General features: G+C 42.0%; 60 protein-coding genes and 1 pseudogene. 48 read left to right on the top strand and 13 right to left on the bottom strand.

The window, feature by feature from the left end; all coding sequences use genetic code 11:
• Positions 1–78 precede the first annotated feature (78 nt).
• The 4 genes from ANME2D_RS10100 to ANME2D_RS10085 form a co-directional block, all read right to left on the bottom strand.
• On the bottom strand, positions 79–288 hold the full coding sequence (locus ANME2D_RS10100) for a hypothetical protein (protein WP_048091299.1): 210 nt from the start codon (positions 286–288) through the stop codon (positions 79–81).
• A gap of 121 nt (positions 289–409) precedes the next feature.
• Entirely contained in the window at positions 410–886 is a 477-nt protein-coding gene (locus tag ANME2D_RS10095; RefSeq protein ID WP_048091297.1) for a DUF1579 family protein, read from the bottom strand.
• A gap of 47 nt (positions 887–933) precedes the next feature.
• On the bottom strand, positions 934–1419 hold the full coding sequence (locus tag ANME2D_RS10090; protein WP_048091295.1) for an SRPBCC family protein: 486 nt from the start codon (positions 1417–1419) through the stop codon (positions 934–936).
• 18 nt (positions 1420–1437) lie between these two features.
• Positions 1438–2190: an alpha/beta fold hydrolase gene (locus ANME2D_RS10085; protein ID WP_198527405.1), complete on the bottom strand. Its 753-nt coding sequence runs from the start codon at positions 2188–2190 to the stop codon at positions 1438–1440.
• 330 nt (positions 2191–2520) lie between these two features.
• Here ANME2D_RS10085 and ANME2D_RS10080 point away from each other — a divergent pair, with 330 nt between their 5' ends.
• The 4 genes and pseudogenes from ANME2D_RS10080 (at position 2521) to ANME2D_RS10070 (ending at position 4800) form a co-directional block, all read left to right on the top strand.
• On the top strand, positions 2521–3075 hold the full coding sequence (locus ANME2D_RS10080) for an SgcJ/EcaC family oxidoreductase (protein ID WP_198527404.1): 555 nt from the start codon (positions 2521–2523) through the stop codon (positions 3073–3075).
• Between the two features lie 27 nt (positions 3076–3102).
• On the top strand, positions 3103–3561 hold the full coding sequence (locus ANME2D_RS10075) for an anthrone oxygenase family protein (RefSeq protein ID WP_048091289.1): 459 nt from the start codon (positions 3103–3105) through the stop codon (positions 3559–3561).
• A 10-nt stretch (positions 3562–3571) separates the two neighbouring features.
• Positions 3572–3724, top strand: a pseudogene (locus tag ANME2D_RS19040) (putative glycolipid-binding domain-containing protein); the annotation flags it as partial.
• Positions 3725–4194: 470 nt separating this feature from the next.
• Positions 4195–4800 carry a class I SAM-dependent methyltransferase gene (locus tag ANME2D_RS10070; protein ID WP_048091833.1) on the top strand — a complete coding sequence of 202 codons (606 nt, stop codon included), beginning with the start codon at positions 4195–4197 and terminating at the stop codon, positions 4798–4800.
• Between the two features lie 109 nt (positions 4801–4909).
• Here the strand turns inward: ANME2D_RS10070 and ANME2D_RS18030 are convergent, their stop codons facing one another.
• Both ANME2D_RS18030 and ANME2D_RS10065 read right to left on the bottom strand, forming a co-directional pair.
• Entirely contained in the window at positions 4910–5077 is a 168-nt protein-coding gene (locus ANME2D_RS18030) for a hypothetical protein (RefSeq protein WP_157834061.1), read from the bottom strand.
• Positions 5074–5253, bottom strand: coding sequence for a hypothetical protein (locus tag ANME2D_RS10065; RefSeq protein ID WP_048091287.1), 180 nt, complete (start codon positions 5251–5253; stop codon positions 5074–5076). Before ANME2D_RS10065 ends, ANME2D_RS18030 begins: the two co-directional genes overlap by 4 nt.
• A gap of 305 nt (positions 5254–5558) precedes the next feature.
• Here ANME2D_RS10065 and ANME2D_RS10060 point away from each other — a divergent pair, with 305 nt between their 5' ends.
• The 20 genes from ANME2D_RS10060 to ANME2D_RS09970 all read left to right on the top strand — a co-directional run bounded on the left by ANME2D_RS10060 (position 5559) and on the right by ANME2D_RS09970 (position 21300).
• Complete coding sequence (locus ANME2D_RS10060; RefSeq protein ID WP_048091285.1) at positions 5559–6455, top strand: PHP domain-containing protein; 897 nt, start codon at positions 5559–5561, stop codon at positions 6453–6455.
• Positions 6456–6465: 10 nt separating this feature from the next.
• Positions 6466–7302, top strand: coding sequence for a hypothetical protein (locus ANME2D_RS10055; protein WP_052368794.1), 837 nt, complete (start codon positions 6466–6468; stop codon positions 7300–7302).
• Between the two features lie 66 nt (positions 7303–7368).
• Positions 7369–7527, top strand: coding sequence for a hypothetical protein (locus ANME2D_RS18025; RefSeq protein WP_157834060.1), 159 nt, complete (start codon positions 7369–7371; stop codon positions 7525–7527).
• A 96-nt stretch (positions 7528–7623) separates the two neighbouring features.
• Positions 7624–8031 (top strand): phosphate-starvation-inducible PsiE family protein, encoded by a 408-nt coding sequence (locus ANME2D_RS10050; protein ID WP_048091283.1) that lies wholly within the window; start codon positions 7624–7626, stop codon positions 8029–8031.
• A 174-nt stretch (positions 8032–8205) separates the two neighbouring features.
• Positions 8206–9096, top strand: a complete 891-nt coding sequence (locus ANME2D_RS10045) for a sugar phosphate isomerase/epimerase family protein (protein ID WP_048091281.1) — start codon at positions 8206–8208, stop codon at positions 9094–9096.
• Between the two features lie 26 nt (positions 9097–9122).
• The gene (locus ANME2D_RS10040) at positions 9123–9401 is read left to right on the top strand and encodes a hypothetical protein (protein WP_048091279.1); all 279 of its coding nucleotides are present in this window, start codon (positions 9123–9125) and stop codon (positions 9399–9401) included.
• Positions 9402–9618: 217 nt separating this feature from the next.
• Positions 9619–10542: a PstS family phosphate ABC transporter substrate-binding protein gene (locus ANME2D_RS10035; protein ID WP_048091277.1), complete on the top strand. Its 924-nt coding sequence runs from the start codon at positions 9619–9621 to the stop codon at positions 10540–10542.
• 52 nt (positions 10543–10594) lie between these two features.
• On the top strand, positions 10595–11554 hold the full coding sequence (gene pstC, locus ANME2D_RS10030; protein ID WP_241763354.1) for a phosphate ABC transporter permease subunit PstC: 960 nt from the start codon (positions 10595–10597) through the stop codon (positions 11552–11554).
• Positions 11551–12393, top strand: coding sequence for a phosphate ABC transporter permease PstA (gene pstA, locus ANME2D_RS10025; RefSeq protein ID WP_048091275.1), 843 nt, complete (start codon positions 11551–11553; stop codon positions 12391–12393). The genes pstC and pstA overlap by 4 nt, the downstream gene beginning before the upstream one ends.
• A 4-nt stretch (positions 12394–12397) precedes the next feature.
• Positions 12398–13144 (top strand): phosphate ABC transporter ATP-binding protein PstB, encoded by a 747-nt coding sequence (gene pstB / locus ANME2D_RS10020; RefSeq protein ID WP_048091272.1) that lies wholly within the window; start codon positions 12398–12400, stop codon positions 13142–13144.
• Positions 13144–13797, top strand: coding sequence for a phosphate signaling complex protein PhoU (gene phoU / locus ANME2D_RS10015; protein ID WP_048091270.1), 654 nt, complete (start codon positions 13144–13146; stop codon positions 13795–13797). Before pstB ends, phoU begins: the two co-directional genes overlap by 1 nt.
• 95 nt (positions 13798–13892) lie before the next feature.
• Complete coding sequence (locus tag ANME2D_RS10010; protein WP_048091268.1) at positions 13893–14522, top strand: DUF47 domain-containing protein; 630 nt, start codon at positions 13893–13895, stop codon at positions 14520–14522.
• Between the two features lie 35 nt (positions 14523–14557).
• Positions 14558–15568 carry an inorganic phosphate transporter gene (locus ANME2D_RS10005; RefSeq protein WP_048091266.1) on the top strand — a complete coding sequence of 337 codons (1011 nt, stop codon included), beginning with the start codon at positions 14558–14560 and terminating at the stop codon, positions 15566–15568.
• Between the two features lie 43 nt (positions 15569–15611).
• Positions 15612–15905, top strand: coding sequence for a signal recognition particle protein Srp19 (locus ANME2D_RS10000; RefSeq protein WP_048091824.1), 294 nt, complete (start codon positions 15612–15614; stop codon positions 15903–15905).
• Positions 15902–16546 (top strand): histidinol phosphate phosphatase domain-containing protein, encoded by a 645-nt coding sequence (locus tag ANME2D_RS09995; protein WP_048091264.1) that lies wholly within the window; start codon positions 15902–15904, stop codon positions 16544–16546. Before ANME2D_RS10000 ends, ANME2D_RS09995 begins: the two co-directional genes overlap by 4 nt.
• A gap of 70 nt (positions 16547–16616) precedes the next feature.
• Positions 16617–16862 carry a Gar1/Naf1 family protein gene (locus ANME2D_RS09990; protein WP_048091262.1) on the top strand — a complete coding sequence of 82 codons (246 nt, stop codon included), beginning with the start codon at positions 16617–16619 and terminating at the stop codon, positions 16860–16862.
• A 20-nt stretch (positions 16863–16882) separates the two neighbouring features.
• Positions 16883–17896, top strand: a complete 1014-nt coding sequence (locus tag ANME2D_RS09985; RefSeq protein ID WP_048091260.1) for a transcription initiation factor IIB — start codon at positions 16883–16885, stop codon at positions 17894–17896.
• Positions 17897–18173: 277 nt separating this feature from the next.
• Complete coding sequence (locus ANME2D_RS09980) at positions 18174–19391, top strand: COG1361 S-layer family protein (protein WP_048091258.1); 1218 nt, start codon at positions 18174–18176, stop codon at positions 19389–19391.
• Between the two features lie 15 nt (positions 19392–19406).
• Positions 19407–20615 (top strand): ABC transporter permease, encoded by a 1209-nt coding sequence (locus ANME2D_RS09975; protein WP_048091256.1) that lies wholly within the window; start codon positions 19407–19409, stop codon positions 20613–20615.
• Between the two features lies 1 nt (position 20616).
• Complete coding sequence (locus ANME2D_RS09970; protein ID WP_048091254.1) at positions 20617–21300, top strand: ABC transporter ATP-binding protein; 684 nt, start codon at positions 20617–20619, stop codon at positions 21298–21300.
• 14 nt (positions 21301–21314) lie between these two features.
• Here the strand turns inward: ANME2D_RS09970 and trmY are convergent, their stop codons facing one another.
• Complete coding sequence (trmY, locus tag ANME2D_RS09965; RefSeq protein WP_048091253.1) at positions 21315–21866, bottom strand: tRNA (pseudouridine(54)-N(1))-methyltransferase TrmY; 552 nt, start codon at positions 21864–21866, stop codon at positions 21315–21317.
• A gap of 106 nt (positions 21867–21972) precedes the next feature.
• On the opposite strand from trmY, the gene ANME2D_RS09960 reads away from it, so the two are divergent.
• From ANME2D_RS09960 to ANME2D_RS18840, 18 genes are all read left to right on the top strand, one after another.
• Entirely contained in the window at positions 21973–22599 is a 627-nt protein-coding gene (locus ANME2D_RS09960) for an orotate phosphoribosyltransferase-like protein (protein ID WP_048091251.1), read from the top strand.
• Positions 22600–22657: 58 nt separating this feature from the next.
• Positions 22658–23116, top strand: coding sequence for a hypothetical protein (locus ANME2D_RS09955; RefSeq protein WP_157834059.1), 459 nt, complete (start codon positions 22658–22660; stop codon positions 23114–23116).
• On the top strand, positions 23116–24564 hold the full coding sequence (locus ANME2D_RS09950) for a cobyric acid synthase (protein ID WP_048091818.1): 1449 nt from the start codon (positions 23116–23118) through the stop codon (positions 24562–24564). Before ANME2D_RS09955 ends, ANME2D_RS09950 begins: the two co-directional genes overlap by 1 nt.
• Before the next feature lie 3 nt (positions 24565–24567).
• Entirely contained in the window at positions 24568–25509 is a 942-nt protein-coding gene (locus ANME2D_RS09945) for a ribose 1,5-bisphosphate isomerase (protein ID WP_048091247.1), read from the top strand.
• 128 nt (positions 25510–25637) lie between these two features.
• Complete coding sequence (gene ahaH / locus ANME2D_RS09940) at positions 25638–25964, top strand: ATP synthase archaeal subunit H (protein ID WP_048091245.1); 327 nt, start codon at positions 25638–25640, stop codon at positions 25962–25964.
• Positions 25957–27927, top strand: a complete 1971-nt coding sequence (locus ANME2D_RS09935; protein ID WP_048091243.1) for a V-type ATP synthase subunit I — start codon at positions 25957–25959, stop codon at positions 27925–27927. The genes ahaH and ANME2D_RS09935 overlap by 8 nt, the downstream gene beginning before the upstream one ends.
• A gap of 3 nt (positions 27928–27930) precedes the next feature.
• Positions 27931–28158, top strand: coding sequence for an ATPase (locus ANME2D_RS17660; RefSeq protein ID WP_048091241.1), 228 nt, complete (start codon positions 27931–27933; stop codon positions 28156–28158).
• 10 nt (positions 28159–28168) lie between these two features.
• Positions 28169–28720 carry a V-type ATP synthase subunit E gene (locus tag ANME2D_RS09925; protein ID WP_048091239.1) on the top strand — a complete coding sequence of 184 codons (552 nt, stop codon included), beginning with the start codon at positions 28169–28171 and terminating at the stop codon, positions 28718–28720.
• A 9-nt stretch (positions 28721–28729) separates the two neighbouring features.
• Entirely contained in the window at positions 28730–29749 is a 1020-nt protein-coding gene (locus ANME2D_RS09920; RefSeq protein WP_048091237.1) for a V-type ATP synthase subunit C, read from the top strand.
• The gene (locus tag ANME2D_RS09915; RefSeq protein WP_048091235.1) at positions 29750–30049 is read left to right on the top strand and encodes a V-type ATP synthase subunit F; all 300 of its coding nucleotides are present in this window, start codon (positions 29750–29752) and stop codon (positions 30047–30049) included.
• A 36-nt stretch (positions 30050–30085) separates the two neighbouring features.
• On the top strand, positions 30086–31822 hold the full coding sequence (locus ANME2D_RS09910; protein ID WP_048091233.1) for an ATP synthase subunit A: 1737 nt from the start codon (positions 30086–30088) through the stop codon (positions 31820–31822).
• A 1-nt stretch (position 31823) separates the two neighbouring features.
• Complete coding sequence (locus tag ANME2D_RS09905) at positions 31824–33209, top strand: ATP synthase subunit B (protein ID WP_048091232.1); 1386 nt, start codon at positions 31824–31826, stop codon at positions 33207–33209.
• A gap of 1 nt (position 33210) precedes the next feature.
• The gene (locus ANME2D_RS09900; protein WP_048091230.1) at positions 33211–33831 is read left to right on the top strand and encodes a V-type ATP synthase subunit D; all 621 of its coding nucleotides are present in this window, start codon (positions 33211–33213) and stop codon (positions 33829–33831) included.
• Positions 33832–34241: 410 nt separating this feature from the next.
• A complete protein-coding gene (locus ANME2D_RS09890; protein WP_048091225.1) occupies positions 34242–35564 on the top strand; it encodes an AAA family ATPase in 1323 nt (440 codons plus the stop codon).
• Between the two features lie 19 nt (positions 35565–35583).
• Positions 35584–36039: a hypothetical protein gene (locus ANME2D_RS09885; RefSeq protein WP_048091223.1), complete on the top strand. Its 456-nt coding sequence runs from the start codon at positions 35584–35586 to the stop codon at positions 36037–36039.
• A 53-nt stretch (positions 36040–36092) separates the two neighbouring features.
• A complete protein-coding gene (locus ANME2D_RS18020; RefSeq protein ID WP_157834058.1) occupies positions 36093–36263 on the top strand; it encodes a hypothetical protein in 171 nt (56 codons plus the stop codon).
• Between the two features lie 475 nt (positions 36264–36738).
• On the top strand, positions 36739–37029 hold the full coding sequence (locus ANME2D_RS09880) for an AbrB/MazE/SpoVT family DNA-binding domain-containing protein (protein WP_048091221.1): 291 nt from the start codon (positions 36739–36741) through the stop codon (positions 37027–37029).
• A gap of 524 nt (positions 37030–37553) precedes the next feature.
• A complete protein-coding gene (locus tag ANME2D_RS18840) occupies positions 37554–37688 on the top strand; it encodes a hypothetical protein (protein ID WP_277812934.1) in 135 nt (44 codons plus the stop codon).
• Between the two features lie 38 nt (positions 37689–37726).
• Here ANME2D_RS18840 and ANME2D_RS09875 read toward each other — a convergent pair whose 3' ends face one another.
• Positions 37727–38305: a hypothetical protein gene (locus tag ANME2D_RS09875; protein ID WP_048091219.1), complete on the bottom strand. Its 579-nt coding sequence runs from the start codon at positions 38303–38305 to the stop codon at positions 37727–37729.
• A gap of 108 nt (positions 38306–38413) precedes the next feature.
• Here ANME2D_RS09875 and ANME2D_RS09870 point away from each other — a divergent pair, with 108 nt between their 5' ends.
• The 5 genes from ANME2D_RS09870 to ANME2D_RS09850 all read left to right on the top strand — a co-directional run bounded on the left by ANME2D_RS09870 (position 38414) and on the right by ANME2D_RS09850 (position 43165).
• Positions 38414–38848 carry an ArsR/SmtB family transcription factor gene (locus tag ANME2D_RS09870; RefSeq protein ID WP_048091217.1) on the top strand — a complete coding sequence of 145 codons (435 nt, stop codon included), beginning with the start codon at positions 38414–38416 and terminating at the stop codon, positions 38846–38848.
• Positions 38845–39057, top strand: a complete 213-nt coding sequence (locus ANME2D_RS09865; protein WP_048091215.1) for a hypothetical protein — start codon at positions 38845–38847, stop codon at positions 39055–39057. Before ANME2D_RS09870 ends, ANME2D_RS09865 begins: the two co-directional genes overlap by 4 nt.
• A gap of 372 nt (positions 39058–39429) precedes the next feature.
• Complete coding sequence (locus tag ANME2D_RS09860; RefSeq protein WP_048091212.1) at positions 39430–40569, top strand: HEAT repeat domain-containing protein; 1140 nt, start codon at positions 39430–39432, stop codon at positions 40567–40569.
• Positions 40566–41951, top strand: a complete 1386-nt coding sequence (locus ANME2D_RS09855; RefSeq protein WP_048091210.1) for a hypothetical protein — start codon at positions 40566–40568, stop codon at positions 41949–41951. The genes ANME2D_RS09860 and ANME2D_RS09855 overlap by 4 nt, the downstream gene beginning before the upstream one ends.
• Positions 41952–42082: 131 nt before the next feature.
• The gene (locus tag ANME2D_RS09850; protein ID WP_157834057.1) at positions 42083–43165 is read left to right on the top strand and encodes a hypothetical protein; all 1083 of its coding nucleotides are present in this window, start codon (positions 42083–42085) and stop codon (positions 43163–43165) included.
• A gap of 597 nt (positions 43166–43762) precedes the next feature.
• Here the strand turns inward: ANME2D_RS09850 and ANME2D_RS09845 are convergent.
• From ANME2D_RS09845 to ANME2D_RS09835, 3 genes are read right to left on the bottom strand one after another with little or no spacing between them, the layout of a single operon-like run.
• Positions 43763–43993 (bottom strand): type II toxin-antitoxin system HicA family toxin, encoded by a 231-nt coding sequence (locus ANME2D_RS09845; protein ID WP_048091206.1) that lies wholly within the window; start codon positions 43991–43993, stop codon positions 43763–43765.
• Positions 43980–44201 carry a type II toxin-antitoxin system HicB family antitoxin gene (locus tag ANME2D_RS09840; protein WP_048091204.1) on the bottom strand — a complete coding sequence of 74 codons (222 nt, stop codon included), beginning with the start codon at positions 44199–44201 and terminating at the stop codon, positions 43980–43982. The genes ANME2D_RS09845 and ANME2D_RS09840 overlap by 14 nt, the downstream gene beginning before the upstream one ends.
• 6 nt (positions 44202–44207) lie before the next feature.
• Positions 44208–45239: a restriction endonuclease gene (locus tag ANME2D_RS09835; RefSeq protein WP_081810230.1), complete on the bottom strand. Its 1032-nt coding sequence runs from the start codon at positions 45237–45239 to the stop codon at positions 44208–44210.
• Between ANME2D_RS09835 and ANME2D_RS19035 the strand changes: the two genes are divergently transcribed.
• A complete protein-coding gene (locus tag ANME2D_RS19035) occupies positions 45214–45552 on the top strand; it encodes a transposase (protein WP_081810229.1) in 339 nt (112 codons plus the stop codon). The two genes, ANME2D_RS09835 and ANME2D_RS19035, sit on opposite strands and share 26 nt — an antisense overlap.
• Before the next feature lie 95 nt (positions 45553–45647).
• On the opposite strand, the gene ANME2D_RS09830 is transcribed toward ANME2D_RS19035, so the two are convergent.
• Both ANME2D_RS09830 and ANME2D_RS09825 read right to left on the bottom strand, forming a co-directional pair.
• Complete coding sequence (locus ANME2D_RS09830; protein ID WP_048091200.1) at positions 45648–46088, bottom strand: type II toxin-antitoxin system VapC family toxin; 441 nt, start codon at positions 46086–46088, stop codon at positions 45648–45650.
• A 1-nt stretch (position 46089) separates the two neighbouring features.
• Positions 46090–46293, bottom strand: a complete 204-nt coding sequence (locus tag ANME2D_RS09825) for a hypothetical protein (protein WP_048091198.1) — start codon at positions 46291–46293, stop codon at positions 46090–46092.
• Between the last annotated feature and the right edge of the window lie 375 nt (positions 46294–46668).

Genomic DNA, 46668 nt, shown 5'->3' with positions numbered 1-46668 from the left:
TTATCGGGATTGATGTACTGAACATGTCCATGAGTTGAAGTTGTCATGATTCGAATTCTCCTGTTATGTATATTTTCCTCATTCAAGCTCTTCCAGGGTTTTTGAAATAGCGAACTTGGGGATATTGTTCATTCTGTCAGCAAAAGCATTTCTTTCTGGCATGGCCCCAGCCTCGTCTTCCCAATGTTGGCGATAGCACATCGTGCCGTCCACCAGGATGACCGCCAGTCCCTTGTCAGTTTTATCATATGCAATTGAGGTGCCGTCTTTTGATATTACTTGTGACATATCCTTCTCCCTTCAAGAGCTGACTTTGGACAACAATATCAGAACTTGACTGCGCATTAACAGTCACACCAGCAACGATCTCGAATCGGTTCCTAAAAGAGGAAAAGACTGGAGAGAACATCTACCTCACCCGAGTCCCGACAAAGTCGTACGCTACGTTTCCGGGGCCCTCCTTGCCCGGGTTCGGCCTCCAACCGCCCGAGAAGGTATTGTCGTCCTCGCTGATTTTACCCGTCATCCTGGCCCCTCCACCGAAATCCGTCGTGATCGTTACGTCTTTGCCCCGAACATCATATCGGTATGGAATCGGGACCCCCGCCAGATTGGAATAGACAAGTGAAGGGAAGGTATCGCTCGACGGGTCATAGCCGATGAGTTCCAGGCTCTGGATTTTCATGCCCATAAAGTCAGCCTCGAAGCTCTGTTTTAGAAAGAATCCGCCCGGTAGCCACTCAAAAGTAGTCCGTGCAGATACGTTGTCGACTTTAGAGTCAAGCGTACGACCTTTTATATTCCAAGTGCCAACAAATTTTTCCAGGCGCTTGAGCGCGGGATCAGGTTTAGGTGGCTGCTGTGCGTTCGAGTTGTTGCCTGACAAAATGATTCCCCCTTAAAACTGATTACTATATTTTTATTAACTATTCACTACTTTAAGCTTTCTGCCATCTTATCGAGGCATTGCTCCAAGCCGGCTTCGGATAAGTCGAATATTTGATCCGATGTATAGTCATATTCCGTGACAGTCATCTCCGTCTTTCCGCCTTTGGCTTTCAAGGTTACAACAGAACGCACATCCTGAGGGAAATCCGGAGGCATGCTCGCCTTGACAGGGTCGATCCTCTTGCCGTCTTTGTCGGCCAAGTTTTGGATGAATTCTGTCTGCTGCATCGGCACGATTTTCCGGTATTCCCAGGTGTTGTAGATGTCTTTGCCCTCTGGTGAACGCATGCAGATAAGAGATGCTCCACCCTCACGAAAATCAATCTTGGCAAGCGGTGAAGTAAAGCCTTTCGGTCCCCACCAGCGCATCATGCGCTCCGACTCCGTCCATGCCTTCCAAACCCGCTTGACTGATGCGTCAAAGACGCGGGTAATAATGAGGTTCTTTTTCTGAATGCTTTTTATGTTCATGTTCCTCACCTCTATAGATTAATCAAGAAACTCTGTAATCATCGGCACTAACCAATCAGTACGTTCTATCACGCCAACGTGTGTGGTGCCGGGAAGCACCGCAAGTCGAGACTGTGGAAGACCATCAACATCTCCGAATACCCCACCACCGAGCAATTTAAACATCTCAACCGCACTTTCGGGAGGAACACCATCGGAATCTCCAATAACAATCAGGGTAGGCGCCTTGATTGACCGAAACTCCTCAGGTGTTCTGCCGATATATTCCAAGTCAAGCTTCTTCACTTTTTCAACTAATGTCGCCCAGCCGTCCGGATTTGGCGCAACTTCGGCATACGCTTCCGGCAATCCTGAACCGGTGAACACTTCGGGTGTGATATGCTCAATTGTCGCATACACTTCAGGATACCAACCATCTCTCTTATATGGTGACGAAATAACCACCAGCTTACGTACGAGATCTGAATGGCGGATGCCGAGCTCCACGGCAACGGTGCCACCCATGCTATATCCCAAAATATCAGCCTTCTCGATCCCCAGTTGTCGAAGGAGTTCCGCCGTATCATCAGCCATCTGCTCAAAGCTCAGCGGGCGATCAATGTCTTCCGTGTGTCCATGTCCCTGCAGCTCAACAGCGATAACTTGCCGGTTCTTGGCAAGAGTCGGCAGCATCTTTCCGAAATTGAGATTGATCGTCATATACGCTCCATGAAGCAAAACCAGCGGCTCACCTTCACCGTGAACTTCGTAATACATATTGAGGCCGTTCACGTCGGCATAACCGCTCTTCACCGGTGTATTGCGTAGTCCGAAAACCGCAAAGAGAGATAAGCAATATTACGCCCAACGAAATGATGATTAATTTTTTCATTTTTTGGTAGCCTACAAAGATACTGGTTAACCCGATTTTCATTTATTTCCCCATACTAGAAGTGTTATTAGTAAGTTAATAAATGTATCCCAGGTTTAAATGATGCTAACTTTACAGCTCAGATTTAAGTAATTTTAAATACCATCGCACCCTACTTCCTATTACGAGGAGTTAGTAATAGTTGATCCATTGGGAAGAGTTTAGAAGATTTAAAAACATATGAACAGAATGTGAGAAAACTTTTGGGGAAACCGAGGCAGTTCAGGAACAAGCCTTTAGATAACTCGCTTAAGGAGGAATGCATTATGAGTTTACAAACATCTCGACCACAAACATCGAATCCCGCTGATGAGGCTGCCATCCGAGCCCTTTATCAGCAACAGCTGGACGGATGGAACAGGGGCGATGGCGATGCCTTTGCTGCTCCGTACACCGAGGATGCCGATTTTATCGGGTTCGATGGCACTCATCTCAAGGGGCGCCGGGAAATCGCTTCGTTCCATCAGATGCTCTTTGACAAGTATCTCAGAGGCAGCCGTCTTGTGGGGAAGGTCAGAAGCGTGCGTTTCCTGACACCCGACGTTGCTATCATGCATGCAGTTGGCGGGACAGTTATGCCCGGGCGGTCAGACCTTGAGCCAGACCGAAACTCAATCCATACTATTGTTGCCATAAAACGCAATGCTGAATGGCGCTTCACTGCTTTTCAAAATAGCAGGGCTCAGTTTGTGGGAAGACCGGAGTTAGCCCAGCAGCTGACTGAAGAGCTTCGGCAGTTACTGTAAGAACCAAAGAATAAGGGGGACAGACAAATGACGCAATACATCACAGAGATCTTGTTGTGGCTGTTTGTCATCAACCTCGGCATTGCGTTCGGCGCCGGGCTTTATGAAGCCAGAATTATTGTCCCCCAGTGGGTCAGCTCTCCGTCCACATATCGCTGGCCTGATACAGGGCCGAAATTCTGGGCTTTCGTAACAACGGTACCACTTACTCTGCTCACAATAGCTAATCTGGTAGCTGTCTGGCAGGCCCAGGGTGCAATGCGTGCATGGTGGCTGGGTGCGGTCGCGGCTGTTGTCGTGGAGAGGATCATGACTTTCATGTACTTCATTCCCACAGGTCTCAAACTGCAGCGCCGCGATGAGACCATTTCCGAATCGAAACTCAAGGCCATGACGTCGCAGTGGGCGCATCTGAACTACGTGCGCCTAGCCATCGATCTGGCAGCATGGGTGGCAGCGCTGAAGGCGTTCTCGATGCAGAGTTAGTCTTGATCTTAACTTTAGCCCGTCCACAAACCTGCTTCCGATTCGCCGCCTAGGTCTGGCCATTGGCCAGGAGGCAAAGGTACAGGCGGCCTGGCTTCGCTTCCCAAGTTTCACCCTCGAGCATGGACCTGCTGTCGGACACTACCTGATACGCCTGGTATGAAAAAGTTCAACTCGCTCGATCAGCTCTACCGCCGCACTGATGTAGCGACCTATCGGTACGAGAGTGCGGGCGGAAGGTTCGTCGCCGAACTCCAAGTTAGCCCAGCGGGTTTCATCACAGATTATCAGAAATATCGTATCTTAGATTCCGATGTGGTTCAGCTAATATAAAACAACGAACTGGTACGAACTCGATACGAACTCGGGCTGATGAGTTCGTTTAAGTTCGTTTTGAGTTCGTTGTTAATCGTCTTTTTCATGTTCATTTATGAACAGCGTTCATAGCAGACTCCGCGAAGACCGAGCGCTGCATAGCCTACTGTAATGCCTGATTTCAACTGTTCAATAGCTTTTGACATTTATCCTCCCTGGAAACTAACCATCACCGTCATACTCTTTGAGCCTTCATTATTTATACGTTCCGCTTCATATGTTCATTATGATATCCGCAATATTTTGGAGTTTTTATCCATGGTATTGATAGAACATTTGGAAAGTCATGATTTTTTCGATTCCGCATACGAGGGTATTCCACCGTGGGACATCGGGCGTCCCCAGAAAGAATTCATCCGGCTTGTGGAGGAAGGGGAAATAAGAGGAAGAGTGCTTGATGTGGGTTGTGGAACAGGAGAGAACGCATTGTATCTTGCCAGTCTGGGTTTTGAAGTATGGGGCATAGATGCTGCACCATCTGCCATCAAGAAAGCAAAAGAGAAAGCCAAAAAACGTGGAATAACTGTAAACTTTCTCGTTTCCGATGCTCTTAAACTTCAATTACTTCAGAATAAGTTCGATACTGTGATCGACTGCGGCCTGTTCCATGTATTCCCGGATGAGGAACGCCCAATTTTCGCTGCAAGTCTATCTTCTGTACTTTATCCTGGCGGTAAGTATTTCATGCTCTGTTTCAGTGAGCATGAGCCGGGATCTTATGGGCCAAGGAGAGTAACTCAGGCTGAGATACGGGCAACATTCAGCAAAGGTTGGAAGATTGATTATATCAGGGAAGCGGAGCTTGAAACAACGTTTGGTGCAGAGGGCGTGAAGGCATGGCTGTCCTCCATCGCTCGTCTGTAGATGCCGCTTGATGACATACATATATGAATCCCAAACCATCACATGGATAAGAAAGCAATAAACTTTTGTGACTATTACAATGCAAGGTTTCAGTTATTGACGTATATGACTAAGAGCCTGTCTTCAGCGCCATCTGAAGTATTTCAAGCGGATCGGAAATACCCAGATAATGAACCATTACGGGTATAGCCACAAAAGTCCCGACTATACTGCCGAGACTGGCAAGACCCGCTACAAGTATTATGCGAAAAAGGTTATTCTGCATTAATTCTTTCATTGTTTCAGTTTCTCAAAAAAGGACATTTTATTCCAGAAGCGCTCGAGCGTGACCTGGAAATCCCTGTCGATAAGCGCAACATGCGCCCCGGTTTTCTCGGCTTTTTCAATGGCAGACAGCATTTCGGTACCAGGCTTGGTACCCTGATCTGCGCCGATTTTTTTCTGTAACTTCATTGACCTCGGCTACGCTCCTGTCAGAAACGTGAGCGGTTCCGACCAGGATAATTCTACCACTGCCAGAGGAGGCAGGATTCCTGTAACTTATTGCAGAAGCTATATTATTCATGTCATTTCAATACTTCTTTTATTTCATGGCTTTTAATTCTACTTTTAACTATATACTCTAAATAATATTTATAGAATTAGACTATAGAATATATAGACTTTTTATTTTATCTTGATACAATAACTCAAAACTCTATATAGATTATATATTTTATCAAGTTATCTTTATTTTCTCAATGCAATAATTGTACTGCATGGAAGCAATAAACCAGGAAAACCAGCAGGGTATAGCAGACATACATACTCATACCAGGTGTTCGGGCTTCGGGAGATATTCGTTTCTCCATTTCCCTGAATCCGTTACTGAGCCCGCCAAAGCAGTCGAGGCTGCCCGAAGAAAAAAACTTGATGTCCTGTGCATAACAGACCATAATACAATCCGGGGCGCCATCATCGCTAAAAAATGCGCAGCGGGCATCGACGTTGTAATTGGCGAAGAAATATCAAGCGCAGATGGTGAAATCCTAGCATTGTTTATCCAGGAAGAAATCAAACCCATGCTTGGCGCGCCTGAGACTATAGACCTTATACACGACCAGGGAGGTGTTGCCGTAGCAGCTCATCCTTTCAGCCCGCATTGTCCATCTCTCGGAAAGAAGATATGCTATTTAAAACTGGATGGCGTGGAAGTATTTAATGCATACCATCGTGATGCCTACTCTAATTTAATGGCACAGACCTTCTCTCCCGGAAAACTGGCAAGGCTGGGGAGCAGCGACGCCCATTCAATAGCTATGATAGGTAACGGGTACACGATTTTTGAGGGGAGAACTTCCGAGGAACTTCGCAGATCCATCCTTAAAAGAAAAACCTCCTTCGGCGGAAGCAGAACTCCCCTGTCAGAATGCATGTCATGGAGCAGGGAAGTAGCAGTGGAAAGCATCAAGATGATATATAATTCCCTGAAGGGCGAGAAAAGCCAGGACATATTGTACTCGGCAATAGATAAAACCACAAAAAAGACAAAAGCCCTTGGGTTGATAGGTGCCGGACTGTATATCGGGTTACAGCTGTCGTATTTTTTCGGAGTATCGGGAGATATCATCCTGAACGTCAAAGGTAAAAGAAAATGGATTGAGAACACGGATTGAGTGCTGAAATATGGCGCATGTGTTTATAAGTCCGCTTAGCTGGGGATTGGGTCATGCCGCCCGGGTTACCCCGATAATCAGAGAACTGCTAGGTCACGGTCATGAGGTAACCATTGCAACTAGCGGCGGTGCACTTGAAATGTTGAAAAAAGAGTTCCCCGGTTGTCACTTTATCTTCTTCCAGGACTATCCAGCTCCATATAGTTCAACGAGATTTTTTTTGCCAAAATTTACTCTGAGCATTCCGAATTTAACAAAGGCACTCTCCGATGAAAAGAAAATTACTAATCGCCTGCTATCAAACAATAAGTACGACATGGTGATAAGTGATAGCCGCCTCGGTGTGTATTCAGATAAAATTCCTTCTTTTTTTATATCGCACCAGCTACGCTTCAGCCTTCCTTATTACATTAAACCTGTTGAAACGTTTTCCTTGTATATTAATGAATATTTCCATAAAAAATTCGAGCGTGTAATCATTTCAGATAATAACCCTAATACTGTTTGTCTTAGTGGGAAGTTATGTCACTCAACGCGGAGAACGACGAACATGAAGGCATACTATACGGGGATTCTATGTCCTTCTCACAAAATGAATGTACCCGAAGACCTTGATTTCCTGATCAGTATTTCAGGTCCTGAACCTCAGCGAAGCAAGCTTGAGGAAATACTGCTGTGTCAGGTGCAGAAGCTCCCTGGTGAAAAGATGGTGCTTCTCGGACGTCCTCACGACAATTTTGAAAAAAAGCTTGACAGAAATGAAAGAGACGGAGGAAATTTTAGAAAAAATGTTACCCTGTGGGGCAAAACGTCACTCACCCAAAGAGGAATTTCAGGAAATGGGTAAAGAGGATAAGGAGCTGTATATATTCATGCGCGGCGGGTTTACTGCCAAGTAAAGTGGGCTGAGATCATGAATGCACTTGATATCCTCGTATATATTTGTGAAAAAAGAGAGGAGTTTATAGCAAAGGGATTTAATGCGCAGGATGCCTTAACAAAAGCAAAGCATGCGATAGCTGAGGAATACCATATATGCTCTGCATCAATAACCAAACTGATTACCTCGTGATAAAGCAGAGTAAAGAATGAGAATGCAAAGCCTTAACAAAATCGAAATTCTTCTGATAGTTCTTCTGATCTTACTTGCTCTTATGATGGTATTTAAATGATAGACCATGCAAAATTTTTCAAAAAGATCACTGATTCCATTGTTACCGTTATCCTGTATGTACTGCTACTTGCGCTCATAGCAGGTATGCTGCGGATTTTACTGGACATGCGCTTTGTTGCGGTTGACTCAATTGAAGGAGGCTTTCACAAAATAGTTACAAATGTTCTCACGCTTTTTATTGTAATCGAGTTTTTCAAGACCTTTGCTGACTATTCCAGACACGAGAGAATCAAGCTCACCCTGATAACCGATGCCACGATTTTAATTGTCATGCGCGAGATTACGGTCGGGCTTTACTCAAGGTCATTTGGATATGAGACGGTATTCTCACTTTCGGCGCTGCTGCTGGTGCTTGGAGTGATAAGGGTTCTGGCTGTCAGGTACTCGCCAGAGAAGGTTTGAGTTCAGAAATCAATTTCTTTATTCAATAATATCCCTGGTTTCTCTAAATTTTTCAATTGATCTTTCATCACTGGAATGCCCCATTAAATAAATCGCATAGATTTTACTGATTTTCTATAGTATATAGAAATTATTTGGAAAAAGTATATAGAATATATACTCCAATTTAAATCTATGGAAAAATGTCCAAAAATAGGCATCAACTCCCTAAAAATAAGAGAATTTGGAGGAATAATCGACGCCAGTGAAGTTGAGATTATTGAACTGGGTCTGGATGAGAATTTTTTAGAAGAGGAAAAAGAGAAAGAACTATTATCAAAAGCTACAGAGCTTATTTCTGCTTTTGGTGTTGGATTTACGATCCATGCTCCACACAGCGACTCTGAAATCGAGAGAATAAGAGTAGATTTCTCAACGAATGACAGGAAAAATTTTGCTGTTATGGAAAAGGTCCTCAAGATCGCAGCAAAAATAGAAGTGAGATACATAGTTATACATCCGGGCAATCTGACAGACTCAAGAAAATGCCGGAATCTGAGCATTATTAATTTAATTCGCCTATCTGCTCTTGCGGAGGAATATGGCGCCACTCTTCTCTTAGAGAACCTGTTTGACAGGGCTGGAAGAAATAAAATTGGCGTGCTTCCGGGGGAAATTTTGTATATAATCGAGGCGGTAGGTTCAGAGCATTTGAAGATAAATCTGGACATCGGCCATGCATTTATTACTTCCAATGCCTATGGGGTATCTCTGGATGATTATTTTGAACTGGGTGAATACATAAACCAGTTCCATCTGCACGATAACTTCGGTATTATGAAACCAGAAGAATCAATGTTTTGGGACCGCCACCTTCCTCTAGGACTTGGAAAGATAAATTTCAGGGAAGTATTTAAAAATATCCGAAAGACCGATGCAAGAAATTTGATCCTTGAACTTAAAAATTCAGGTAAAGAGGATACCCTGAAAAGCCTTGCACAGATCAGAGAATTTACTAAGGGATTACAGTGGTTAACGCCTGTAATAGCATATTATCCAGAACAGACTGTTGAATCTGCTCGTTAGAATTTCAGCCTAAAAGAGGAAGTACTATGAGTCTTACGTACGGGAAACTCATGTTTAACCAAGAAACTGAAAGGATTCTAATCTATTTAAATAATAGACTCAGTAATGTCACGCTGCAGGAAATCAGGCTAAAGCCTCTGAACAACGGCATAGTTCATGTTACGGGAGATATATCAGATTTCAAAATAGGAGACCGAATAAATATAGCTTCAGAAAAGCTCATAGTTAGCGGTAGAATAATCGGCAGAGACGAACAGAATAATATCCTGTTCACCTCTATAGAGATTGCATTTATAAGAGGATGAAACTCATGACAGAACTTTCGTATGTTTTAAATTGCTTCACAGCCTTCATTTCAGCTACAGCAAGTTGCTGTGCTTTTAAATAAATCAAATTGCCCCCTGCAAAACACAGAATTTTAATTTTTTTACGCTATTTTTACTGATTTTCTATAGTATCTATAGATTCTTGTGAGAAGATATATAATATCTGGTGATAAATCCGCTGCCGGTGATAACAAGTATGAATCGATTTAAAATAACTATAATTCTGATTCTTGCAGGCGTGTTCTTAGCCGGATGCATAGACAGGCCTGCTGATACTATCTCCTCCCAGCTCTCTGGTACCATTAAGGCAGACGGCTCAAGCACGGTATTTCCCATAAGCGAAGCCGTGGGGGAGGAGTTCCAGAATAGATATCCCGATACAAGGGTCACAGTAGGTATCAGCGGTACAGGCGGTGGTTTTAAGAAGTTCTGCCCGGGAGAGACGGATATAAGCGATGCCTCAAGACCAATAAAGGATACTGAAAAAGAACTCTGTGCCAAGAACGGCATAACCTATGAGGAATTCAAAGTCGCCTTCGATGGACTCTCCGTGATGGTAAACCCCCAGAATACATGGGTGGATTATCTTACAGTAGACGAGCTCAAGAAGATATGGGAGCCCGGCAGCACTGTGAAGACATGGAAGGACGTGCGCTCCGAATGGCCCGATGAGAAGATAATCCTTGTAGGGGCAGATACTGATTCAGGTACTTTTGATTACTTCACTGAGGCAATAGTGGGCGAGGAGAAAGCCAGCAGGTCTGATTACACTGCAAGTGCGGATGATAATATCCTCGTTCAGGCTATTGCAGGAGAGAAAAATGCTCTCGGATACTTTGGCTATGCATACTATGTTGAAAATCCCGGCAAGCTGAAGCTGGTAGCAATAGATGGCGGTAAAGGACCAGTTCTTCCATCTGAGCAGACAATCAATGACGGCACCTATAACCCACTATCAAGACCGCTGTTCATTTATGTCAATAAAGAATCCCTGAAGCGCCCTGAGGTAAAGGAATTCGTAAAATACTACCTCACCGAGGGAAAGGAGCTTGTATCTCAGGTGGGCTATGTGAAGATGCCTGAATCGGTGTATGAGGAAGGATTGAACAGGCTCGGATAAAAAACGTAAAAAATATAAGCAGAGTGTTCAGTTAGTTCTATGAGGTATAAAGTTGGATAGACTGAGGATACAGAGGGGTCATATACCATATCTCTCTGAATTTTTTCACAGTATAAAGTTAGATAGACTGAGGATGCAGAGAATCAGGGAACTTGCCATCGAGAAAGCTCTCTTTCTCTGCGCCCTTGTCTCGGTTTTAACCACCATAGGGATCGTGCTTGTTCTCATTTTTGAGACCTTATCCTTTTTTGAAGAAGTCCCTATACTTGAGTTTCTCACAGGTACAACCTGGGCACCCACGTACCGCCCCCAGCATTTCGGCGTGCTTCCTCTGATAAACGGCACTATTATGATTGCGGCAGGTGCTGCGGTAATTGCTATTCCTTTAGGCATAGCCAGCTCCGTATACCTCAGCGAATATGCCAGTGCAAAAGTTCGCCAGACAGTGAAACCTGTGCTTGAGATCCTGGCTGGCATACCCACGGTTGTGTATGGTTACTTTGCTATAAGCTTCATAACCCCGCTCATTCGTGAGTTCATACCTGATGCCAATATATTCAATGCCGCATCTGCTTCCATTGTAGTAGGCATAATGATACTGCCAATGGTCTCAAGCTTAAGTGAGGATGCCATGCGTTCGGTGCCGCGAAGCCTGCGCGAAGGTGCGTATGCTTTAGGTTCAACCCGGTTTGATGTATCCACAAAGATTGTAGTCCCGGCTGCACTCTCTGGCATCCTTGCCTCTTTTGTACTTGCCATATCAAGAGCAGTAGGCGAGACTATGGCTGTCACCTTAGCCGCAGGTGCTACACCCAAGATGACGCTGAATTTCTTTGAGAGCATCCAGACCATGACCGCTTACATAGTCCAGGTGAGCCTGGGAGATACGCCCCACGGCAGTATAGAATATCAAACCATATTCGCTGTCGGAATGGTACTTTTTATAATGACGCTGCTCATGAACATTGTAAGCATGTGGATAAAAGAGAGGTACAGGGAGGTGTACTCATGAGGTATATTAAAGGAGAGGCCTTTAAATATCTCTGCATGGCAGCCACGGTAATTGCCCTTATGCTCTTAGCCCTGCTCATGTGGGATGCATGGGATAAAGGCGCAGGCTGGCTCAGCTTGAAATTCCTTAACAGCTTTCCGTCGCGTTTTCCTGAGCAGGCAGGGATAAAATCAGCTCTCTGGGGCTCTATCTGGCTTATGATTCTCACGGCCATAATCTCAATACCTCTTGGTGTAGGCGCTGCAATTTACCTTGAAGAGTATGCAAGGAGAACGTGGCTTACAAGGATAATAGAGATCAATATCTCCAATCTTGCAGGTGTACCCAGCATTGTTTACGGCATTCTTGGTCTTGCCCTGTTTGTCAGGGGATTAATGCTTGGAAGAAGCCTGCTGGCTGGTGCACTCACAATGGCACTCCTTATCCTGCCAATAATTATTATTTCAAGCCAGGAAGCAATTAGAGCAGTGCCTAAATCCATACGCGAGGCCTCATATGCTCTTGGTTCTACAAAATGGCAGACCGTAAGACACCATGTGCTTCCTGCCGCATTGCCAGGAATACTCACAGGCAATATCCTTTCCCTATCAAGAGCCATGGGCGAAGCTGCCCCGCTGATCATGATCGGCGCCCTCACATTCATAGCCTTCACTCCTGCAGGTCCATTTGATCCGTTTACAGCACTGCCCATACAGATATTCAACTGGGCATCAAGACCAAAAGCAGAATTCCAGTTCCTTGCAGCAGCAGGGATTCTAGTGCTCCTTGCACTGCTCCTTGCCATGAATGCTGCTGCCATAATCATACGGAATAAATACCAGAGGTACATTAAGTGGTAATTAAATGACAGAAGCCATACATACAACTAACTTGAACGCATGGTACGGAAAAACTCATGCTTTGAAGAACATTGACATGACCGTGGAGAACAACAAAATAACGGCAATAATAGGCCCCAGTGGCTGCGGAAAATCCACATTCATACGCTGCCTTAACAGGATGAACGATCTGATAGATGGTTTCAGTACCGAGGGCGAGATCCTGATCCGCGGCAAAGATATAAAGGATACAGATCCTGTAGCGCTTCGAAAAAAGATTGGTATGGTCTTTCAGAAGCCAAACCCGTTCCCCAAAAGCATATACGAGAATATAGCCTACGGGCCGAGGATACACGGGATAAATAAGAGAGAACTCGATTCAATTGTAGAATCCAGCCTCAAAAAAGCGGCGCTCTGGAATGAAGTCAAGGACAGGCTCAATGATAATGCCATGGAATTAAGCGGTGGACAGCAGCAGCGCCTCTGCATAGCCAGAGCATTGGCCGTGGGACCTGAGATTATCCTGTTTGATGAACCATGCTCAGCTTTAGATCCTATTTCTGCGAGCAAGATAGAGGATCTAATGATCGATCTTAAGGAAAAATATACAATCGTTATTGTGACGCATAATATGCAGCAGGCAGCAAGGGTCTCTGATTCTACTGCATTTTTCTTGATGGGTGAAATGATAGAATTCGGTGATACCAAACAGATATTCAAAAAGCCCAGGGAAAAAAGCACTGAGGATTATATAACAGGGAGGTTTGGATAATGGCCAGAGAGCAGTATCACAGGGAATTAAATAAAGTAAAGGATGGCACACTGAGAATGGGAGAACTCGCAAAGATAGCGGTAAGGGATTCTGTAGTAGCATTAAAAGAACGAAATGTCAAGCTTGCTGAGAAGGTAATAGCAATGGATAAAGATATTGATTCCCTGGAGCATCAGATAGAGGATTCCTGTCTTGCCCTGCTTGCCCTCCAGCAGCCCATGGCCAGGGATCTTAGGATGATAGCCGCTGTGCTCAGAATTATCATCGACCTTGAGAGAATAGGGGATCTTGCCCTTGAGATAGCAGTGATAACAAAGGCTACTGCAAGAGAGCCCCATATCAAGCCGCTTGTGGATATACCAAGGATGTCCAGCATATGCCAGGAGATGATCGAAGGCGCGATGAGAGCTTTTGAGACCTGTGATGCTGAGCTTGCACGAAGAATCGCTAGGAGGGATGATGAAGTAGATGCCCTCTTTGACCAGATAAGGCGCGAACTTATAACTTATATGATAGAAGACCCGAAGAAAATAACTAACGCCTCACATCTCACGTTCGTGGCGAGATATCTTGAGCGGATAGGGGACCATGCAAATAATCTATGCGAAAGTACGGTTTTCATGGCAGCAGGCGAGAGGGTGGAATTAAATTAATTATTAATTATAGTTTGACAAAAAAACAGAAAGACATAAAAACCAGAAGTTACTGTAACCTGATTAGAACATTAGAGCAACGGAGATTGAAAAACATGGGATTTAAAGAATGGATTCTTCCCCGGGATAAACACTTTTTTAATATGCTGGAGAATGAATCAAAAAACGTACTAGATGGCTCAATTGCTTTCCTTGAAATGCTTAAAAATTATGAGAACATAAGAGAAAAACAGCAGACCATAAAAGATATCGAGCACCAGGGAGATGATTTTGTTCATGAGATCTTTGAAGAGCTAAATAAAGCCTTCATAACTCCAATCGATCATGAGGATATATCTGCACTTGCCTCGGCATTTGATGATGTTCTGGATTATATCGACGGCACTGCAACTCGCCTTGTTCTGTACGATATCAAAAAACCTGAAGAGAACATGATAAAGCTGGCCGAGGTGCTTGTCAGGCAGACCACTGAACTGGATAATGCAATTTCCAGTTTACGTAACATCAAGAACCCGAAGGAAATAGAAAAAAAGTGTATTGAGGTCAACAGACTTGAGAATATTGCAGATGATATCTATAAGATGTCTGTTGCAGAACTTTTTAAACGAACGGATGCCATTGAGATTATGAAACTGAAAGAGGTGTATGAGCGCCTTGAGTTTGCAACGGACAAATGCGAGGATGCTGCAAACGTTATCAGCGATATAGTCGTTAAAAATAGCTAAGGCGGTATTTTTGGATTTTATAGGATAGGTAATAAATGGTTGAGGCTCTGAGTATAACGGTCATTTTGATAATAATCATAGCATTGTTCTATGATTTTGTGAACGGCTGGAACGATGCGGCAAACTCCGTGGCGACCATAGTATCAACAAGGGTACTGACACCGATAAAAGCCGTAGGTTTAGCTGCGCTAATGAATTTCATCGCCTTTTTAATTATGCCGCAGGCAGTGGCAAAATTGGTGGGAAAGGGGATCGTTGATGTTTCTATCGTTACACCGACATTGATCCTGGCAGGGCTGGTCGCATCCATTTTCTGGGGTATGTTTATGACGAATTTTGGCATGCCCATCTCGATGAGCCATACGCTGATAGGAGGTTTTATAGGCGCAGGTATTGCAGCCGGTGGTTTTAAAGTGCTTATTTCAGGAGGAATAATTCTAATTATAGGATTTCTTGTACTCGCCCCGATTATAGGCTTTATATTCTCAAATATATTTGCTATTGGATTATTCCGATCGGTCCGAAGGTATCGGCCATCCGCCATTAATAAGGTATTCGGAAAACTTCAATTGGTCTCTGTGAGCTGGTATTCGCTTGGCCATGGCTCTAATGATGCCCTGAAGACAGCAGGCATTATCACTGCATTGTTGATCTCTGTGGGTTATATGGATCCAGACGCGGCCATTCCCGCATGGGTAATTCTATCAGCGCATGCATCGATCGCACTTGGAACTTTAATAGGCGGATGGAAGGTCATAAGATCCATGGGTATGAGGCTAACAAAATTAAGGCCCGTGGATGGGTTCAGTGCAGAATCGGGTGGAGGATTGCTTCTTGTACTGACCGCATTCATCGGGATCCCGGTAAGTACCACGCATGTTATCGCTGGCTCAATAATGGGGGTAGGTGCGGCAAAACGCATGACCAGTGTTCGCTGGGGTTTTGCACGCAATATTGTTGCTGCATGGATTTTAACAATCCCTGTAACCACGTTCGGTGGCTTTGTTGTCTATAAAATCTTCAACCTTTTGAATATCGTGGTCTGATTTTGGAAAGTATTATTAGTTCTAAAAGGTAAACATGGATATAATGTTAAAAGATAAAAACAAACTTATCATCTGGCCGGTGTATCTTGATGCCACTAAATCAAGAGCGGAAGGCAGGATTCTTCCCATGAAGGAATCTATAAAATCACCCACCCTGAAGGAGATTGAAAAAGCTGCTGCGGAATTGAATCTTGGCCCTGTAGTCGAAACAGATAAGGCCTACCCCAAATCATGGTGGACTACAGGCGGAAGAGTGCTGGTTGATAAAAAAGGCCCAAAATCCATTACAGTAAAACAGATTGCGCAGAGGATAAACAAAACACGGGGGCAGAAGTGATAGACCTTCATACGCATTCCATCTTTAGCGATGGAGAGCTGCTCCCGAGTGAACTTGTGCGCCGTGCTGTTATGCAGGGTTATACAGCAATCGCAATAACCGATCATGCTGATTTTACGAATATAGAGCATATTTTATCATGTATGAGTAACATAAAACTTATGGAGGAGGATTATAACATCAGAGTCTTTACAGGAGTGGAGTTAACCCATGTTCCGCCACGAAGATTGCCCACACTTGTTAAGAGGGCAAGAGACCTGGGGGCTGAGATAGTGGTTGTACATGGCGAGACAACTGTCGAACCGGTTCCACCGGGCACCAATCATGCCGCTGTAACACTTGATGTTGATATCCTGGCACATCCAGGTTTTATTACTGTGGAGGATGCCGAACTTGCAAGGGAGAATGATGTATACCTTGAGATAACCTCACGTAACGGGCACAATCGAACCAACGGCCATGTGGTCAGGATCGCAGAAAAAGCAGGCTCAGGTCTGGTTGTAAATACAGATTCTCATTCACCGCATGATCTGATCACAGATGAGCTTGCATTAAAGATTGCTATGGGAGCTGGCCTGGATGAGAAGGGTGCAAGAGATGCAACTCTCTCGCAACCTTTAAGTCTAATAAGAGCTATTTAATAAAACCCTTACGAAAAGTATATATGTCATTAGTACATTAATTATTAAATATCTTTTTAGAGGTCGAAATTTGAAAAGACTGGGAGCTATTCTTCATACCGTGGATAATTTGCTGATAGTACGTGCTGATAAAACCATTAAACTGGGCGATCTACGTCAGAGTTCAGTAGTATTCACAAAAAAAATGAAGAAGATCGGGAAGGTAAAGGAACTTTTCGGTCCGGTAGATGCTCCCTATATTTCCATCAAGATGTTCAAAGAGATTACAGCCTCTGAAATCATGGCTCTGAGGAACGAAAGAGTCTATTTGCAATAATTTACAAGGATGGTTCATAAATGACAGAAGTTGAGAAAGTTAGAGAAGTTGAGAAGACAGAACGCGAAAAAATAAAGGAAAGTATTCGAGCAAGAAAAGAGAAACAGAAACTGGGCCAGTTTGAGAAAGCTACTGTGGAGTGTCCAGAGTGCGGAAGTCATACACTTGTCCACGATTATGAACGGGCTGAACTGGTCTGTAACGAGTGTGGACTTGTTGTTGATGCTGACTTTATAGACCAGGGACCTGAGTGGAGGGCCTTTGATCACGACCAGAGGATGAAGCGCTCACGCGTCGGTGCTCCCATGACCTATACTATCCATGATAAAGGACTATCTACAATGATAGACTGGCGAAACCGTGACTCATACGGTAAATCAATCTCATCAAAGAGCAGAGCACAGCTCTATCGCCTGAGAAAATGGCAGCGCCGCATACGTGTAAGTAATGCGACAGAGAGAAACCTGGCATTTGCTCTTTCTGAACTTGACAGAATGGCATCAGCGCTTGGGTTATCAAGGAACGTAAGGGAAACCGCCGCTGTCGTGTATCGCAAAGCTGTTGAGAAGAACCTGATCAGAGGGCGAAGCATCGAGGGTGTAGCTGCCGCTGCATTATATGCCGCATGCAGGCAGTGCAATGTACCAAGAACGCTGGATGAGATAGGTGAAGTCTCAAGAGTGAGCAGAAAGGAAATTGGAAGAACATACAGGTTTATCTCAAGAGAACTTGGCCTGAAACTGATACCCACATCACCCATCGATTACGTACCGCGTTTCTGCTCAGGATTGAACCTGCGCGGAGAGGTACAGTCAAAGGCTGTTGAGATACTCAGGCAGGCCTCAGAGAAGGAACTCACAAGCGGAAGAGGCCCAACAGGTGTGGCCGCAGCGGCGATATATATCGCTTCAATCCTGTGCGGCGATAGAAGAACGCAGCGTGAGGTTGCTGAGGTAGCGGGTATCACTGAAGTGACGATCCGTAACAGGTACAAGGAACTGGCAGAAGAGCTTGACATAGAAATAATACTTTAGAAAAGAATACGAGCGAATCCACGGAAATATGTCTTAGCAGGGACACGATGAAGCAGGAAGCCATCCAACTTGTTGGATGGTAGTTCACTGCATCCATGCCCGTTATCATGCTCCGATTTTTAAGTAAGTATAAAAGCCTCAGGGGCTTGACCAACCGCATTCTAAGCTTATAGCCATTCTAAGCTTATAGCAATACTATATATTTTTGAAATTTGCATTAATTCTTGAAAAATCTAGCTGAAATCACAGAAAAGGTTCAAAAAGAGGTGAATACAAAATGAATAAGAGTATAACACAAGCATGCATGTTCATATTCGTTCTTGCGATAATATTAACCGGACTTCCAGATGCAGAAGCAGGATTTGTACCTGAAGAATGTGTTACAGCAGTGGTGCAGGGAATAAACCCCAGTTCAGTCAGAATTGGTGATGAATTCACCCTGGGCATCAATCTTGAGGTCTGCGGAGGCGCAATTCCTGAAGATGTAACCTTTGCAATCACCAGTATCCCTCCGGATATCATCGTTACAGAAGACCTGGTCACCAGGATTCCTAAATTATATTATAGCACAAGTGAGAGATATGTCAGATATCACATGAGAACAACCCCGGATGCAAATCCTGGCCCTCATGTTATCAAGATGGAGCTGACCTATGGCAAAGATATCAGTACAACGAAGCATTACGAAGTTGAAGTGATAGTGATCGGTGAAGATGCTGAACCAAGAATTTCTTCTGTTAAAACTGTTCCTGAATATATTTATGAAGGAGATTCAGTTGATCTAAGGCTGGGCATAGAAAATTATGGTAAAGCAATAGCAAAATCAGTAGTGGTCAGTCTTGGTCATGAGTTTATGGGTATTAAGGATACTACGCTTGGAACAGTTAATATTAATGGCAGTCAAACTGCATTGTTCAAGTTTAAGGCAAGCAAAGCCGGAGAATTTAAAATACCCGTTTTCATTGAGTATGAAGATGATTTCGGCAGGCAAAAAGATGAATACGAGATTAAACTAACTGTGCTTGATAAAAAAGGCAGTCTAAATATTGCATCCGTAAAAGTCGATCCAGTTCTTCCATACATGGGTGATACAGTAGAATTAACAATGAGAGTTGAGAACTCTGGTGAGAGAACGGTAAATTCAATCAGAGTGTATACAGACCATCCTTTCAAAGGGCTGAAAGAATCATTTATTGGAACACTTGATCCAAACGAAGACGGACCTGCAGTGGTTACTTTCATCGCAGATCAAACAGGAGAATTCGAGTTTCCAATAACAATAACTTATATCGATGACTTTGGAGAAGAGCAAATCAAAACCAGAGTCAATCTTATCATTTTAGAAACTGATGGGGGAGCAGGAAGAGCAGTGGTAGTTCTGCTTGTCCTGGCAGTTATCGGAGGATTAGTATATTACAACTACAAAACAAAGAAATCAAAAGACAAAATCATAAGGCAATTAATGAAAGGCGACTCTACTGAAAAGAAAAAATAATGATAGGATTCCAAAATGATAAATGACATCAAAGTAGGAGCCCTCATTGCATATAGCAGTATAAGAAGAGGGAACAAAAAAACACTGGCATTCATAGTGTTTGTTCTCTCCCTTATTTTTATGAATCTGGTGTTCCTGCCATCGATGATTGGGGGACTTTCTGTTCTGTTTACAGGTTTTATGCAGGACTATCCTTACGGAGATATTGTTATTGAGCCCGGCAGGGACAACACCTACATTAACAATGCTGATAATGTATTGCAGAAAGTTAGAGCGGTCAATGGTGTTAGAGCTGCAACCAAACGTCTGGATGCTGGAGCGTCCATTGAGCATAAATCAAAAGTTGTAGGATCAACTATAACCGGAGTATTACCAACTGAAGAGTATGACATATCAAGATATCCTTATATTATCATTGATGGCGATTTCTTAGGAGAGCTTTCAAGAGATGAAATAATCATTGGTGCAATGATTGCAGGCACGGGGTTTGGCTCAGAAATTTATGATAATCTGGGAGAAGTAAGAGCAGGTTCACTTGTAGATGTAACATACAGCAATGGTGTAAAAAGGACATATAAAGTCAAAGGGATCATGGAAGGGACATTTGAACTTGTAGATCTTAATGCTCTGGTTCATTACAAAGAGATCGAAGATGTTTTTGGTCTTGAAGGCAGCAAGGCTACAAGTGTGGTTGTAAGAATAGATAAGCAAGGGACGGAAGACAATGTTAAGGAGAAAATTATCAGCGCAGGCGTCAAGGAACCTGCTTTTACATGGGCAGAGAAATCAGAATCACTATTAAGACAGGCAATGCAAAGCATTGGAGCAATAGATGTTATGTCTAAGTTCGTCAGCTTGGTTGTGGGAGCTGCGCTGATCCTGATCATCATTTACATTAATATCCTCAATAGAAAAAAAGAGATAGGGATTTTGAAGGCCGTGGGTATCACTCCAGGATCGATTGTATTGTCTTATGCATTCCTGAGCATGTTTTATGTTTCATCAGGAATACTTGCAGGATTAATTTTGTATTTTTTACTTATGGGCTATTTCCAGGCAAATCCTTTTGTAATGTATGAAACCATGGAAATCAGGCCTGAAATAGATTATTTGCTGGTTGTCCAGAACATATTCACCATGCTTGTAATGTCTGTGATAGCAGGGATATTGCCCGCCTGGATGGTTTCAAGAGAAAGCATCCTGAAAGCAATATGGGGACGATAAAATGATCATAGTAAAAAATCTAAAAAGGTATTATGGAACAGGAGCGACCATTGTAAAAGCCCTCAATGGAGTTACCTTTGAAATTAATAAAGGAGAGATCGTGGCAATAATGGGCGCATCTGGAAGCGGGAAAACCACTCTGTTAAGGATACTTGCATTATTAGACGACGCAACAGAAGGAGAATACACTATTCAGGGATTAGAAGTTTCCAGCTTGCCTGAATCCGAGAGAAGCTACTATCGTCTGACCAAGGTGGGTTATGTCTTCCAGGATTATGCACTTATTAATGAGATGAGCGCTGCTGAAAATGTTTACGTGCTTTCCATGATGGAAGGAAAATCAAAAAAAGACTCTTATGACATTGCTCTTGAAGCACTGGATAAAGTCGGCCTGAAGGATAAGCATGCCAGGGTTCCCGATGAGTTATCTGGTGGAGAAAAGCAAAGAGTGGCTATAGCAAGAGCCATAGCAAAAAAGCCAGACATACTCTTTGCTGATGAACCATGTGCAAATCTTGACACTACTAACTCCAGGCAGGTACTGGAGGTGTTCAAAGAACTAAACGAGAAATATGGTCAAACAATTGTAATGGTTACTCATGAGCAATGGCATACAAAGTATGTGGATAGAGTAATTACTCTCAAAGATGGAAATATTATCAGCGATGAAATGGAGAGGAAATGAGGTAATAATGAATTCTAAAATACCTCTCTTTGATCGAGGATGTAGTTGATTATACAGATGCATGCAGAAGCCAGGTACGCCCTTCCTCCGATTGAGACTTTTTTACCATACCTGAGCACGAACTCCTCATCCTTCTTCGGGAGACCGATCTGGTCACCCAGTACAAACACAGGGTCTGCGCCGAGATCAATGGTCTTTATACTCTCACCAGATTCCTCGAGAACGAAGATGTTGTTCTTATCCTTTACTAATTGCTGCAGGCTGTTCTTTTTAATGCTTATCCCTGGATGTGTTTTGCCTGAGAGAACTTTTCTGAGAATGTCCTCCCATGTACGTTCGTCGAGATGAATATCTCTTAGCGTCTTACCATTCACCACAAGTTCAAGTGGTGGAGATGGCGATCCTCCCAGGATCGCATGGAAGGTAACATCCCTGCGGATCGCATGAGAGGTAAAAAGCGACATCAGTATGCACTGGTAAACCACATCCAGTCTCCCGGCTTCCCTCAGGCTTCTGAATCTTGAATCTGTTCTTCCAGTTCTGGAATAGAGGATGAATTCTCGCATACACGAACAGGATATGCCGGCCTGTTTAAGTATGTTATGCTTCTCACCTAACAAGACAACCTATTATATACAAAGAAAAAGTAGTATTGCTATCCCGGTGATTCTTATGAAAACGATCGATGAACTAACTCAAAAAGCTGTTGAACTTCAGACTGGTGGACTTTCTACAGGACAGATTGCGGATGAATTGAATATCTCCCGTGAGACTGCAACATGGCTTCTGGTTCATGCAAAAAAGAGAGATACAACGCAGGCACCAAAGGATATCTACATCGACTGGAGCAATATAGGCCGAAGCTCAAACAGGCAGAGGCTTATAGCAGGTGCACTGGCAGACATGATCTTTGAGTGCCTTGATCGGGTAGGGCAGGGTGTGGATGTAGTCGTCGGTGTTGCCCTGAGCGGAATACCGCTTGCCAACCTGGTAGCCGATGAACTTGGATGCGAATTTTCCACATATCACCCGAATAAACAGCACTGGGAGCCTGAATCAAAAGAAATAAGAGGTACTATCAGCCAGAACTTTGCACAGGTAGAGGGAAAGAACTGCGTTCTGATCGATGACGTGGTCACATCAGGCGCAACTCTTACAGAAGCAGTCACAGTACTTGAGGGGATGAAAGCAAAACCTGTAGCTATAGCGGTACTGATCGATAAGAAGGGTATAGATGATATCCAGGGTGTGCCGGTCAATGCATTACTGCGTGTAACCAGGGTAGATAGAATAGAATAAGAGATAGATGCCAAATTGGGCGATACATTTAATTGTTCCTCTACTTGCCCTGTTAATAGTGAGCAAGAAGGAGGATCATAGATATATCCTTCTGCTCTTACCCCTGGCAGTCATTCCTGATCTTGATACTTTCCTGACCCTTCACAGGGCACTGCTGCATAATATCTTTATTCCTCTGATCCTGCTTCTTTTTGGCCTGTTGCTAAAAGAAAAAAGAACCATGTTCAATATTGGTGCAGTATATACCGCATCTCATGTCTTTATGGATATGTTTGATGGCGGGGTGGTGCTCTTCTATCCATTCTATAACCAGATGGCATTTGTGGATGCAGGTCTCAGGATAAGCAGGATGAATGAATTAACATGGACGTTTAACTACGGCTTTGAAGAGTATAGCACAGAATGGATGAGCGCATACGGTTATATCTCAGACAGCATAGGTACAGGTGCTTTAACATTTATACTTCTGGCAGGTGTGTGTGTTGCCTGCAGGAGATGGATAAAGCGGGAGCATTAATGGCAAAAAATCTTATGGTAATAGGAACAAGCTCCCATGTCGGGAAAAGTGTACTGGTGACAGCTCTTTGCAGGAGCCTTTCAAAAAGGTACAGCGTAGCTCCATTCAAGGCACAGAATATGAGCCTTAACTCATGGATCACCCGCTCTGGTGAAGAGATAGGGATAGCACAGGCAATCCAGGCAAAAGCAGCAGGGATTGAGCCCACTGCTGACATGAACCCCGTGTTATTAAAGCCTAAAGGCAATAATATCTCGCAGATAATCATCCTGGGAAGGCCTTACAAGGACAAAAGAGCAGGCGATTACTATGACTCAACCGATGAGATGATGTCGATCGCCGCAGGCGCATATAAGCGGCTTGCATCAGAGCACGATGTGATCATAATAGAGGGAGCAGGCGGGGCAGCAGAGATAAACCTCTACCATCGCGACATAGTGAATATCGGGATCGCAAGGGCGGTCTCGCCCCACATAATACTCATCGGGGACATTGAACGCGGGGGCGTGTTCGCAAGTATATACGGCACACTGCAACTGCTGCCAGAGGATATAAGATGCCGTGTCTTTGGACTAATAATAAACAAATTCCGTGGGGATATGGGACTGCTTGAGCCAGGGATAAAACAGCTTGAAGAGCTCACAGGACTTCCTGTTCTTGGGGTAATCCCGTACATGGATATAAAAATCCCATCCGAAGATTCGGTCTCAATACAGGACAGGGTCCCTAACAACCATCCTGTCAGGATAGCAGTAATACGATTGCCCCATATATCCAACTTCACTGATCTTGAACCCCTTGAGAGGTATGCTGATATCAGATACATCGAGCCAGCAGGTGATCCTGGTGAGCCTGATGCGATTATACTCCCTGGTACAAAAAATACCGTGGATGACCTGGAGGAGCTTCGGTCAAAAGGAATGGATAAAAAAATAATAGCAGAAATGAAAAAAGGGATACCGATCATAGGGATATGCGGTGGCTACCAGATGCTCGGTAAGGAGATAACGGACAGCGGAATTGAAGGGACATGTGGCGCAGTCTCGATAAAGGGTCTGGGACTTCTTGATGTCTCCACACGCTTTCTTGATTATAAGAAGCAGACCAGGCAGGCAGAAAAGCTGGTTACAGGAGATGGCTGTATCCTCGGACCGATAAGAGGCGAAAAAGTACGGGGATACGAGATCCATATGGGCAGGACAGAAGGTGGAGAACCTGCCTTTGAGGATGATGGATGCGTGAGCGAGAATGGACTTGTTATTGGAACATATCTTCACGGGCTGTTCGAGAACGAGAATATAAGAAACTCATTCCTTGGCTATCTATATAAGCGCAGAGGTATAACCTATACATGCGGGAAGCACGGCGATAGCATAGAAGAATTGTCAGGATTTATTGAAAACCATGTTAATATGAGGTTAATATACCGTATACTGGAGGGGCAATAGGGAATGAGAGAGCTTTTAGAAACTGCACAGAAGATAAGATCAATGGAAATACGGGGCGCTGGCAGGATAGCGCGGGCTGCGGCGGCAGAGCTTCGAGATTATGCTGCTCGCGTTGTGTCAGATGACCTGGATGATTTTAATGAGAAGATGAGATACGCCGCAGATCTGCTTATAAACACGCGCCCCACTGCTGTATCCCTGCCCAATGCGGTGAGGTGGGTGATGCGGTACAGAGGAGATACAGTAGATGAGGCCAGGGTGAATATTAAAGCACTTGCGGATGAGTTTATCACAAATTCAAAGAACGCGGTCAGGAGGATCGGGGAGATGGGATCAAAGCGAGTGCGCGATGGCGATACTATAATGACGCACTGTAATTCATCTGCAGCCATCTCCATAATGGCAACAGCGCATGCACAGGGCAAGGAGATCAACGTAATCGCCACCGAGTCAAGGCCAAGGTGCCAGGGATACCTGACCATCAAACGGCTTGATGAACTCGGGATAAATACATCATTTATCGTGGATTCTGCTGTGCGCTTTTTCATGAAGGAGGTTGATCTTGTGGTCATGGGGGCAGATGCAGTAGCGGTTAATGGATCTGTTATCAACAAGATAGGGACTTCCCAGCTTGCACTGGCCGCCAATGAGGTCGGAACGAATGTGATTATAGCTGCTGAGACCTATAAGTTCAGCCCCAGAACAATACTGGGTGAGCTTGTTGAAATAGAGGAGCGGGATAGCAGTGAGGTGATCAGCATTGAGAGACTGAATGAATTTCAAAACATCAGGGTGAGAAACCCGGTTTTTGATGTGACCCCTCGTGAGTATATTGACCTGATCTGCACTGAGATAGGGACAATCCCTCCTGAGATGGCGTATATCATCATCAAGGATTTTCTGGGCTGGGGGATAGAGGAAATAAATTCTAATACAACGAAATAAAATGATTTTTCATTAAGAATCGTGCTGCGCGTAACAAAAAAACCTGCCTGAAACCGAATAATTTAAGTAGTTGCTCCCATATTTGAGGTTTAAAATGAACCTTATTACTTCGAATTTAGAGGATTTCAATGGCACGAGATGAGATTTTATCTGAGATTAAGCGGGCCGAGGAGGAGGCGAAATCTTTAGTTACCAGTGCAAACGAGATGAGGAATAAAAAGATCTCTGAAGCTCTGGCGCAATCCAAAGAGATTATCAGAAAAGCTGAGGAGGAGGCCCGGGAATATGCCGAATCAGAGATAAGTAAAGCAAGAAAGATCATTAAAGAGGAAAGAGAGAATATCATAAGGAAGGGCATTGAAGAAGCTGAAATGATCAAAATGAAATCAAAGAAGAACATACCAGATGCCACAAAATTTATTTTAACTGAATTCGAGAGGGCAGCGAATGCTTAAACCAACAAAAATGACCCGTGTCGTTATTGCAGGCACGAAAGATACAATTGAGCCAGTCATTTCCACGCTTCACAGCTTGAACATGCTGCATATAACCGACTATACAGAGGAGAATGAGGATTTCAAGATAGGAAGGCCCCTGAAACCAGCATCTAAGCTCTCGGAGTATCTTCTCTCGTTGCGGGCGATATCAAGCCAGCTCGGGATAACAGGAAAAGAGCCTGCATCAAAGCAGAGTTCAAAGGAATTACCTTCCCGGATCGATGAGAAGATCACAGAACTTCAGAAAGAGGTCTCATCACGCTTTGATGAACTAAGAGGTATTGAATTCAAGATAAAAGAAAAAGAAGACCTCATATCGGCTGTTAAGCCCTTCTTCGGACTTCCGTTATCTTTAGAAGCCTATCAGGGTTATGAGACTATAAAAGTATATACTGGTTTTATCTCAGATGACATAGAACCAAAGCTCTTGAAGATAACAAATAATTATGAATTATTCACAGGAGAGTACGAGAAAAGAAAGATATTTGCGCTCTTTATTCCAAAAACATATGAGGATGAGATTCAGAAGCTCTTACAGGATGAGCGCTCGTATGTTGAATTAAAGGTGCCTGAGCTAAAAGGCAACCCACCGGTTATACTCGACCAACTCACAAACGAGGTCTCTACTCTTAAAGAGAATCATGCCTCCATAAGATCAGAACTTGATACCATCAAGAAAGAGTATTCTGATTTTATAATGGCATCTGATGAATTCCTCTCGATAGAGACCCAGAAGGCTGAAGCCCCGCTCAGGTTTGCTACGAGTGCAAATGCGTTTATTATAGATGGATGGGTGCCATCAAAAAAATACAACGAATTAGAATCCAGATTACAGGAGAGTACGAATGGAAAGGCATATCTAACAAGACTCGAAGAGGTGAATGAAGAAGAGATACCTATCGAGCTTGAGAATCCTACGCCTGCAAAACCATTTGAACTCTTAATCAATACCTTTGCAACCCCCAAATATAGGGAGATAGACCCTGCGGTCATGCTCTTCATAACATTTCCGCTGTTTTATGCCATTATGCTGGGGGATGTTGGGTACGGTATTATCCTTGCAGGTTTAGCTCTTGTAATTAAAAATAAATTCAAAACAGGAGGACTCAATGCACTTGCATCGATACTGTTGCTCTCAGCAGTATTATCTGTGATACTCGGTGTTATCTACGGGGAATTATTTGGCTTCCCGCTCTTCAATATAGAGATCAAAGGGCACATAGAGGAGGGAATCCTTGGAATTGCTGCCCCCGCGATTGCAGGGCTTCATCTACCCATTCACAGGTTCGATTCTGTGCAGTCGCTGCTTATGATAACTTTAATAATTGGTATTTTGCATATTTCTCTTGGACTTATTATTGGCTTCCGCAATGTTACAATAGGGCATGGATTAGGTCATGCGATTTACGCGAAGGGAAGCTGGATGTTGATATTGATCGGCGGCGTTGTTGCTATAGCTAAATTAATGCCGTCCCTGATGTCAGGGTCATCGATCAGGTTAAATGACCCTGCTATTATGGCAGGAATGGGACTTGCCCTGATAGGAATAATCCTTTTGATAAAAGGTGAAGGATTTATTTCCATAATGGAGATACCCACACTCTTAAGCAATGTTCTGTCATACGCAAGGATTCTTGCAATAGGTCTGTCCTCAGCAGGGATAGCTCTTGCAGTGAACACGCTCTCCATGGATTTGTTCATAAAGCCCGATCATGTATTGCTTGGAGGAGGGATCGGCCTTGCACTTGTGGGTGTAGTAGTTCTGTTTATCGGGCACTTAATAAACCTGATACTGGGAGTTCTGGGTCCTGGGCTTCACTCATTGAGGCTTCAGTACGTTGAATTCTTCACTAAGTTTTATGAAGGTGGAGGTAGAAAATACATCCCCTTTGGATATAATAGAAAATATACGGAGGAATAAAAAATGGTAGATCCATCACAAGCTGGAATGGTAGCAGTTGGAGCAGGATTGGCAGTAGGACTCGCAGGCATAGGCGCGGGCCTCGGAGAACAGGCAATAGGAGCAGCAGCAGTAGGCGCAATGGCAGAGGACGAGAAGTTCTTTGGTAAGGGCTTGCTGATGACTGTAATCCCAGAATCTATCGTCATATTCGGACTGGTAGTATCATTGATATTATTGTTCGTGTTCTAGGGCTAAAGACATGGGACTTGATGCGATAGTTGAAGAGATCAGGGCCAAAGGCAAAGCAGAAGCTGACAGGATCAGCGGAGAGACTTATCAAGAAGCGTCGAAGATTATTGCAGATGCCCAATCCCAGGCAGCTCGGATCAAAGCTGCAAGACAGGAAGCTGTCAGGAAAGAGATCGACCGGATGAGGCAGCAGGAATTATCAAGCGCAAATCTTGAGGTCAAAAGGGCGATGCTTAACGCACGCAAGGAGCTTCTTGATGAAGTATATGCAAATGCAAAAGATACCATCAATAAATTCCCGGCTGAGAGGAACCAGAAGCTTCTTAAACTGATTATAGTTAAAAATGAAGATAGCAATACCAAAATATACTCAAGAGCAAAGGATAGATCCGCAGTTCAAAAACTTACAAAGCTAAATTATGCGGGTGAGATAGACTGTATCGGAGGCGTTGTTATAGAGAACGAGGCTGGAACAGAGTTTCTGGATCTTCGGTACGAGACGATCTTAAAAAATGCCAGTGAACGCTCCTTGAAGGAAGTCTCTGATATCCTGTTCAGGTGAAAGAAAGATATGGCAGCCTCAGACGGTACAAAATACGCATACATGGTAGCCAGGGTTCGGGCTATGAAAAGCAAGCTCATCCCCAGGGAGATGTATCCCAAGTTCCTCAACATGGAGATACCAGAGATAACCCGTTTTATCGGTGAATCTGAGTATAAAAAAGATGTTGATGAACTCAGTAAAAAATATAGTGGTACTGACCTTTTTGAACATGCTCTGAACCAGAACCTTGCACTGACATACCGCAAATTAATAGAAGTATCGCAGAACGAAGCCAACATTTTGATAACAGAGTATCTTCGCTTATGGGATATCTGGAATATAAAGACCATCCTGAGAGGGAAATTCTCAGGCGCAAGCGAGGATGAGATCCTTGAGGACGTGGTCTCAGGAGGCCAGTTAAGGTACAGGGATCTGTCCGAGATCGTCAGGATCGGTACGCTTGAGGGTGTGATCGGAGCATTCGCCAGAACACCTTATTATCCTGCGCTTGAAGGATACAAGGGTGATCTGGCACAGATCGAGAACGCTCTTGACAGAATGTATTATACAAACCTCATTAAAGCTGTGTCAGCCACAGGCAATAAGTTATTCCTGAAATTCCTCCGAACGGAGATCGACCTCAAGAATCTGAAGATGCTCTTCAGGATGAAGCGGGCAGGTATGGAGCGCGATGACATAATCAAGCTTCTTATCCCGGGCGGCATGGAATTAAAGGATAGCGACCTTACAAGACTTGCATCCATGCCACTTAATGAATTCGTACGCGCTCTTGAGGAGTACTCTTACTGGAATGCGATATCGGATGTCAGCGGTGATCTTACCTCTCTTGTGAATATTGAGCCCCGTCTTGATAAATACGGACTTGTGTATGCCTCCCGCATATCCTACTATTATCCGCTTTCGATTCTGCCTATTCTCGACTATATATTGAGCAAGAAGATCGAGGTGGATAACCTTAGAATAATCGTGCGCGGAAAAGAGACGTCTCTTCCAGAAGAGATAATTAAAGCCCACCTGGTGATGTAGATGGAGATTGCAGTTATAGGAAATAGCGATTTTGTATTAGGGTTTCGACTTGCGGGTATCAGGAAGACCTATGATGCGACGCCTGATAACATCGAATCCAGGATCCAGGGCATACTGAATGACAGGACTGTCGGGATCCTTGTGATTCATAATAATGATATGGGGAAATTGTCTCCCCAGATGCAGAAAATACTTGATGACTCTGTAGAGCCCACGGTGATAACCATTGGTGGAAAGGGCGAGAGCACAAACCTCAGGGAGAAGATAAAACAGGCAGTGGGTGTTGATCTCTGGAAATAATATGCTAATCAAAATAAACAGTAGGTGTCTTGCAAAATGAAAGCAAAAGGTAAAATTTATAGAATATCAGGACCAGTTGTCATCATAAGCGGTTTAAGTACCAGAATGTACGATGTGGTCAAGGTCGGAGATGAAGGATTGATGGGTGAAGTGATAGGTATAGAAGGCGACAAATCCACTGTACAGGTCTATGAAGAGACATCCGGTATAAGACCTGGTGAGCCTGTTGAGAATACGGGTATGCCGCTCTCGGTCGAGCTCGGGCCCGGATTGCTTGAGAGTATCTATGATGGAATCCAGCGTCCTCTTCCGGTCTTAAAGGGCAGCATGGGCGATTTTATAAAACGCGGCGTCTTTGCAGATGGTCTCTCGCGTGAGAAAGAATGGGATTTTGTACCCACGGTAAGCAAAGGCGATAAAGTGAACGGGGGCGATGTAATAGGAACGGTTCAGGAGACAGAGAACATCGAACACAGGATCATGGTTCCCCCCAATGTATCGGGCACTGTCAGTGATATAAAGAAGGGTAAATTCAAGGTCGATGATGTGATATGCACACTTGGCGATGGAAAAGAACTCATGATGATGCAGAAGTGGCCTGTCAGAAAGCCAAGACCTGTGAATAAGAAATTAATGCCGAATACACCCCTGATTACAGGCCAGAGGATACTTGACGGTCTTTTCCCTGTGGCAAAGGGAGGAACAGCAGCAATCCCTGGTCCCTTTGGAAGCGGAAAAACAGTTACCCAGCAGCAGCTTGCAAAATGGAGCGATACCGAGATAGTGGTATATATCGGGTGCGGTGAGCGCGGCAACGAGATGGCAGATGTCCTGAACGAATTCCCTGAGCTTGAGGATCCAAAGACCGGTCGGCCTTTAATGGAGAGGACGGTGCTGATCGCGAATACATCTAATATGCCTGTGGCAGCAAGGGAAGCCTCTGTTTACACAGGGATCACTATTGCCGAGTATTACAGGGATATGGGGTATGATGTGTCCCTGATGGCAGATTCGACCTCAAGATGGGCAGAGGCAATGAGAGAGATCTCATCACGGCTTGAGGAGATGCCTGGCGAGGAGGGATATCCTGCCTATCTTGCAGCAAGATTATCAGAGTTCTATGAGCGTGCAGGTAAGGTGAAGGCGCTCTGCGGAAGAGAGGGGTCGATCACGGTCATAGGGGCAGTCTCACCTCCGGGCGGGGACTTCTCAGAGCCTGTTACCCAGAACACGCTCCGTATTGCCAAGGTATTCTGGGCACTTGATGCAAAACTTGCCCAGAGAAGGCATTTCCCTGCAATAAACTGGCTCAACAGTTATTCATTATACACAAAGGCACTGGGAGACTGGTATAATGAGAGCGTATCTACTGAGTGGTCAAAGCTCAGGGACGATGCGATGGAGTTATTGCAAAAAGAGGCAGAGCTTCAGGAGATCGTTCAACTGGTGGGCTCAGATGCACTACCTGAAGACCAGCAACTTACGCTTGAGATCGCAAGGATGATAAGAGAATTCTTCCTGCAGCAGAATGCATACCATGATGTGGATACATTCTGTCCAATGGATAAACAGTACAAGCTGCTAAAAGCCATCACAACATGGGGCAACAGGGCCCAGTCAGCACTTGAAACCGGAGCCCCTATCGAAGATATCATGAAATTAAAATCAAAAGACGAACTTGCAAAGATCAAATTCGAGAAGGATTTTGACGGAGCACTTGGCACGGTCACAAAGAACATGGAAGAAGAATTCAGTAAACTGAAGGGGAAGTAACATGACTAAAGAATACAAGACTATCAGGGAAATCGCAGGTCCGCTCATCTTTGTCGAGAAGACAGAACCTGTAGGATACAATGAACTTGTCAATATCACACTTCCTGACGGTACAAGCAAGAGAGGACAGGTGCTTGATACCTCTGAGGATATAGTTGTTATCCAGGTATTCGAAGGTGCGGGAGGACTTAGTAAAGAATCAAGCGTGAGATTCACGGGTGAGACCATTAAACTTCCGGTCTCGATTGATCTTCTGGGCAGAATCCTGTCAGGATCTGGCGAGCCTCTTGATGGAGGACCAAGGATCATACCAGAGGACAGGCTTGAGATAACAGGTGCTGCAATAAATCCATACGCCCGCCTTCCACCAAAGGACTTTATCCAGACAGGCATATCAACGATAGACGGGATGAACACACTTGTCAGGGGACAAAAGCTTCCAATCTTCTCTGGATCGGGTCTCCCGCACAATGAGATCGCCCTTCAGATAGCAAGACAATCAAAGGTGAGGGGGTCTGATGAGCAGTTCGCAGTGGTGTTTGCAGCTATGGGCATCACCAATGAAGAGGCGCAGTATTTCATGCGCGACTTTGAGAGAACAGGCGCACTTGAGCGCGCAGTGGTATTTCTCAATTTAGCTGATGACCCGGCTGTGGAGCGGCTTATCACACCAAGACTTGCACTCACTGCGGCAGAGTACCTTGCATATGAACATGATATGCATGTGCTCGTTATCCTGACCGATATCACGAACTACTGCGAGGCGCTGCGCCAGATGGGCGCCGCCAGGGAAGAAGTGCCCGGCAGGCGCGGATATCCAGGATACATGTACACAGACCTTGCCTCTCTGTATGAGCGCGCAGGTGTCGTCAAGGGAAGAAAGGGATCTGTTACCCAGTTCTCCATATTATCAATGCCTGGCGATGATATCACGCACCCGATCCCTGATCTCTCAGGGTATATCACAGAAGGGCAGATCGTTATTTCAAGAGAACTGCACAGGAAAGGTATCTATCCTCCTGTCAATGTCCTGCCCTCGCTCTCAAGACTGATGAACTCAGGCATAGGCGCGACCAGGACAAGGGACGATCACAAGCCAGTATCTGACCAGCTGTACGCTGGATATGCTGAAGGTAAGGACCTGAGAGGACTTGTTGCCATAGTGGGCAAGGATGCACTGTCTGACAGGGATAAGAAGCTCCTTGAGTTTGCAGATATGTTCGAGGACCGGTTCGTGCGCCAGGGAGCTGATGAGAACAGGGATATCGAAGCGACGCTTGACCTTGGATGGGAACTTCTCTCTGAGCTTCCTGAGGCACAGCTCACAAGGATCGATAATAAGTATATCCAGAAATATCACCCTACCTATAAGGGGAAGAAAGAGTAGTATGGCTATCAAGGACAATATAAAGCCCACACGCTCAGAGCTTATCGAGCTTAAAAAGAAGATCAAGCTCAGCCAGAGCGGGCACAAGCTTCTTAAAATGAAGCGCGACGGCCTGATCCTTGAATTATTTGCCATACTTGAGAAGGCCAGGGATGTGAGAGCCGAAGTTGAGAAGCAGTTCGCTATCGCCTCGCTTAAGCTTGCTATAGCAAAATCCGTGGAAGGTATAGTTGTGGTGAAGTCCACGGCCTTTGCCCTCAAGGATACCCCGAAACTTGAGCTTGAGAGCAGGAACGTGATGGGCGTAGTTGTCCCCAAGATCGATGCATCAAGTGTGCACAAGAGGCTTGATGAGCACGGCTACGGCATAATCGGTACAAGTTCACGTATTGATGAGGCTGTTGATGCCTATGAGATCCTGGTTGAGAAGGTCATACTCGCTGCTGAGATCGAGACAACAATGAAGAAACTGCTTGAGGATATAGAGAAGACAAAGCGCAGGGTGAATGCCCTTGAGTTCAAGGTCATACCCGAGCTTACAGAGGCCAGGGACTTTATCGTATTAAGGCTTGAGGAGATGGAACGAGAGAACACGTTCAGGCTGAAGAAGATAAAGGGGTAGGCGTTTTTATTTGACAGGAAAAGGATGAGACCGTAAGATTAAAGTAATACGGAAACTGAGTATCGTCCGGTGCAGGTGACTTCGGAGGAAATGGCAAGCCATGTGGGTAAGGCTTGCAGCGCACCTTTAGAGTCGCCCCACATTGGAGCCCTGCACCGACTTTAAAGATGCGAAGGTCATTTCTGGACTCCTGGTTGCTATCATGGCTCAGTTGGGCAGGGCTGGGAAGTGGTGGAAAGATATATTTCTGCCCGGAGCTGTACTAGCGGTGAAAAAGCTTAATCGGCAAAAAACGCTAACAAGCCCTGTACCCTTCAAGTATGGTGTAGGCGTTTCTCATGCTCTCATGCTAATTAAAAGGTCTCAAAAATCGATAGGTTTTTATAAACGTATAAAATGTATATATAAATATGCTGAAAGAGTTGTACATACATAATTTTAAATCATTGAGGGATACAGGAAAATTGGAAATTAAACCAATTACTTTTTTAGTTGGACCAAATAGTTCTGGTAAAACAAGTATTTTTCAAGCAATTTTAACATTACGACAAACCATCCAAAATAGAGATATGAAAAGCGCATTAATCTTACAAGATTATATTGATTTGGGTTCCTTCAAAGATATTGTTTGGGAACATAACCTTAAAAATAACATTACAATAAAATTAGCAGATACAAAAAATAAGTTCGAAGTTGAATTTGCTTTTCAAAAGTCTAATGAATCTATTTTTTTGAAAAGATTTAGAAATTTTGGAGTTCATTCTGATACAATCTATTTTGATAATTTTGATTACGAAGTTGTTAGAAACAGAAATGGAAGTTATTTTTTAAATATATCAAATTTAAAAAACCATATGGGGAAAAAGTATGAAATTGATTTTTTTAAATTTTTTAAAATTAAAAATATAGTTTTAGGTGATAATGAGTTAATAAAGGTCGAAGAAGAAATAATTAAAACTGAAAAAAATAAACATACTAAAAAATTAAAAAATAAATTATATAAAAACATAGATGATATATATCTAATTCTTTTTGTTGAAAATCAGGAAAAAAAGTTAATAAAATTATTTGATCATATTTTCCATATAGGCCCTTTGCGGCGAGAGCCACAAAGAATATATACAGCCAGTGGTGCCGTCCCTCTTGAAGTTGGGAAAAGTGGAGAGTGGGTAGTTGATGAATTAATATCAAATCCTGAAACTAAAGAAAGAGTGAATAAATGGTTTAAAGAATTTTGTATAGCTTCAGATTTTAAAGTTCAAGAACTGAGAAGAGGCTCAAAAAGATACGAAATAATTATTAAAGAATTCAATACAGGGATATGGATTAATATTGCAGACGTTGGTTTTGGTGCATCTCAAATTTTACCAATAATCGTTGAAGGATTTATCACCAAAGATTCCACAATCCTTGTTGAACAGCCAGAAATTCACCTTCATCCGAAAGCACAAGCTACAATGGGAGATCTCCTTGTCGACATCGCTAAGAATGGACAAAATAGCGTTATTGTTGAAACTCATAGTGACCTAATAATTTCAAGAGTTTGTACCAGAATTGCACAAGGTAAATTAAACAATGATGATGTTGCGGTTTATTATTTTAACCCAACAAAAGATGGCACAGAAGTGATCGATGTGACTATTAATAAAAAAGGGCAATTTCAAAATTTTCCTGAAGGTTTCTTTGAAGAACGATATGAAGAGGCTCTAATGAGCGCAAACATGATATTTTGAATTGGATTGGAGACTTATAATGAAACTAAGATGGGTGATTGATGCTAGTATATTAGGCAATGTATGTAAAAAGAACAACAATGATATTACGCGTGAATTCTTAGACCAGGTTAAGAAGAATCATTATGTTGTAGTAAATTTAGATGTCATAAATGAATATAAACCCATGCCCGGTAGAAAGAATCTAATGTGTGAGCAAAAAGATAAAGAATTTTTACAGCAATGGATTATAGAACTTAGAAGAAAATTTGGTGTCTCTTCCAAAAATTTGCCTGATCTCCCCTTATGTATAATAAGACAACTAGATAATAAATTTAAAAACGAAGATTGCATATACGTAAGACTTGCGCTTTCTAACAACGATAAACTTCTTGTTGCAGAAGAAACCCATTTTCAAAATGTAAGAAATTGTTTAGAAAAAAATAATATTCGTATGTTTAATGAAATAGAAGCTTTGGAATACATAGATCATTAGCTAAAATACAATTTTTCTATAGAGACAAAGCAAATTAATAGGAACACGAATCCATGAGCATACTTACCGATGCTCTGTTCTTCAAGACATGGTGCGTGACGCAGCGTGCCTCGAAGCATAAGAGAGAAAGTATAACAGACAAGACATCAGAAAATAATAACAAAATGTCTCTTGGGTTGAAATCCCGCCATTTGAATCTGCTCTCGAATGAAGAGAACTGGTAGCTCGATATCATGAGAGACCGTGCGGATAGTGAGTACTGGGGTGGTCATGGTCGGGATGGTTACGAAAGCTCTCTTATGCGACCGAGGGAGGTCTCATAACGTCCTCCTATGGTAAGGGATACGCCAGACGAAAGCTAATATTGAGCATCCCTCTGATTTTGGTGAAAATATGGTTGGTGAATCGGTGGAATAAATTAATATACTATCAGTATCTAAGTAATACTGATACTCATTGACCGACTTTCATAAAGCTCCAATAAAATACAGAATACATGCTTCCAATCGGTTAAAAGAACGTTTCCAGATGAAAACTGATGAAGTACGGCATTACCTGAAAACCGGTAGACATATAAAAAAGTGCAATAAAGATGGAGAGATTGGAATCATTCAGAGTGAAATTGGAGACGCAAGAATACGTTTCGTTTACACCGTTAGAAGCGGGACGATTTATATATTGACAATAGAGGAATAAAATATGACAAAATGCCCCCTATGCGAAACAGAGATGAGAAAGGAACGTAAGGAGATAGAAAAAGGCGTATGGGCTACTGTTGAGGTCTGTCCTCAATGCAAAGATGAATGGATAGATGAAAAAGAACATGATAGGCTTGTAGATCTGTTCAAGCGCAAAACTTTCAACCTTGGAGGCAGTATCGCAGTCAGAATACCCAAGGAAATAGCCGATGCCCTTTCCATACGAGAAGGAACCGAAGTAAATTTCTCTGTACAAGATAAAAAGATAATAATATCCAAGGCAACAGCATAAGCTTACAATGTACTCAATTATATAGGCAGCATCGCAAAGTAATATTTACGCCTGAATAGAAGAGAGAAAGAACAAACAACAGGACATAAAAAGCTACAGCACCATGTCCGCCGGGGTGAAAATCTCACCATGCGGAGCTGCTCCCGCATGAAGAGAAGGAAAGTGCAGGCTTGAGGAGTTTTGAGGCTAAAAAGCGTACTTGGAGAACTATTCTATATACACTTCCTGAGCCTGAGTTGAGGAAAATGGGCTGGTTTCTCTTTCTTCATAATACATATTATCTTCTTGTCTCAGATACTAACTGCCAGCTTGGTTTTTGCTCTTCCAGTCACGGGCTATTTCCTTGCCTATGACATGCAACCTGTCCCAAGCTTTTGGATCTTTTTTTCCATCGTTGCACCAAGAGTCCTACGCATGGCATTGTCAAGTGAGGAAACAAGGGTTTCTGATTATTTGCATATCTGACACTTGCTCTGTATAAACATCATCTTGGTGTTAATGGGTGGGAAAGAGTCAAAGAGAGTTTGGATGAACTGGGAAGGATTAGAAAAACAACTCTCACCCTAGGCGGAGAGAGAATGGATAAAATCACTGTTCTTACGAATGAACAAAAAGAGATTATTGGAAAAGTGGGTTTAGAGGATAAGATTCTTTTTTGAACGTAGTCTATAAAACCCTGAATCTCAGGTTATTAAGCCTAGGTATTCACGCGGGATACAAATCTTTGAATGTTTTTTCTCAAGAACTTAAACACATCGCTGGAAACATGCTCATATAAGTCACCATCGTCTTCTCTTTTTACTTGAGTAACTGTATATCTTTGTAATGAAAGTTCTTCTTTTAAAAGAGTTTCCATTGCTGGTATTCCTCTGTCTATTTCCTCAAATATCCTGCATTTCCAGAGTATCTTTGGATCGTCTATAGCATGAATCAACTCTCTTGCTACACTACCTGTTTTCCCTCTGCATGTAAATACAAGGATGTTTAAATCAGCCCATTCCAGGCAATCTAAACTCTTTTCTAAGTTCGGAGTATCTGATGCTTCAGAACTAGTAAAATCTTCAACTATGGCAGTATTTGTATATCCATCTTCTCTCAAGCGATCACGAAGTTTTATTAGCCGTTCTTTTTCCCCTAAATGCTTCTCATCAGATGGAGGATTATAAGCACCATAGATGACTATGTGAATTTTATCCTTATATGCAAGGATAGATTCTTTTTTCTTCCTTTGAAATTCATCGAATCTTTTTTGAATCCTCTTTACGTTTAGATTCACGCTCTTTTAAGATAGACTTAATGGATAAAGCTTTTACGTTAGTACAAACAAATATACTCAAGTAAACCTGAGTATACTTATAAAAGGAGCCTCTAAGAGAGGTATGCTATGGGAATATATACTAACAAAAAAATAGAAGAGTATGCAAATGAAATGCCTTTAGAGCTTAAGCGAGCAATAGAAGCTTTAAATGATGATTTTAGACTGGCCATTTTTTTTGTGCTTTTCAAATATGGTGAATTGTCTTTCTCTCAAATAATGACTGAATTAGAAATACCCCGTAAAGACAGCAGTATTCTATCTCATCACCTGAAGATACTTGAGAAGGGAGCACTTATCGAAAACGAATATGCCAAAAAAGAAGGTATAGATAGCCATTCCTTTTATGACCTTACAGAATTTGGAGAGGATGTGCTTAAAGGTTTGATGCATACGCTTGCTGTGCCTCATTTAGACAATGAACCAATCGAACCGCTTAAAGAACTTCTATATCGGGTGGGATTAACCCAAGCTGAAAAAGCTTTCAAGAGAGGGAACAAATGAACCTGACGCCTCAAGAAGCCGGAAGGATGGAATATCTCCTGGGCAAATCCAGACTTAGCTATCTTACTAATAAAGAGGAAGAGGAATTACGCTATTTAATCACAAAAGAGCAGCCCTCGGCTAAAGATAGTTCCATAGATGAATTAATTAAGCTTGGTTTAATCCTGGTCGGGTTGTATTTTCTATCAAAAGCGCTCAGTAAGAAATAACAAATACAATAGCACTTTCCGCATCTCAAAGAATGATGCAGAGACCATCTCTGGGCGCCGAGCTGTTTCCATGGTAGTGTCGGGCAGGGTTGGGAGGTGGTCGAGAGATATATTGAGACACAGGATGTGCACCATGCAAAAAACGCTATGAAGAGATAAGGACTATTGGACGAGCTAAGTTTATCCCCAAAATATCATAAGCAGCGACAAACAAATTTCCGAACATTTTCGCCGTGACTAATGTTTTGAATTATAATGTTTTTCACTTAACCTGTTTACTCAATTGGAAATCTCTTTTAGCTTTCAGGCTATATATAAATAGCCGAAAGATTTTATAACGAATAAAGTATATCAGTTAATGAGAAAAAAGTTATGGTTATACAACAAGATGAGAAAGTTGAGAATGTTAAGGACATTTTCAATAATAAAAATATCTTGCGCATAGAGATAATAAATAAGAAACTAAATAGCATTAATCATAATGATAGAATTGATGGTTTAAAGCTAGCTTTCAAAAATTACACTGATCTGCCTAAGAATGAAGCAATTAATATTCTGACAAAAGCTGCAAAAGATGAGTCAAAACCAGTACGATTATGGATATTGACTTCATTTAATGGCATTTTAGGAAAAAATATTCCAATCGAAGTTCGTCGTGATATAAGTAGACTACTATTGAAAACAGATGATGACGAAATAAAACAAAAAGCAATAGAATTTCTAAATGTACCAGTTGAAAATAAACCTAACACATCAACATCAAATGAACTTATCGAGGAAATGAGATTTAAACAAACAGAAATTTTTAAGAATAATATCAATGATTTTCCAAAAAATGATTTAAATTACAAGGAAAAAAAATCTGAATTATCTCAAGTCCAAAAAGAAGATAATGAATTAAAAGAATATATATTATGTTTAACTTTATGGATGGGCGGAGATGGAGCAATTTTCAATCTTCGTGACATATTACAATATTTACCTAATAATGAAAATGATATTAAAAGAAATTTAGAAGAACTGCGGCAAGATAAAATACTTAGAAATGTTAATGGAAATTATTCATTGACTAAAAGAGGATCAATTTTAGCAGATTCCATTCTTTTAAAAATAATTGCAAGATGGAATAATGCTTCAGAATGGGTAAATCAGCAAGGCTATGCAACTATTCATCATGGTTTTATTGAAGATAGGAGGAATACTGCCTTATCTAATTTATATTTAAGTTCAAGGAGTTTTATTACTGATTATTTTCAATTTGTACTAGAAAATTTAGTAGAATATTATAGTTATAAAAAAATTTCTTATTTTTCAAACTTCAGAAGAATACTGATATTTTTTTCTTTAAATCCGACTTTGGACTTTTTAAGGTCTAAACGTGAAGAATTTGAAGACGTGATTTGGGATTTTTCTAATAACGAAGTAGTCAAAACCGTTGATTATAATAATGAAAAATTAATAGTAATAAAGAATGACTTGCTAAGGAGACGAAATAAGGAGTGGAACAAATGACCATTAATTTATCAAATAACCGCAAATTGGCTTTCAAGCAAGTTGATGATGAGATTGTTGGTAGTAATGCTGCCATTATCGGGAATAGATCACAATTATATGATTTAAGTCAAAATGCTTTAGAAGCTAGATCGGTATTTTCTTTCACTATACAACACGCACGAATTATTGATCTTGCCATTTGCTCAATTTATTCCCCACCTTATAAGGATTTAAGGATGGAAAAACTTAGGTTTTGGTTTTCTGAAAGCGACCCTTCCCATACAGACATATCAAAAAAATTCGATGTAATCTTTGACAAAGCACGCCGGATGAAATTCATAAACAATGATAAAATGGGTAATATTTATAAAATTTTTGATAATCCTTCCGATCTTCTTCAAAAATGCGGAGGCGAACTTAAAACCTGGTTGAATGATCCTGAACCCTGGATGAGTAGAAAGATTATTAGCACTGATGGAATTGTTATGCTTGATTGCATCAACCAGGATAAACCACTTTTTGAAGATATAAATCCAGTAGATTTTGGTCTCAATAAGGGAAAGTATGTGTCATTAATTTCATTAATGCAAACATTTGGTATCATCAAGGTGACTGAATCCAATTGTATGATACCCTATTTGTCATTTGAAATATATGGGGATCGCATAAATGAAGGCCTCGATGATATGCTTGAGGATAAATTTAATCGCACTATTTTTGAATGGTGCAGAAAAATGCCCGGCATTTCTTCAGAAAAAATCGAAAGCCTTGCATTTGAAAAATTTCCAGCATATGAAAAAGAATCCGTCAAAAATTCGCTAAGCAAAATTATTAATGGAATGCAGAGGAATGGTCTTATTGAGGTTTTTAAAAATAATGTAGACCATTATTTTTACATAGTTCCTGTTTGGTTAAGAAATTCCATCCTTAAAATCCATCCAACTAGAGTTGAATCCGATATGGTAAGAAATGCTATAAGGTCATGTGGGATGTTGTGGCAGAGTATAGATGATTTAAATGAATATCCAATTTTCCTTGATAATGTAAAAGAATCCTTAAATGTACTTGGAGCAGGAAAAGACATTACTTTTAAAGAAATATTAGAGATAGATAATCGCTTAAAACCTCTTCTAATTTCATTCTTATCTAATGGTATTCTTGGTTTTGATAAAGATACAAATACATTCTCAGTAAATAGTGAAACAGTAAATGTTTTAAAAATTATTCCAGACATTTTGAAGATATCCGGTGAAGCGGATCTTTGGATGGAGTTTGTCAATGGAAAACCAACTTATGAAAATATGGCAATTGACTTAGAAAATGCTTCCAAAGAGATTCACTCTGAAATTGCAGATCGATATACGGCTAAAGATTTGGAGAAATTCAAGGAATATAAATAAGAGGTTCGCTTTTGGTTAATGAAATATACCAGCGCAGCAAAAAAATCATCAGACAAATATTATTGTCTCAACACCTGACAAAGAATGATTTATTACTATATTTATATAATCATTGTATTTGCGGACAAAATTTGGTTCCACTTGAAATCGAACGTGGACAATTAAAATCTAAAATTTTGGACGATATAATAACAAAAGACGATTGCATAACAGAAAACGATAAGGGTCTACTTACTATAAATCAGCGCTGTAAAAGTAAAATATCGAACCCAATAGAATTGACATATAAAAAAGAATTCAAAGCTTTAAACATTTACAAAGGATCAGCTTATACTTTTTGCGGAGATATTGTCAAACTTCAACCTCGTTATTCACCAGATATGGCAAAAATAGCACCACTAATTCCTAATACGCCGGATTTAGGTGCCTTGTTTACGATACCTGTTAATAGTAAGATTTTTGAGCTATTTTTGCCACTCTATCAAGATGATGATGAAACTATAATATTTGAAATAAATTCAAATATATCAAAACCATCCGCTTATGGTAAATACGAAGAGACACGTGCTCATATTAATAGATTTTTAACTGATTATGATTCGAGTTTTAATGTAGATGATACTTTGTATAAATTTTTGAATACAATTTATCCTCTATCAATCTGCAGCTATAATGAATATTGTATAACAGAAGCCGGAGAACTGCATAAAAATTCTCCCGTTAGATCAGAAGATTACTTGAATAACTCAAAGAGATTGAAAAATAGTAGATGTTATTGTGGTCGAGACGTATCTTTTAAAGTTACTCAACTTAAATCTGAAAGAATAAAAAAAGATTTTATAAACGGTGTTTTTTCTGAATGGTATGCATCAAAAAAGATTGAAAGCGCTGGTTTGGATAATACTTTATGGAACACAGATATAATATTTAATGATTCAACTGAAATACATAGCGACGCTATCGGGTTTAATGATGATCTTATTATTCTAATGGAGTGTAAACGCATTTATAACGAAAACAACGATTTTAGAGGTGCAATAAAGAAATTAAACAAAGACAAGGAATTGTTCCAAGAAAAATACAACGATAAGGATGTCGTTATTGGATTAATGACGAATTTTCATAATTCTAATACTATACCTCAGAATATTGATTTTAATATAAATCATGATAATTTTCTTGATTTTGAAGATATATTGAGGGATTACGTATAAATCTGTACTATATTTGCCAATCGCCTGAACGGAAACACAGAAAGCATGTTAAACGAAGTATATATGAATTCATGAGCATCCATCCCGATGCCCTGCACATTCCAGTGTGGAATCCGTGACACAGCGTGCCTCGGAACACAAGAGAGAAAGCCCAAACAACAGGACACCTGAAGAAAACGCTGGAAAAATGCAAAACAACAGCACCATGTCCGCCTTTGTGAAAATCCCACCATGCGGAGCTGCTCCCGCATGGAGAGAAGGGAAGTGCAGTATCGTGAGATGCTGTGCGGAGTTCCCTTATCGGCAACCACAGCCCGAAACAGCAAGCAAACCAGAAGTGGCCTTATCGTGATGTGACGCCCCCGGTCACGGCGGAAACTTGAGCAGAATATAGGCGATGGGGTTGGTCATGGCAGGGATGGTTTAGAATGCTCTCATGTGCGACCGGGGGAGGTCTCATAATGTCCTCCTTGACGTTGGGTTAATATCCTACACGCTCCTGGATCATTGAATCCAACGGAAAGGGTACCCAATGTAACAATTGTGACGCTAAAAACAGGGGTACGATAAGGTTTATCGAAAAAACATCAACTATTTTTAAATATATTTTCTGAATTCATCTGGATCAACCTTTGCCAGCTTTAGAATACCACGCAGCGTGCCTATTTTCAATTCTTCATGCAGAGGCACGACAGTACCAACTTTCCCTTCCGGTGTCATTTTTGAAAGTCGAACATGACTACCGGATTGGCCGCTAATTTTGAATCCAAATTTATTGCAGAGAATATTGATAGCAGTTTTCCCTGATACTTTCCTAAGCTTCGGCAACTGGAGCAACCTCAAAAGTGGTTATAATGGATTTTACCTCTCTCTCCAGCGGGAACTCTTCTAGATACAATTCAGTTGCTTCCTTGAGGTTATTTACAGCCTCTTCTATTGTCTTTCCCTGACTGAAAGTACCTACTTCAGGACACTCTGCTACATACATATCTTCTTCCTTATGTAGTACTGCTGTGAGTACTTTTGATTTTACCATAATTTATCACTCGTTTCCTTTACTTTTTATTTTCAAAGTACTTTTATATTTGTCATCTAATTCATCATAAACATCTAAAATTGCTTGGGATAGCTGTGCACCGTTAATCAAATAAATTTTTTTCTTATGGGCAAAAGTAGATTCTTCTACAGCCGATGGAGTAAAGTGAGATGTAGTTACAAAAATACCTTCTTCACCTTCTATAAGAGTACCACGAAGCTGAAGTATCTCCGAGTTGGATATATTTCTTGAGACCCTTTTAATTTGCCCTCTATATTTTGTATAACCCTTATCGTTAAGGCAAACAAAATCGACACCTCCATCAGCAACATCTCTAGTTTTGATCGTATTGACGTCATATTTCAAATTTAATGTTTTACACGCCAATTGCTCAAAATCACTCGGGCTAATTTCCATAAGTCTTTTCTGAACCTCAAATAGCTTTCCAATTGTATCTGTTTTGTTTTCTATTATAATAGGCTTTGTTTTAAGTTGCTTACCAGATACCAATGCTTCGATTTCTTCCTTATGCTCATCTACATTGAAAACTGTTAATTGCCCATTTAGAGAATTTTTAAGTGGTTCTAAAAGCATATCTCTGGGAATATTTTTAATCCAATCAACGTCTCTTCTTACTCTTGTATATGCTTTATCAGAAGGTTTTTTGATATAATAAGCAGGACTTTTTATTTTTCCTATTTTGTAAACTATGCCATTATCGTCTTCTGGGTAAGTAGGTAATATAATAATATGTCCCGCTTTTATATCATGCACGAATCTTAAAATTTGACTTATATCTGTTTTTTTAGGAGGCACATCATAAGTATTTTCATATATTTCTTGTAGTTTATCTTTATTTTTCTCTGAAAACTTTGTTAAATCACCCATTGCAGACCAACCAATCCCTACAAAATTGCTAATCTCTGCTATTTCCCAGTCCTCAGTATCGAAACAATAATTCTTTGGTATTTCATAATCTTCTAAATCATCATCCTCTTCTAATCCGCATGTCATTCTTACAACCCAATATCTAACCATAAAAACAACTATATTTTTAAAGTTCTTAAAGGTTTTTACTTGTACCGATATTTCATTTGTAAATTGTCCTTCCCATCCTTCTTATTATCCTCCGAAGTATTCTTTAAGCTTCATCGCGAAGAAATTAAAAGGAAGATCGAGCAGAATCTTGAGAGAGGAGTTCCCGCATCTCAAAGAATGGTGCGGATACCATCTCTGGGCTCCGAGCTGCTTTCATGGTAGTGTCGGGCAGGGTTGGGAAGTGGTCGAGAGATATTTTGAGACACAGGATGTGCACTATGCAAAAAACGCTATATACAGGCCTCGTCCTTAAGTACGGGGTTTGTGACGCGTGCCTCGAAACATAGTAGAGAAAGCATGTTAAAAACAGGGGCACGGATAAAACAGCAAAAAGGCAACTTGTGAAACTTATCGGATATGCTTGTTAAAATTTTTTACTTCTTCTTGCGGCTTTGCAGTCTCTATGCATTCTGCAGCCCTTTCTATCTGCTGTTTATCAAGACTGATTAATTTAGCTCTGAACAAAGATGCAACAGCCACATAAATTGCATCACACCCTCTGAGTCTATATTCAGCGGCAAGCTGTGAAGCATTATCCGCAAGCTCCCGATCTATTGGAACAAACACTATGTTCGGGATCTGTTTTAGCTCTTTTATAAATTCTATTGCATTTTCAGGATCATCAGTGCCCCTTGCGATTGCTGATGAAATCTCAGGTAATACAATTTCTGGGACGATTATCGTAATTCCTCGGTCTCTGATGTTTTGCATGAGCTTCGCACTGTGTTCATGGAACTCCTCACCTTCAATTTCAGCGTTTATGAATACACTGGCATCTATACAATACATATTATCTTCTTGCCTCAGATACTAACTGCCAGCTTGGTTTTTTGCTCTTCCAGTCACGGGCTATTTCCTTGCCTATGACATGCAACCTGTCCCAAGCTTTTGGATCTTTTTTCTCCATAGTTGCACCAAACGTCCTACGCATGGCATTCAGTTCTGTTTCAAGGGCATCTATCCTGCTCTTAAGAGTCTGTATAGTATTTTCCATTCTTGCACCTTAATTATAATATTGTAATGGTGAGCACGATATAAAATAATTACCTATTGCTCTATGTGAACTGAAAAAGAGCACTGGTGTTGTAATTTTTCGTGTCCACCGGGTTAGAATCCCGCTGCGTTGGTCTGCTCCTGCTTAAAGAGAACGGGGTGCGGTATTGAAACACTGTGCGAAGTTTCCGTATCGGCAACCACAGCCCGAAACAGCAGGTGAAACAGAAGTGGCCTTATCGCGATGTTACGCCCCCGGTCACGGCGGAAACTTGAGCAGAATATAGGCGATGGGGTGGTCATGGCAGGGATGGTTTATTTCTTAAACAAACACATAAATATGTGTAAAAACATAATATATTTTATGCCAACCATG

Source organism: Candidatus Methanoperedens nitratireducens, from assembly GCF_000685155.1.
In the GTDB taxonomy this organism is placed as follows: domain Archaea; phylum Halobacteriota; class Methanosarcinia; order Methanosarcinales; family Methanoperedenaceae; genus Methanoperedens; species Methanoperedens nitratireducens.
This window is presented reverse-complemented; position numbering and strand designations above follow the sequence as displayed.

Bases quoted from the DNA above. Each gene is read 5' to 3' on its own strand.
- ANME2D_RS09980 (WP_048091258.1), top strand. From the start codon at position 18,174: ATGAATAAGAGTATAACACAAGCATGCATGTTCATATTCGTTCTTGCG.
- ANME2D_RS10055 (WP_052368794.1), top strand. From the start codon at position 6,466: ATGGCGCATGTGTTTATAAGTCCGCTTAGCTGGGGATTGGGTCATGCC.
- ANME2D_RS18020 (WP_157834058.1), top strand. From the start codon at position 36,093: ATGAGCATACTTACCGATGCTCTGTTCTTCAAGACATGGTGCGTGACG.
- ANME2D_RS10100 (WP_048091299.1), bottom strand. From the start codon at position 288: ATGTCACAAGTAATATCAAAAGACGGCACCTCAATTGCATATGATAAA.
- ANME2D_RS09935 (WP_048091243.1), top strand. From the start codon at position 25,957: ATGCTTAAACCAACAAAAATGACCCGTGTCGTTATTGCAGGCACGAAA.
- ANME2D_RS10090 (WP_048091295.1), bottom strand. From the start codon at position 1,419: ATGAACATAAAAAGCATTCAGAAAAAGAACCTCATTATTACCCGCGTC.
- ANME2D_RS10065 (WP_048091287.1), bottom strand. From the start codon at position 5,253: ATGAAGTTACAGAAAAAAATCGGCGCAGATCAGGGTACCAAGCCTGGT.
- ANME2D_RS10070 (WP_048091833.1), top strand. From the start codon at position 4,195: ATGGTATTGATAGAACATTTGGAAAGTCATGATTTTTTCGATTCCGCA.
- ANME2D_RS09910 (WP_048091233.1), top strand. From the start codon at position 30,086: ATGAAAGCAAAAGGTAAAATTTATAGAATATCAGGACCAGTTGTCATC.
- ANME2D_RS09870 (WP_048091217.1), top strand. From the start codon at position 38,414: ATGGGAATATATACTAACAAAAAAATAGAAGAGTATGCAAATGAAATG.
- ANME2D_RS09865 (WP_048091215.1), top strand. From the start codon at position 38,845: ATGAACCTGACGCCTCAAGAAGCCGGAAGGATGGAATATCTCCTGGGC.
- ANME2D_RS09945 (WP_048091247.1), top strand. From the start codon at position 24,568: ATGAGAGAGCTTTTAGAAACTGCACAGAAGATAAGATCAATGGAAATA.
- phoU (WP_048091270.1), top strand. From the start codon at position 13,144: ATGGCCAGAGAGCAGTATCACAGGGAATTAAATAAAGTAAAGGATGGC.
- ANME2D_RS10010 (WP_048091268.1), top strand. From the start codon at position 13,893: ATGGGATTTAAAGAATGGATTCTTCCCCGGGATAAACACTTTTTTAAT.
- trmY (WP_048091253.1), bottom strand. From the start codon at position 21,866: ATGCGAGAATTCATCCTCTATTCCAGAACTGGAAGAACAGATTCAAGA.
- ANME2D_RS10035 (WP_048091277.1), top strand. From the start codon at position 9,619: ATGAATCGATTTAAAATAACTATAATTCTGATTCTTGCAGGCGTGTTC.
- ANME2D_RS17660 (WP_048091241.1), top strand. From the start codon at position 27,931: ATGGTAGATCCATCACAAGCTGGAATGGTAGCAGTTGGAGCAGGATTG.
- ANME2D_RS09840 (WP_048091204.1), bottom strand. From the start codon at position 44,201: ATGGTAAAATCAAAAGTACTCACAGCAGTACTACATAAGGAAGAAGAT.
- ANME2D_RS09835 (WP_081810230.1), bottom strand. From the start codon at position 45,239: ATGGTTAGATATTGGGTTGTAAGAATGACATGCGGATTAGAAGAGGAT.
- ANME2D_RS09890 (WP_048091225.1), top strand. From the start codon at position 34,242: ATGCTGAAAGAGTTGTACATACATAATTTTAAATCATTGAGGGATACA.
- ANME2D_RS09880 (WP_048091221.1), top strand. From the start codon at position 36,739: ATGACAAAATGCCCCCTATGCGAAACAGAGATGAGAAAGGAACGTAAG.
- ANME2D_RS09915 (WP_048091235.1), top strand. From the start codon at position 29,750: ATGGAGATTGCAGTTATAGGAAATAGCGATTTTGTATTAGGGTTTCGA.
- ANME2D_RS09900 (WP_048091230.1), top strand. From the start codon at position 33,211: ATGGCTATCAAGGACAATATAAAGCCCACACGCTCAGAGCTTATCGAG.
- ANME2D_RS09925 (WP_048091239.1), top strand. From the start codon at position 28,169: ATGGGACTTGATGCGATAGTTGAAGAGATCAGGGCCAAAGGCAAAGCA.
- ANME2D_RS09970 (WP_048091254.1), top strand. From the start codon at position 20,617: ATGATCATAGTAAAAAATCTAAAAAGGTATTATGGAACAGGAGCGACC.
- ANME2D_RS09905 (WP_048091232.1), top strand. From the start codon at position 31,824: ATGACTAAAGAATACAAGACTATCAGGGAAATCGCAGGTCCGCTCATC.
- ANME2D_RS09975 (WP_048091256.1), top strand. From the start codon at position 19,407: ATGATAAATGACATCAAAGTAGGAGCCCTCATTGCATATAGCAGTATA.
- ANME2D_RS10000 (WP_048091824.1), top strand. From the start codon at position 15,612: ATGTTAAAAGATAAAAACAAACTTATCATCTGGCCGGTGTATCTTGAT.
- ANME2D_RS09885 (WP_048091223.1), top strand. From the start codon at position 35,584: ATGAAACTAAGATGGGTGATTGATGCTAGTATATTAGGCAATGTATGT.
- pstA (WP_048091275.1), top strand. From the start codon at position 11,551: ATGAGGTATATTAAAGGAGAGGCCTTTAAATATCTCTGCATGGCAGCC.
- ahaH (WP_048091245.1), top strand. From the start codon at position 25,638: ATGGCACGAGATGAGATTTTATCTGAGATTAAGCGGGCCGAGGAGGAG.
- ANME2D_RS18030 (WP_157834061.1), bottom strand. From the start codon at position 5,077: ATGAAAGAATTAATGCAGAATAACCTTTTTCGCATAATACTTGTAGCG.
- ANME2D_RS10040 (WP_048091279.1), top strand. From the start codon at position 9,123: ATGAGTCTTACGTACGGGAAACTCATGTTTAACCAAGAAACTGAAAGG.
- ANME2D_RS09960 (WP_048091251.1), top strand. From the start codon at position 21,973: ATGAAAACGATCGATGAACTAACTCAAAAAGCTGTTGAACTTCAGACT.
- ANME2D_RS09830 (WP_048091200.1), bottom strand. From the start codon at position 46,088: ATGTATTGTATAGATGCCAGTGTATTCATAAACGCTGAAATTGAAGGT.
- ANME2D_RS09950 (WP_048091818.1), top strand. From the start codon at position 23,116: ATGGCAAAAAATCTTATGGTAATAGGAACAAGCTCCCATGTCGGGAAA.
- ANME2D_RS10005 (WP_048091266.1), top strand. From the start codon at position 14,558: ATGGTTGAGGCTCTGAGTATAACGGTCATTTTGATAATAATCATAGCA.
- ANME2D_RS10075 (WP_048091289.1), top strand. From the start codon at position 3,103: ATGACGCAATACATCACAGAGATCTTGTTGTGGCTGTTTGTCATCAAC.
- ANME2D_RS10060 (WP_048091285.1), top strand. From the start codon at position 5,559: ATGGAAGCAATAAACCAGGAAAACCAGCAGGGTATAGCAGACATACAT.
- ANME2D_RS10045 (WP_048091281.1), top strand. From the start codon at position 8,206: ATGGAAAAATGTCCAAAAATAGGCATCAACTCCCTAAAAATAAGAGAA.
- ANME2D_RS18025 (WP_157834060.1), top strand. From the start codon at position 7,369: ATGAATGCACTTGATATCCTCGTATATATTTGTGAAAAAAGAGAGGAG.
- ANME2D_RS09920 (WP_048091237.1), top strand. From the start codon at position 28,730: ATGGCAGCCTCAGACGGTACAAAATACGCATACATGGTAGCCAGGGTT.
- pstB (WP_048091272.1), top strand. From the start codon at position 12,398: ATGACAGAAGCCATACATACAACTAACTTGAACGCATGGTACGGAAAA.
- ANME2D_RS09825 (WP_048091198.1), bottom strand. From the start codon at position 46,293: ATGGAAAATACTATACAGACTCTTAAGAGCAGGATAGATGCCCTTGAA.
- ANME2D_RS09860 (WP_048091212.1), top strand. From the start codon at position 39,430: ATGGTTATACAACAAGATGAGAAAGTTGAGAATGTTAAGGACATTTTC.
- ANME2D_RS09855 (WP_048091210.1), top strand. From the start codon at position 40,566: ATGACCATTAATTTATCAAATAACCGCAAATTGGCTTTCAAGCAAGTT.
- ANME2D_RS09985 (WP_048091260.1), top strand. From the start codon at position 16,883: ATGACAGAAGTTGAGAAAGTTAGAGAAGTTGAGAAGACAGAACGCGAA.
- ANME2D_RS10050 (WP_048091283.1), top strand. From the start codon at position 7,624: ATGATAGACCATGCAAAATTTTTCAAAAAGATCACTGATTCCATTGTT.